Source organism: Arcicella aurantiaca (assembly GCF_003148625.1).
Classification (GTDB): Bacteria; Bacteroidota; Bacteroidia; order Cytophagales; family Spirosomataceae; genus Arcicella; species Arcicella aurantiaca.
This window is the reverse complement of sequence record NZ_QGGO01000014.1, coordinates 115343-160642: the sequence shown is the minus strand read 5'-3', so window position 1 is coordinate 160642 and position 45300 is coordinate 115343. Positions and strand designations below refer to the sequence as shown.

General features: G+C 34.1%; 33 protein-coding genes (1 of these 33 running past the window's edge). 14 read left to right on the top strand and 19 right to left on the bottom strand.

All coding sequences use genetic code 11. The features are described from left to right. Window positions 1-112: 112 nt before the first annotated feature. The 3 genes from LV89_RS14340 to LV89_RS14330 all read left to right on the top strand — a co-directional run bounded on the left by LV89_RS14340 (window position 113) and on the right by LV89_RS14330 (window position 3487). Complete coding sequence (locus tag LV89_RS14340) at window positions 113-883, top strand: TatD family hydrolase (RefSeq protein ID WP_229201523.1); 771 nt, start codon at window positions 113-115, stop codon at window positions 881-883. A gap of 167 nt (window positions 884-1050) precedes the next feature. Further along, window positions 1051-2112, top strand: coding sequence for an asparaginase (locus tag LV89_RS14335; protein ID WP_109743591.1), 1062 nt, complete (start codon window positions 1051-1053; stop codon window positions 2110-2112). A gap of 25 nt (window positions 2113-2137) precedes the next feature. Then, a complete protein-coding gene (locus tag LV89_RS14330; protein ID WP_109743590.1) occupies window positions 2138-3487 on the top strand; it encodes a GntP family permease in 1350 nt (449 codons plus the stop codon). 51 nt (window positions 3488-3538) lie between these two features. On the opposite strand, the gene LV89_RS14325 is transcribed toward LV89_RS14330, so the two are convergent. Then, window positions 3539-3985 (bottom strand): MarR family winged helix-turn-helix transcriptional regulator, encoded by a 447-nt coding sequence (locus LV89_RS14325; protein WP_109743589.1) that lies wholly within the window; start codon window positions 3983-3985, stop codon window positions 3539-3541. 687 nt (window positions 3986-4672) lie between these two features. Here LV89_RS14325 and LV89_RS14320 point away from each other — a divergent pair. Continuing rightward, entirely contained in the window at window positions 4673-5197 is a 525-nt protein-coding gene (locus LV89_RS14320) for a hypothetical protein (protein ID WP_109743588.1), read from the top strand. Between the two features lie 42 nt (window positions 5198-5239). Here the strand turns inward: LV89_RS14320 and LV89_RS14315 are convergent, their stop codons facing one another. Beyond that, a complete protein-coding gene (locus tag LV89_RS14315; protein WP_109743587.1) occupies window positions 5240-6088 on the bottom strand; it encodes an alpha/beta fold hydrolase in 849 nt (282 codons plus the stop codon). A gap of 220 nt (window positions 6089-6308) precedes the next feature. On the opposite strand from LV89_RS14315, the gene LV89_RS14310 reads away from it, so the two are divergent. From LV89_RS14310 to LV89_RS14275, 8 genes are all read left to right on the top strand, one after another. Further along, on the top strand, window positions 6309-9455 hold the full coding sequence (locus tag LV89_RS14310; RefSeq protein WP_109743586.1) for a SusC/RagA family TonB-linked outer membrane protein: 3147 nt from the start codon (window positions 6309-6311) through the stop codon (window positions 9453-9455). 96 nt (window positions 9456-9551) lie between these two features. Beyond that, on the top strand, window positions 9552-11114 hold the full coding sequence (locus tag LV89_RS14305; RefSeq protein ID WP_109743585.1) for a RagB/SusD family nutrient uptake outer membrane protein: 1563 nt from the start codon (window positions 9552-9554) through the stop codon (window positions 11112-11114). 537 nt (window positions 11115-11651) lie between these two features. Next, window positions 11652-12338 (top strand): response regulator transcription factor, encoded by a 687-nt coding sequence (locus LV89_RS14300; RefSeq protein ID WP_109743584.1) that lies wholly within the window; start codon window positions 11652-11654, stop codon window positions 12336-12338. A 186-nt stretch (window positions 12339-12524) separates the two neighbouring features. Beyond that, window positions 12525-13361, top strand: a complete 837-nt coding sequence (locus LV89_RS14295; RefSeq protein ID WP_109743602.1) for a UDP-2,3-diacylglucosamine diphosphatase — start codon at window positions 12525-12527, stop codon at window positions 13359-13361. Between the two features lie 29 nt (window positions 13362-13390). Next, on the top strand, window positions 13391-14557 hold the full coding sequence (locus LV89_RS14290; RefSeq protein ID WP_109743583.1) for a glycosyltransferase family protein: 1167 nt from the start codon (window positions 13391-13393) through the stop codon (window positions 14555-14557). A gap of 108 nt (window positions 14558-14665) precedes the next feature. Then, on the top strand, window positions 14666-15748 hold the full coding sequence (locus LV89_RS14285) for an alkaline phosphatase family protein (protein WP_109743582.1): 1083 nt from the start codon (window positions 14666-14668) through the stop codon (window positions 15746-15748). A 71-nt stretch (window positions 15749-15819) separates the two neighbouring features. Then, window positions 15820-17217 (top strand): GH1 family beta-glucosidase, encoded by a 1398-nt coding sequence (locus LV89_RS14280; RefSeq protein ID WP_109743581.1) that lies wholly within the window; start codon window positions 15820-15822, stop codon window positions 17215-17217. Between the two features lie 142 nt (window positions 17218-17359). Beyond that, window positions 17360-20425: a lantibiotic dehydratase gene (locus LV89_RS14275; protein ID WP_109743580.1), complete on the top strand. Its 3066-nt coding sequence runs from the start codon at window positions 17360-17362 to the stop codon at window positions 20423-20425. On the opposite strand, the gene LV89_RS14270 is transcribed toward LV89_RS14275, so the two are convergent. Genes LV89_RS14270 through LV89_RS14260 form a run of 3 tightly spaced genes read right to left on the bottom strand, consistent with a single transcriptional unit; the run spans window position 20422 to window position 23319 of the window. Then, the gene (locus tag LV89_RS14270) at window positions 20422-21093 is read right to left on the bottom strand and encodes a potassium channel family protein (RefSeq protein ID WP_109743601.1); all 672 of its coding nucleotides are present in this window, start codon (window positions 21091-21093) and stop codon (window positions 20422-20424) included. The genes LV89_RS14275 and LV89_RS14270 overlap by 4 nt on opposite strands. 7 nt (window positions 21094-21100) lie before the next feature. Beyond that, complete coding sequence (locus tag LV89_RS14265) at window positions 21101-22387, bottom strand: MFS transporter (protein ID WP_109743579.1); 1287 nt, start codon at window positions 22385-22387, stop codon at window positions 21101-21103. After that, on the bottom strand, window positions 22384-23319 hold the full coding sequence (locus LV89_RS14260; protein WP_109743578.1) for a hydrogen peroxide-inducible genes activator: 936 nt from the start codon (window positions 23317-23319) through the stop codon (window positions 22384-22386). The genes LV89_RS14265 and LV89_RS14260 overlap by 4 nt, the downstream gene beginning before the upstream one ends. Before the next feature lie 191 nt (window positions 23320-23510). On the opposite strand from LV89_RS14260, the gene LV89_RS14255 reads away from it, so the two are divergent. Together LV89_RS14255 and LV89_RS14250 are read left to right on the top strand one after the other, a co-directional pair. Further along, window positions 23511-24053 carry a peroxiredoxin gene (locus tag LV89_RS14255; RefSeq protein WP_109743577.1) on the top strand — a complete coding sequence of 181 codons (543 nt, stop codon included), beginning with the start codon at window positions 23511-23513 and terminating at the stop codon, window positions 24051-24053. Between the two features lie 102 nt (window positions 24054-24155). Beyond that, window positions 24156-24740 carry a carboxymuconolactone decarboxylase family protein gene (locus tag LV89_RS14250; RefSeq protein ID WP_109743576.1) on the top strand — a complete coding sequence of 195 codons (585 nt, stop codon included), beginning with the start codon at window positions 24156-24158 and terminating at the stop codon, window positions 24738-24740. A gap of 144 nt (window positions 24741-24884) precedes the next feature. On the opposite strand, the gene LV89_RS14245 is transcribed toward LV89_RS14250, so the two are convergent. The 14 genes from LV89_RS14245 to LV89_RS14180 form a co-directional block, all read right to left on the bottom strand. Then, window positions 24885-25913, bottom strand: coding sequence for an alginate O-acetyltransferase AlgX-related protein (locus LV89_RS14245; RefSeq protein ID WP_146199163.1), 1029 nt, complete (start codon window positions 25911-25913; stop codon window positions 24885-24887). 10 nt (window positions 25914-25923) lie between these two features. Continuing rightward, window positions 25924-27327 (bottom strand): MBOAT family O-acyltransferase, encoded by a 1404-nt coding sequence (locus LV89_RS14240; RefSeq protein ID WP_109743574.1) that lies wholly within the window; start codon window positions 27325-27327, stop codon window positions 25924-25926. 1 nt (window position 27328) lies between these two features. Further along, window positions 27329-29965, bottom strand: coding sequence for a hypothetical protein (locus LV89_RS14235; RefSeq protein WP_109743573.1), 2637 nt, complete (start codon window positions 29963-29965; stop codon window positions 27329-27331). A 67-nt stretch (window positions 29966-30032) separates the two neighbouring features. Continuing rightward, entirely contained in the window at window positions 30033-31133 is a 1101-nt protein-coding gene (glf, locus tag LV89_RS14230; RefSeq protein WP_109743572.1) for a UDP-galactopyranose mutase, read from the bottom strand. Window positions 31134-31210: 77 nt separating this feature from the next. Further along, window positions 31211-31951, bottom strand: coding sequence for a glycosyltransferase family 2 protein (locus LV89_RS14225; RefSeq protein WP_109743571.1), 741 nt, complete (start codon window positions 31949-31951; stop codon window positions 31211-31213). 103 nt (window positions 31952-32054) lie between these two features. Further along, a complete protein-coding gene (locus tag LV89_RS14220; protein WP_109743570.1) occupies window positions 32055-33167 on the bottom strand; it encodes an acyltransferase family protein in 1113 nt (370 codons plus the stop codon). A 33-nt stretch (window positions 33168-33200) separates the two neighbouring features. Further along, complete coding sequence (locus LV89_RS14215; protein ID WP_109743569.1) at window positions 33201-34862, bottom strand: hypothetical protein; 1662 nt, start codon at window positions 34860-34862, stop codon at window positions 33201-33203. Window positions 34863-34938: 76 nt separating this feature from the next. Then, window positions 34939-35847, bottom strand: coding sequence for a transketolase family protein (locus LV89_RS14210; protein ID WP_109743568.1), 909 nt, complete (start codon window positions 35845-35847; stop codon window positions 34939-34941). A 93-nt stretch (window positions 35848-35940) separates the two neighbouring features. Next, window positions 35941-37926 (bottom strand): NAD-dependent epimerase/dehydratase family protein, encoded by a 1986-nt coding sequence (locus LV89_RS14205; protein ID WP_109743567.1) that lies wholly within the window; start codon window positions 37924-37926, stop codon window positions 35941-35943. A gap of 163 nt (window positions 37927-38089) precedes the next feature. Then, window positions 38090-38914, bottom strand: coding sequence for a transketolase (locus LV89_RS14200; RefSeq protein ID WP_109743566.1), 825 nt, complete (start codon window positions 38912-38914; stop codon window positions 38090-38092). A 121-nt stretch (window positions 38915-39035) separates the two neighbouring features. Continuing rightward, window positions 39036-41063, bottom strand: coding sequence for an OmpA family protein (locus tag LV89_RS14195; protein WP_158279586.1), 2028 nt, complete (start codon window positions 41061-41063; stop codon window positions 39036-39038). Window positions 41064-41331: 268 nt separating this feature from the next. After that, window positions 41332-43344, bottom strand: coding sequence for an OmpA family protein (locus tag LV89_RS14190; protein ID WP_109743564.1), 2013 nt, complete (start codon window positions 43342-43344; stop codon window positions 41332-41334). A gap of 120 nt (window positions 43345-43464) precedes the next feature. After that, a complete protein-coding gene (locus tag LV89_RS14185; protein WP_211321207.1) occupies window positions 43465-43875 on the bottom strand; it encodes a hypothetical protein in 411 nt (136 codons plus the stop codon). A gap of 312 nt (window positions 43876-44187) precedes the next feature. Further along, window positions 44188-45300, bottom strand: the 3' portion of a protein-coding gene (locus tag LV89_RS14180) for an alpha-galactosidase (protein ID WP_109743600.1). Its footprint extends 1098 nt past the window's final position; the window shows 1113 of its 2211 coding nt (coding positions 1099-2211); the start codon falls outside the window, past its right edge — the gene reads right to left on this strand; its stop codon occupies window positions 44188-44190.

Here is a 45300-nt window from a genome sequence, read left to right as displayed (position 1 = left end):
CTAATCTCTAATCTCTAATCTCTAATCTCTAATCTCTAATCTCTAATCTCTAATCTCTAATCTCTAATCTCTAATCTCTAATCTCTAATCTCTAAAAAAATATTAACAAAAAATGAATTTAAGTATTATTGAAACGCACGCTCATATTTATGATGAAGCCTTTGCAGAAGACCGTGTAGCGATGTTAGAAAAGGCTTTTTCGGAGGGTGTTGCTGAGATTTGGATGCCCAATTGTGCTTCTGAAACAATTGAGGGAATGATGGCTTTGGCAGAACAATATCCAACCCAATGTTTACCCATGATGGGCTTACATCCTTGCTATGTGAAGGAGGATTTTGAGAAAGAATTATATATAGTTGAAGAATGGCTAAACAAATATAAATTTTTGGCAATTGGTGAAATTGGAATGGATTTGTATTGGGATAAAACCTTCACTAAACAGCAAGAGGAAGCTTTTTTGATACAATGTCAGTTGGCTAAAAAACATAATTTATGGATTGATATTCACTCAAGAAATGCGTTTTGGGAAACTGTGGCTTTGATAGAAAAAAATGCCGACCCGAACTTAAAAGGAATTTTTCACTGCTTTAGCGGTGATTTAGCTGATGCACAAAAAGCCATTGAATTGGGTTTTCTATTAGGAATTGGTGGCGTGGTAACTTTCAAAAATGGTGGTTTAGATAAAATTTTACCGCATATCAGTTTAGAAAATATCGTTTTGGAAACTGATGCTCCATATCTCGCTCCAGTTCCGCATCGTGGCAAAAGAAACGAGCCTGCTTATCTAACTATTATCGCTCAAAAAGTGGCTGATATGATGCAAGTTAGCGTTGAGCAAGTGATTGAGCAAACAACTTTAAATGCTATAAGTCTTAGGTCTTGAGTATTAAGTCTTGAGTCTTAGGTCTTGAGTATTAAGTCTTGAGTACAAAGCGTAATGAAATGTTTACCCAATGTATTCTAATATTTTTGGAACAGCTTGCGACTTAATACTTAGGACTCAATACTTAATACTTAGGACTCAATACAACACACAAATAAACTTCATCAATGAAAACGATAAAAATTAAAACAAAAGCTGACGGCAAAAACGATGTAAAAGTGCTTGTAATTTATACAGGAGGCACTTTAGGAATGGTTTATGACGCTCAAACGGATAGCTTAGTTCCTTTTGATTTTGCTCAAATTCCTGATAATTTGCCAGAAATGGCTCGTTTAGATTTTGAGATTTCGGTACTTACTTTCGATTATCTGCTTGATTCTTCAAACATGAATCCCAAAGTTTGGATGGAATTAGCGGAGATTATCCAAGAAAATTATTCCAAATACGACTCATTCGTAATTCTTCACGGAACGGATACCATGGCTTATACGGCTTCGGCTTTGAGTTATTTATTGGAAAATCTGAATAAACCTGTCATTTTAACGGGGGCTCAATTGCCCATTGGTGTGGCTCGTACTGATGCGAAAGAAAATTTTATTACCGCTTTGGAAATTGCAGCCGCACAAACTCATAGCCGCCCTGTAATTTCTGAAGTTTGTATTTATTTTAATTCAGTTTTATTGCGTGGTAATCGGGCAAGGAAAAATGAAAGTGTGCAGTTCAATGCCTTTGAATCCGAAAATTACCCAGTTTTGGCGGAGGCAGGTATTAAAATTGAGTACAATAAACCGTATTTGAAACATTACGACCAAGATGCTATTCTGAAAGTTCATCAGACTTTTGATGAAAACGTACTGATTTTAAAACTTTTTCCCGGAATTACTCAAAAAGTTGTTCGTAATGTATTGGAAATTAAAGGTTTAAGAGGGGTGATTTTAGAAACTTATGGCTCTGGAAATGCCCCAACAGACGAATGGTTTTTGAAATTAATGAAAGAATTTGTCGATAAAGACATCATTTTTTTCAATGTTTCGCAATGCAATGGCGGACGTGTTACGCAAGGACGTTACCAAACAAGTCATTTTTTGCAAGAAATTGGCGTGGTCAGTGGGGCAGATATTACTACTGAAGCAGCCATCACTAAATTGATGTTTGCTTTGGGGCAAAGTAATGATATTCAAGAAGTTAAAAAGATTTTAAAACGGTCAATTGCGGGAGAGATGTCATAGTTAATAAAATATAAATCCAACCAAAATGCTATCACCACTATTTGTATCTATCTTGTTAGTTATCAGTATTTTATTGATAATTTTGCTGAGTTCAAAGTATAAGTTTAATACATTTTTTGTGTTATTGATAGTCTCCATTTTGGTTGGATTAATCGCTAATTTCTCGGGTGAAGATGTCATAAAAAGCCTAAAAACAGGCTTTGGGCATACGCTTGAAAAAATTGGTTTATTGATTATTTTAGGAACAACTTTAGGCGTTATTTTAGATAGAACAAAAGCTACTTTAAGTATTGCCAATTACATTTTGCAAAAAACTGGCGAAAAATCGGCAGGTTTAGCCATTACTTTAATTGGTTTTATTATTGGTTTGCCCATTTTTTGCGATTCTGGCTTTATCGTTTTGAGTGGCTTGCTACATTCTTTGAGCAAAAAAGTTAGAAATTCTCATGTGTTTTTTACGGTTTGTTTGGCAGGAGCCTTGTATGCTGTTCATTGTCTTGTGCCTCCACATCCCGGAATTACGGCGGCGGCTGGGCAATTGAATGTAGAGTTGGGGCAAACCATGCTTTTGGGTACACTTTTGGCAATTCCTTCTACAGTTGTAGTATATTTTTGGGCGAAATTTGCGGGTAAAAAATATAATAATCTTTACGAAGAACAGATTGAAACGACTGATTCTATTGATTATCAGCTATTTGAAGGAAGTCTGCCTAATCCTCTTCATGCTTTTCTACCCATTCTTTTTCCTATTTTCCTGATTTCGCTGAAGTCATTAGTTTTATTGAATGCCACTATTTTTCCTGAAAAAATGGTTTCAATTATTAAGTTTTTGGGTGAACCCATTACGGCTCTTTTTATTGGTATTTTGTTGGCATTGTCCCTTTTTAAAACTTTTCAAAAATCTGAAATTAATCATCTTTTAGAAAGTGCTATTGAAAAATCAGGACCAATTTTAGCCATTATAGCTGTTGGTGGAGTATTTGGTGAGATTATTAAAATGTTGGATTTAGGAAAAGTTTATGGCGAAATCATAAGCGAGCTTCATCTCGGAATTTTCATTCCTTTTATTTTGACGGCGATATTTAAAACTGCCCAAGGTTCGTCAACTGTGGCAATAATTTCTTCTGCTTCTATAATTTTACCTTTATTGCCCTCTTTAGGACTTGATTCCGAATGGGGCAAACAGATAACTTTAATGGCTATGGGAGCAGGTTCAATGATGGTTTCGCACGCAAATGATGCTTACTTTTGGGTGGTGTCAAGATTTGCTAATATTGGTACAGAACTGACATTGAAATCTTATACCATTATGACAATTTTGATGGGATTAGCCACTTTTATCTCAATCTGTATTTTACATTATTTTCATGGGTAGATTTTAGGTTGCATAGCATGATTTTTACCTAAAAAGCTAATCTTTCTTTATTTATGCTGTAATATTTGTATAAATTGAATCTAAAATTCTAACAAAAGTTTTGTAGTCTTCATCATTCAAATCACCCCAACCTTTTCTGCGAACCTCCGCTACAATTGGGTAAGCTTCATGAAATTTGCTTCTGCCCGCATCTGTAAGGGTAATGTTAAATTTCCTACGGTCATTTTCAGCCATTTTTCGTTCAGCCAAATTCTTTTTGACCAATAAATCTATAATTCTGGTAACTGTTGGAGCGTCTTTGACAGTCATTTCTGCCAATTCATTTTGACTTACGCCATGTGCTTCGTGTCTAAAAATATGGTCTAAAAGTACCCATTGGTCAACTGTTAAATCAACATTGAGGTCATCTAATTTCTTTTGTAAACTTTGACGAATTTTTTTAATAGTAGTATCAATTTTAAAAAAATATGCTCGGTTATCAGAAGTATTTGGAGTCATAAGAAAAGGCTATATTTAGAAGGTTCGGTTTGAAAAATATTCGGAACTTAAAGGGTTTGACTTTAACAGATTTGGGTTAATTTTTCTTGATTTTTATCCGACTGTGTGTCCAGTGTAAATCTGTAAAATCAGTTCAATCTGTGGTCTAAATTTGTCGCAGACAAATAGTTTATAGTTCCGAAAATGATTGACTTAACAATAATTAGTTACCAAATTAATAAATTTAAGCCTTAATTCCGAACTTCCAAATAGTATAAAGTGCTTTTAAGCCTTTCTAAGCGAGTTTGTTCTCAATCAATTGTCTCAAATGTGCTTTAAAATTTTGTTTCCTGAATTATATTTTTCCCATTTATAATTTCGTTGTCATAGCTTTTTTTAACGGAATTATCTAATATTTGGCGGACTCTTTTAAGGTTACACTTCTCCGAAGTTGGTACGAGAATTTTCACTATATTCTACAAAGGTTGAACCTCTCCGAGGTATAAATCGACACAATTTCGGAGAAATTCAACCTTTGTAGCACAAGAATAGCCTCGAATTACGGGCTTCGGAGAAGCCTAACCTTAATTCCGCCAAATAGTAGATAATTCCGTTTTTTAAAAAAAAATGTTACAATATTGATTTATTTACGTCGTTATCACCGAGCAACTGCATTAGTTGCGAGATTTTTAAACTAATAATTATTTCATGAAAAAGGCTATTATTGCTTCCTTAACACTATTATTTGTACAAGCTGCTGCATTTGCACAAACGCCAGTTGTAACTAATCCTGATACCGATACAAAAATCGAGAAAAAAGGTGGACGTAAAGAGAATAAAAAAGACCGTAAAGAAGAAGGCGGAAAGAAAAAAGGTTCGGCTGGAGATAGAGCTGCCCAATATTCACAAGAATTAAAATCAAAATTAGGTTTGTCAGACGACCAATATCAGAAAGTGTTGGCTGTAAATACAGAGTGCATTAATCGTAAAGATGCCACGAAAGGGAATAAAGATAAAAGTGCTAAAGATGAAATAAAAGCGTATCGTCAGGCAGAATTTCAAAAAATATTTACTCCTCAGCAGTTAACAACTTATCAGAGTCTTCATAAAAAAGGACATGATGGCGACGACCACAGAAAAGGTGATAGAGAAGACAGAGGCGATAAAAAAGGGAAGGGTAAAGGAAGAGGAGAAGGAAAACCTAAAGAAGGCGATTCTAAGGAAAATAAATAAAATAAAAAGACGGGCTTTTCAGTCCGTCTTTTTTATGAAAAATCAATAAACTTCTTTCAAAAAATCCAAAACGGCATTGGTAAAAGCATGGTTTGAGTCGCCTGCTACCATGTGACCTGCACCCGAAACGTTGACACTCCGCACGTGAGGAACTTCATCTAAAAACTCTGCCATTACTTTATCTGAAACTACGTCAGACATTCCTCCACGTACTATCATCGTGGGGACTTTTAGGTTTTTGGCGGCATTAAACATTCTTATTTCATTTTTGATTTGTTGGTCTGGGCTTATGCTTTTCCACAATTCAAGCATTTTCATATCCCAATGCCAATAATATCTTCCATCGCCTCTTAGACGAAGGTTTTTTTCTAATCTTGAATGGTCTTGGGGTTTCGGACGATTGGGTAGATACGCAGCAACTGCTTCGGCGGCTTCTTCAATTGAGGCAAAACCATGTTTATTAGAAGACATAAACGCAAAGATTCTTTCTATTCCTTTTTGTTCGGTTTTGGGAGCAATATCTACTAAAACAATGGCTGATGAAATACTTTTTTCTGCTTCACCTTCTGCAATTAGAGAAGTTAATCCACCCATTGAAGCTCCAACCAAAGCGGGTGATTTCGCTAATTGACTGATAACCGCTTTTAAGTCTTTTCCAAAATCTTCAATTCTATATTCTCCATTTTCAGACCAACTACTATCTCCATGTCCACGAGCATCCAAAGCTATGGAATAATAGCCGTGTTCAGCAACGATTTTAGCAGAATCTCCCCATGAATGTCGAGTTTGTCCTCCTCCATGTAAAAACAATACAGGCTTATCGTTTGGGTTTCCATAGGTGTCTGCTATGACAAAGAAATTAGGATAAATTTCAAATTGAATTGTTTGCATGATGAAGCGATTTAGTTATAAAGTTATCATTATTTAATACACATTTAACCTTGTTTTAATCCTAAAAATGGTATTTGGTATCTCAAATGTAGCAATATTTCAGAGAGATTAAAATTGAATAGTTAATGAAAAGCATTGAATAATTTATGTAACTGAGACAGGATACTTTTGCATTTTAGTTAGAACTTAAACTTAAATCTTTAACAAACCAAAATTTCTTATGAAATGTAAAATCTACTGGTGTAAAACGAGGTATCTGTTTCTATCTCTTTTGTTTTTCTCATTTATCACATTTGGGCAGAGTGGTTCAATACCAATTACGGGGAAAGTAATTGATGAAAAAGGGGAATTAATAGTGGGAGCAAATATTGCCATTAAAGGCACTAATCAAGGGGTAAGTAGTGACGGAAATGGGAATTTTAAAATTACAGTACCGTCAAGTAATTCAACGATTGTGATTTCGTATGTGGGCTATGAAACTAAGGAAATTGTAGTTGGAAATAAGACTGTTTTTGACGTAACAATTTCTTCAAAGACAAGTATGTTGGAAGAACTCGTAGTGATTGGGTACGGAACACAAAGAAAATCAGATTTAACGGGTTCTGTGGGAACGGTGAAAGCTGACCAACTTTTGGAAAGACCTGCGGCTTCGTTAAATCAAAGCCTTTCTGGTAGAATGTCGGGGGTACAAGTAAATACAAACTCTGGTCGCCCCGGTGGTAGAACAACCATTCGTGTACGTGGTTTTAGTTCGATTAACTCCTCAAACAATCCACTTTATGTAATTGACGGAGTCATGTTGCCACAAGGTAATCAAAACCAATTTAGTTCTGCTATTGACTACTTAAACCCAAATGATATTGTTTCAGTGGAGGTTTTGAAAGATGCGTCATCAACGGCTATTTATGGTGCAAGAGGTGCGAATGGGGTTATTTTGGTAACTACTAAAAAAGGAAAAGCAAATGATAGTCAAATCACATACAGTTCTGATTTTAGTGTAAATACCATTGGACCAAACAGACCAGAAGTATTAAATTCAAAACAATACATGGCGGTTGAAGATTTAGCTTGGGCAAATATGCAAAAATATGACCCAGTTGGTTGGAATGCTGGAAAATGGGCTTATCTCAATCCAAAATTACGCCGTACAGACCCACGAGTATTTGATGCTTCTGGAAATCCATTGTACGATACAAACTGGTTAAATGAATCAACTCAAAATAGTTTGACACAAAATCATCAGTTAGGTTTTAACGGTGGAAATGAGAAAACACAATATTCGTTTTCATTAGGTTATAGAGATGACCAAGGTTTGATTAAAACATCTTATTTGAAACGTTATTCTGGAAGATTTACGATTGACGACCAAATAAGAAAATGGTTGAAAGTAGGCGGTACACTTGCTTATAACAATCAAACTGAAAATGTTGCTGATATTAACGATGCTGTGGCTCGTCAGATTGTGGAAGATTTCCCTTTTCTACCTGTTAAATACGCAGATGGTTCTTATGCAAATAACCGTGATTTCCCTTATGCAGAAGGTACTTTTAGTTCAGTTCACCGTTTAATGGGGCGTAAATATGTTTTGAATACCCAAACCACAACGGGTTCTGTTTACTCAAATATTGCCTTAGCGAAAGGTTTAGAAATGAAAACGGTATTGGGGGCAAACATCATCACGCAAGAAAATAACCAATCTCAAACAAGAACTTTAGCAATCGGTCAGCAAGGAACAGCGTCAGTTTCTAACCAAACACAAACGTTTTGGTCGTTAGAAAACTTCTTGACATACACGAAAGAAATTAATGCAAATAACTCAATTACAGGTTTATTAGGGATTTCTTGGCAACAAACAGATTTCTTCAATATTGGTGGTAGTGTACAAGGTTTTGCCACAGATTATTTTGGCTATAATAACTTAGGAGCAGGTTCTACACTTCCATCGGTAGGTTCAGGAGCTTCTCGTTTTGCTTTTAATTCATATTTCGGTAGAGTAAATTATAGCTTGAAAAACAAGTATTTAGTAACATTTACAGGTCGTGCTGATGGTTCTTCAAGATTTGGAGAAAATGATAAATTTGCCTTTTTCCCTTCGGGTGCATTAGCTTGGAAAGTGTCAGAGGAAGATTTCTTGAGAGGTAATCCTGTAATTAGCAACTTGAAACTCAGAACAAGTTATGGTTTGACAGGTAACTCTGAAATTCCTTCCTATTCTTCTTTGTCACTTCTTAGCTCAAACTATTCAACAGTTATTAACGACACACGTGTTTCTGGTACAGGTATTTCTCGTTTAGCAAACCCTGATTTGAAATGGGAGAAAACGGCACAAACGGATATTGGTTTTGAAGTTGGACTTTGGGGAGGACGTGTAAACCTTGAAGCTGATTATTATTACAGATTAACTACCGATATGTTATTGGACGCTCCAGTTCCACAAACAAGTGGTTATGGAACAATTAGAAGAAACGTTGGTTCGATGGAAAATAAAGGATTTGAATTTGCGATTAATTCAGTAAATATCAATTCTGGAAAATTCCGTTGGAATTCAAATTTCAACATTTCGTTTAACAAAAATAAAGTGCTTTCGTTGGCAACGCCTTCTGATATTTTCAACGTGGGTGGACCAAACTTCACAAACCCTACAAACATTATTCGTATTGGTGAGCCAGTGGGTGCTTTCTGGGGACTTACTCGCTTAGGTGTGTGGGGAACGGCTGAAAGAGACGAAGCTGCTAAATTTACAAGTTACCGTAACGGTTTGACCATTCTTCCTGGTGACATCAAATATAAAGACGTAAACGGGGATTATGCCATTACTGACGCTGACCGTTCAATTATCGGAAATGGTAGTCCAAAATTCTGGGGAGCATTTACCAACACCTTGAAATATGGTAATTTCGATTTAACCTTAGAACTTCAATTTAGCTACGGAAACGACGTAATGATGATGAACTTACACGCAAGTGAAGACCGTCAAGCATTGGCAAATAGTTATTCATCAGTGTTAAATGCTTGGACTCCTCAAAATCAAAATACGATGATTGCTGAAATCAGAGACACAAGAGCTGGTTATGTAACAAACGTAGATAGCTGGTGGATTAAAGATGGCTCATTTATAAGAGGTAAAAATTTATTGTTAGGTTATAATATTCCGAGTGAAATAACTAAAAAGATGAATTTGAACCGTTTGAGAGTTTATGCTTCTGCACAAAACTTCTTCTTGGCTGTGAAGGATAAAATTATCGGTGACCCAGAAGTTACGCCAACAAACCAAGGTGACGGAAACAGTGCTTTCTCACAAGGTATGATGTGGCATAATTATCCCAAACCTACAACTTATATGCTTGGTGTACAAGTAGCCTTTTAAATAACGGGTGATTGGTTATTGGAAAATGGGTAAAGTGTTGATAATCGTAATTCTTAAATCGTCAATGGACTTACTTAACTAAAATTTGAAATACAAATGAAATTGAATAACATAAATAAAAATATAAAACTTGCCCTTCTAAGTGCATTTTTAGTAGGACAATCTGGATGCTCTGATTTCCTTAAAGAAAAAGCTCCATCAAACCTTACGCCTGATAATTTCTATACAATTCCAGACCATGCGGAGGCAGCTATTGCATCAGTATATTCTGATTTGAGATTTATGGGCGGAGGTGCAGGAATTTTCTCGTCAAACTGGCAACTTTTAGAAGCCCTTACAGGAACTTCAACAACTGAAACCGCTCAGAATTCGGACTTAAACAACCTGTATGGTTTAGTTCATGATGGTAATACTGCCCATGTGGTTAACTATTGGAATGGTTTGTACAAAGTAATTGCCCAAGCAAACCAAGTAATTGAAAAAGTACCACCAATTACGCCAATGCCAGATGCTCAGAAAAAGAAGATTTTAGGAGAAGCTAAGTTTTTACGTGCTTCGGCATATTATTCAGCCGTAAGACTTTGGGGGGATATTCCATTGATTACGAAACCTCAAACGGCAAGTTCTGAAAACTTTTTGCCTGCTAAATCTTCTAAAGATGATGTTTATAAATTAATTCTTGAAGATTTGACAGAAGCTGAAAACGCTGGTTTGCCTTGGATGGATGCAAGTGGTAGAGTTTGTTTAGCGGCAGTAAAAGCTCAAATGGCTAACGTGTATTTAACAATGGCGGGTTTCCCATTGAGTAAAGGAGCAAGCCATTATAAATTGGCAGCTGATAAAGCTCTTGAAGTAATTACTTATGCCAACAGTAATCCTTCGGTGATTAATCTTTTCACAACTTACAGTGATGTACACAAAGAAAATCAAAAGAATAAATTAGAGCATTTATTCATGATTCAGTATAATACTTTGGTAGCAGGAAATCCGATGGGAAATATGTTCCCTAACTTCAAGCCTATTAACTATAATGGCCCTGGAGGAACGGGAAGTACAGTACCAACTACGTCTTTCTATAATTCTTATGAAGCAGGCGATTTGAGAACTAAAGACCAAGAAGGATATTTTTATACCACGTATTTTACCAATGGAAACGGTGCGGCGTTCAATTTGAATGCTCCGTATATTTTCAAGCATTTCAACCAAACTGCTAATGGAACTTTTGGTGTAGCGGGTACTCGTAATGATAACTTGAATGTTCCACAAATTAGATATGCGGAGGTTTTATTGACGTATGCGGAAGCTCAAAATGAAGTTGCCGGACCAAATCAACAAGCGTATGATGCTTTCAAAAGAATTAGAGATAGAGCTAAATTGACGACTCCAAGTTTGAGTAGTTATTCAGCAACTACTTTCAGAGAAGCCGTTTGGAAAGAAAGATGGCATGAGCTATGCTACGAGCAAATTACTTGGTTTGATATGGTTCGTTTGAGAAAAGTATTCAATGAAAACACGAAGAAGTTTGACAATTTCGTGGGTCATATCAATGAAAGTTCTAAACAAGCTTTACAAGAAAAACATTTGCTTTTACCTTTTGGAAAGCAAGAAATGTTGAACAACCCTAATCTGAAACCTCAAAATCCGGGCTATGCGAATTAACGTGTGCTATGTTTTAGAGCATTACTGAAACAGTATTAACTATGACTAAATTACAAAAATCCACTCTGTTAGGGTGGATTTTTTGTTTTGTAAGTTAAATATTGTCATCATCACGTAGTGGCGTATAGCATACGCCCAAAAGGTCGAGATGTGGGCGTATGCTATACGCCACTACATAATATCAATTTATTTATTCCAAATACTTATCCTCACATAATTGATAATTAAGCTCATGATAATCCTAAATCCCAACCTCTACTAAATAAGCAAATTTCTTAATTCTATAAAGTCTTGTTAATCATGAATTTATATTGAAATATTTAATTTGTAAAAAATTAAACAACCATCATTATGAAAAACGTATCAAAAATCCTTACTTCTTTTCAGCGAAATTTTACATGGTTTATGACTTCAATGTTTGTGTCATAACAATGTTTCGACAAATTATCCTCTTACCTCTGAACCATAATATTGTCTTAACAAAGAGTTAATATTGGAGCAGTATGTTTGATAATAATTACTCAAACAAGCTATACAATGTTAGACTTTTCCCAAAAAATTTTATTGGTTGACGATGACCCCGATATTTTAGAATTACTTGATTATAATCTTAGCCGTGAAGGATTTCAAATTAAAGTAGCTGAAAATGGCTTAAAAGGCGTCCAAATGGCTCAGGAGTTTTTTCCTGATTTGATTTTAATGGACATTATGATGCCTGTCATGGACGGAATCGAGGCTGGACGAATCATCAAGCAAGACCCTATTTTAAAAAACTCGTATTTGATTTTCTTAACGGCTCGTTCAGAGGAATATTCTGAAGTTGCCGCCTTTGAAATTGGTGCTAATGATTATATCAATAAGCCTGTAAAACCTCGTGCTTTGATAAGTAGAATAAAAGCAGTTTTTCAAAGAAATACCAGCGAAAGCGAGACTGATGATAAAGTTGTTTTAGAAGATTTAATCATCAATCGTCAAAATTATACCATTGCCATCAATGACGATTCTTGGACGTTGCCAAAGAAAGAATTTGACTTATTGATGTTCTTTGTGAGTAACCCAAATCGGGTATATACTCGTGACGAAATTTTATTGAATGTTTGGGATAGAGGAATCCACGTAACTGAAAGAACAGTAGATGTTCATATTCGTAAAATCAGAGAAAAAATCGGTCAGGATTATATCCGTACTATTAAAGGAGTTGGCTATTTATTTTCGAGAAACTAAATACACTGTTTAATAAGTTATCTGGATAATTTTTATTCCAAAATCTTGTAGAACTTCCCGAAACTTATTAAACACTGTACTAAATAACAATTACTTAATATTTTGGAAATCATAAGATTAAAGTAAATGTTGAAATTTGTTTAAAGAATCCTTAAACACTGTTTTTACCCTTTGCTAATGTCTTTTATGAAAACCGTCAAACAATACAAGACAATAATAATCTCAGATATTCACTTAGGCTCTGAAGGCTCAAAGGCGAAAGAAGTAACTGCATTTTTAAAGTCTGTGACCTGTGAAACACTGATTTTGAATGGAGATATTATTGACGGTTGGCAGCTCAAAAAAGGAGGCTCTTGGAAGAAAAAACATACCGCATTTTTCCGAGTTGTTCTCAAGATGATTGAATATCAACAAACGAAGGTTATTTACCTGAGAGGAAACCACGATGATTTTTTAGACCAAATCATTCCTTTTTCTCTCGGTAAATCCTTTACTATTCAAAGAGATTATATCCTTGCTTCTGGTGAAAAGCGTTTTTTAATTACGCACGGTGATATTTTTGATTCTGTAACTTCCAAAATGAAATGGTTGGCTTATTTAGGCGACGTTGGCTACACTTTGCTATTGTCAATGAATAAGATTTATAACCAATATCGCTCTTGGCGTGGTTTGTCGTATTATTCTTTTTCGCAACGTATAAAACAAAGAGTTAAAGAAGCGGTTAACTACGTTTCTGATTTTGAAGAAAAAATCACCGAACTCGCTAAAGCTCACCATTGCGAAGGAATCATTTGTGGGCATATTCACAAACCAGATATTAGGCAGGTTAATGATATTCTCTATATGAATTCGGGGGATTGGGTAGAATCAATGACTGCTCTGGTAGAAGACCATTCGAATAATTGGGAATTACTCTATTTTCTCCACGAAAACAATGTTCAAATTTTAGAAGAAGAAACGGACGAAGTTGTTGATAGCGAGTCGTTTAGTGTTGTGAATAAAGTTTTTATGGGAATCGCTTAATACGATTTGAAACTACTAAATATTATAAAATGAGCAAATTCTTATTTGTGGTACAAGGCGAAGGAAGAGGACATCTTACACAAGCCATTTCATTATTTGAAATCTTGACAAATGCTGGTCATCAAGTTGTTTCTGTGATGGTTGGTATGGATAACGAACATAATTTGCCAACGTTTTTTCAAGAAAAAATTCCTTTGAAAATTCAAACGTTTCCAGCTCCAAGCTTAGTTTACGGACAAACCAAAGCTGTAAAAGTTTGGGATACCATCAGCACACACATACTAAAAATAGGAAAATACCACAAAAGTGTTCAATTGTTAGCTCAAAAAGTTGAAGAACATCGCCCAGACGTTATCGTAAATTTCTATGATATGATTTGTGGTTTGTATGCTCAGTTTCATCGCCCAAGCATTCCTGTGGTTTGTATTGGTCATCAATATTTGTTATTGCATAAAGCGTTTATTTCGTTACCCAATAAATACGTAGATAGATTTTTATTGAATCTAAATACCCGTCTTACCTCTCTAAATTCAACCCGTAAATTGGCTTTGTCGTTTGTAGAAATGCCAGATGATAAAGCCAATTTCATTGCCGTTACGCCACCACTTTTACGTGACGAAGTAAAAAAACTTAGCCCTAAAACTAAACCTTTTATTCTTGCCTACATAACACACCATAAGCTGAGTGAAGACATTATAAATTGGCATTCCAATCACCGAGACGTTCAAATTCATTGTTTTTGGAACAATAAAGAATTTGCTGATGAATGGCAATTCAGAGAAAATTTGACTTTTCATCAAGTAAATTCAGAAAAGTTTTTGACCATGATGCAAGAATGTTCGGGATTGGTTTGCACAGCAGGCTTCGAGTCTGTTTGTGAGGCTATGTACTTAGGAAAACCAATTATGATGGTTCCTGTGCCAAATCATATCGAACAACAAATTAACGCTTGGGACGGCGAACGTGCAGGGGCGGGCATTGCAGATACCGCTTTCAACTTCAATAGATTCATTGAATATTTACCCGTTCACGAAAATATTAGTGAGAATTTTAAGCATTGGCAAGGACAGACTTCTCGTCTATTTTTACGTCATTTGGAAGAAGTTGCCCAAGAACGTATGGAAGTTTATACATTCAAAAAGCAGTCAAATAATTTAGGACAATTTTTCCGTCGAGCGTTGAAGCTTAAATTTTAAGATAAAATTTGTAAAGTATTAGCCTTCAATATGTTATCGATAATAACTTATTGGAGGCTAAATTATTATATTTCATTTACAAACCCCATAATCTCATTTTATTTAATCATGAAAAAACTATTTCTCTCTCTTTTATTAATCAATTTTTCTACTGCATTTGCTCAACAAAAATTTAAAACTGAAAATGTTTTTATCATTACAACCGATGGTTTTCGTTGGCAAGAACTCTTTGCTGGCATGGATTCCACAATTGCCAATGATAAAAAGTTTAATTCCGATTCGAGTAAAGTTTACAAAACATTTTGGGCAAATTCTGCCAAAGAAAGAAGAGAAAAGCTGTTGCCTTTTTTCTGGAAAACGGTAAGTGAAAAAGGACAAGTTTACGGTAATCGTTGGTTGGGCAATAAAGTAAATGTCAAAAATCCATATTGGTTTTCATATCCGGGATATAACGAAATTTTAACAGGCTATGCCGATGATAAAGTCAATTCAAATGATAAACTTGAAAATCAAAATATCACCATTTTAGAATACCTAAACAATCAACCGAATTTTAAAGGAAAAGTAGCCGGATATTCCACTTGGGACGTTTTTCCATTTATCATCAATGAAAAAAGAAGTGGCATAACTGTTAATTCTGGAATAGAATTAGTCAATGGTAATTTATCGGATAGAGAAAAATTATTGAACGAAATACAGATGAATATTCCGCCGTCGGGAAGTGACCGCTATGATTTTTTGACTTATTATTTGGCAAAAGAATATGTTACTAAAAATCAACCAAAAGTATTTTTCCTGTCTTTTGATGAAACCGACGAATTAGCCCATGAAGCTAAATACAAAGAATACCTTTTTGCCGCTAATTCTTTCGATAAATATTTAGCTGATTTATGGAATTATTGTCAGTCGAATCCAAAATATAAAGATAAAACGACTTTTGTCATCACAACTGACCACGGAAGAGGAGACAGAATTAAGTCGCAGTGGACAAGTCATGGTCAAAAAGTATCAGACTGTTATCAGATTTGGATGGCGTTTTTAGGACCAGATACACCTGCAATGGGAGAAGTAAAAACGGAAGGACAACTGTTTCAAAATCAGTTAGCTAAGACCGTCGCAAGCTTATTGGGACTTGATTTTAATAGTAATCCCACAATGGGAGAAAGTATCCAAAATGTTTATAAAAAGTAAGTCACAAAAGATTTAATATTAACATCACAAAAAAAATATCTACATTTGCACCCCGAAAAAAGTAAGTGTAAATGCAAGATAATCAAATAATTAGTTCGTTGTTAGAACCCTTGAATCAACCAAAAGAGTTTTCAAAAGAAGCTTTTGGCAATGATTTTATGTGGGGTGTGGCAATGGCATCTTTTCAAAATGAAGGTGCTTGGAATGTTGATGGAAAAGGTGAATCTATTTGGGATAAATTTTCAAGTAAAAAAAACAAAATAAAAGATAAGCAGAACGCCAAAGTTGCCTGTGATTTTTATTATCGCTTTGAAGAGGACATTCTTATCGCAAAATCTCTAAATTTTAATTCTTTTCGTTTCTCAATTGCTTGGACACGCATTTTGCCCAACGGAATTGGAAGTGTAAATCAAGCGGGTTTGGCGTTTTATCATCAAGTAATTGACTGTTGTTTAGAGAATGGTCTTGAACCCTGCGTCACGCTTTATCATTGGGATTTACCACAAATGCTTGAAGACCGAGGAGGTTGGACAAACCGTGAAATAATTGCTTGGTTTTCAGATTATTGCGAAGTAGTAACCCGTGAATTTGCCAGTAAAGTTAAATATTGGATGGTTTTGAATGAACCTGCGGGCTTTACAGGTTTGGGCTACATGACGGGCTATCACGCACCGGGAAGAATGGGAATGGGTAATTTTTTACCTGCTATCCATCATACCGCTATGTGCCAAGCAGAAGGAGGGAGAATTGTCCGCCGTAATGTGCCAGATGCAGTGATTGGAACTACCTTTTCGTGTTCGTTTATTGAGCCTTTTACCAATAAATTATCAGATATTAAAGCTGCCCAAAGAACTGATGCTCTTCTTAATCGTCTGTTTCTTGAACCAAGTTTAGGCATGGGTTATCCCGTTGAGGATTTGCCATTTCTCAAGAAAATGATGAAAAAGTATGTTCAAGAAGGAGATTTAGAAAAGCTTGCCTTTGATTTTGACTTCATTGGTTTACAAAATTATTTTAAAGTCGTGGCTAAAAATGCTTGGTGGATGCCTTATTTAGGAGCAACCGAAGTAAAACCTCAACATAGGAATGTTACAGATTTGACGCATATCGGTTGGGAAGTTTCGCCAGATGGAATGTACCAAATTTTGGAACAAATGTCTCAATATGAAGGCATAAAGCAAATAATAATTACCGAAAATGGAGCAGCTTTTGATGATGTTTTTCACGAAGACCAAATTCATGATGCCGACAGAATCCGTTTTTATGAATCTTATTTGCAACATATTCTGAAAGCAAAACAAGCAGGAATAAAAGTAAATGGATATATGGCTTGGACACTGACAGATAATTTTGAATGGACAGAAGGCTACAAACCACGTTTTGGGTTAGTCCATATAGATTTTGAAACGCAAAAACGAACTTTAAAGAATTCTGCTAAATGGTTTAGAGCGTTTTTAGATGAGTATTAAGAGCTTAAAGCAATGATAATTTAGACCAAGTTTGTGGATTGTGCTAAATTCTCATTGCTTTTTTTTGAATCAGCTATTTTTTATTATACCTTACATCTTCGTTTTACCGCATTTATTAAACCTCAATAATTGAAGATTCTTTATGTTTCATGATAAACTCATTATCAGAACTCCAACTTTCCCTTTTTCTGACAATCTTTCGGAAGCTTTCTTAAAACAAATTCTTGATAATCCAAAATTCGCTGAAGCTGTTTATTTAGCATCTCCAGTGCTATTTCAAGATGCCATTCAGTGGAAAGATGGTAAAATTACTGACCCTAAAAAACTACAAAAAATCCCTTTGTCGCTGGGCAAATATTATACCCGAATGTGCAGTAGATGTACACCATTTGGGCTTTTTGCGGGTTGTGGCGTAGTAGAATGGAATGAAGTTACGGATATTGAAGTAGCCACCCAATCGGGAAGAAATACCCGTTTAGATATGCACTTTGCAGGTGCTTTAGCTCAAAGATTAGCTGAAATTCCAGAGATTAAATTTTCTCTAAAATACAGTCAAAATTCGAGTATTTATCAAATCGGTGAGGAGATTCGATATGTAGAATATAAATATGTAAATGGACGAAGAACGCACCAAATTAGTGCTATCACGTGGTCGGAGTATATTCAGCTGGTCTTGGATTTGTGCAAAAATGGAGCGACAATTCAAGAGATAATACCACATTTACTTGATGATGATGTTTCAGAAGAAGATGCCTCTGTATTTATTGAACAATTAATTGACGACCAGCTGTTAGTTAATGAATTAGAGCCAGCTATCACAGGTGAGGATTTTACGAAGCAAATCAGGAAAATATTAGCTCCGCAAGGTCAATTAGCAGAACTTTTAGACAAAATTGATTTACTTTTAACTCAAATAGATTCCAACGATTTTAATCCTATAAGTGCGTATGAGGAAGTCATAGAAACGTTGAAAATATTTGGTGTTCCTTTTGAAGAAGGAAAGCTTTTTCAGACAGATTCTGTAAAGCTCTTTACAAAATTCTTTTTAGATGAAGGCTATAAAAATGTTTTTAATGAAATAAGCGAAATTTTATCATCTGTTCAAGAAGTTTATGAAAATCAGAGTGTTAAAAATTTTAAAAAGCTTTTTTCTGAAAGATATGAAACTAAAGAAGTACCACTTTTATTTGCTTTAGATACTGAAACTGGCATTGGTTATAGTGATACAGGAAAGTCAAATAATACCCCCATTGCCGAGGGATTAATTTTACCCGAAAAGCAGCATTCTACGACTCAAATTTCACTAAATGTTTGCCAACAAAAACTATTTAACCGTCGTTTAGAAGCTTTACAAGCAAATGAATTTCAAGTGGCTTTAGAAGATGATTTTTTTAAGGAATTGAGTATTCCAAATGCCAAATTGTCGCCTTCGGCTTCTATGATGTTTAGGCTCACAGGTGATGAAAAATTGCCTATTTTCTTTGAAGGTAAAAGTGGCTCAAGTGCTATTAATTTATTAGGAAGGTTCGCCCATGCAGATAAAGATGTTCTTGAAATTATACAAGAAATTGCTGATGTAGAACAATCTAAAAACCCTGAGGTTGTTTTTGCAGAAATTGTTCATTTGCCCGAAAATAGAATTGGCAATATTTTACTTCACCCTCCTTTCAGAAAGTATGAAATTCCTTATTTAGCAAAATCTTCGTTAGCGAATGAGAATCAACTACCTTTGGACGACCTTTTAGTTTCGGTTGATTTACAGCTTGATAGAATAGTTTTGCGTTCTAAAAAATTAGGAAAAGAAGTTATTCCTCGACTGAGTAATGCACATAATTTCTCTCAAAATTCCTTGCCTATTTATCATTTTTTAAGTGATTTACAAACACAAGGCTTTCAAAAAACTGCCAATATTCCTTGGACTTCGCTTATCCCGAACGCCAATTTTATTCCTCGATTAACCTACAAAAATGTCATTCTTTCTTTGGCAACTTGGTATCTCAAAAAAGATGATGTCAAAGCATTGTTAGTAGGAGGTATTGATACTTTTGAGCAAAATTTTAAGGATTTTCTTACTAAATGGAAATTGCCCAAATACTTTGTTTTAGCGGATTTCGACAATGAACTTTTAGTAAATATAGAAAACCCTCTAAGTGTACAAATTTGGCTTGATGCCATTAAAAAGCGTGAAAAAATTGAATTAAAAGAGTTTTTCTATCAAAATGAAAATAGCCCTGTCAAAAATGCTGATGGAGAAGGTTTTACCAATCAATTCATTGCTGCGTGGATAAATGATGACGTGGTTTATGAAAGAACTACGTCAAAACAATGCTCTGAAAATACAATTCAGCGAAATTTTTCATTAGGTTCTGAGTGGCTTTACATGAAGTTTTATACTGGGGTTAAAGTTGCAGATACTATTTTGGTACAAGCTATTAAGCCTGTTTTAGAGAAACTATTTGAAGAAAAAATAATTGACAAATGGTTCTTTATTCGATATGCTGACCCCGAAAAACATTTGCGTTTTAGAGTACATTTACCTGATTTGTCGGGATTAGGTATTGTCTTTCAATATATTAAAGAAGCTGTACAACCTTTTGAAAATGAAGGGATTATCTGGAAAGTGCAAGCTGACACTTACCAACGTGAAATAGAACGTTATGGAGCTAATGTGATAGAATTATCTGAAACGCTATTTTGTGAAGATAGTAATGCCATTCTGCAAATGCTTGACCAAACTTGGGGCGATGAACGTGAGCCGATTCGTTGGCAATGGACGCTCAAAGTAATTGATGTTTTCTTGGATGATTTTGGCTTATCGCTCGCCGAAAAGAAAAATTTATTGGAGAGAATGAAAACAAGTTTTGCTAATGAATTTGGAATAGATAAATCGTTGAAACTTCAAATTGACCAACGTTTTAGGGAGAATCGTCGTACCATTGAGCGAATTTTAGATAATTCATTGAACGAATCACATGAATATGCTCCTTTATTTGAAGCCATTTATCAAAAAAGTCAGCGAACTAATGACATTATCGAGCAAATAAAACTGCAAAAAACAGAAATGGAATTGCTAAAATATTTAAGTGATAATATCCACATGACTGTTAATAGGGCAATTTCCGACAATCAGCGTGTGCATGAATTGGTTATGTACGATTTTCTATTTAGATATTATCAAGCAGAAATAGCGAAACGAAAAAAAGCTTAATTGTCTGATTTTGAAGAGAATTTGCTAATTAAAATACCCACTAAAACCACTGAATAAAATTGTCCTAAAACCCCAAAAATGGAGGTGATTAATTTAGTTTGGTAATTATTGGGCGTAATATCTCCAAAACCAATACTTGTGAAAGTGATGCTACAAAAATAAACCAAGTCCATATAAACCGTGGCAGAATTTGTAGCATCAATTCCTTTGTAAGATGTTGGGTTGTCGTAGAAGAAAATTTGCATCAAAAACACGCTAATTTCAATCATTAGCAAATATCCGCAAGCCGAAGCCGAAATAATATCAACGTTTATGTAGCTTGGTTTTATCAAAAATTTGATGATTTCAATAAAAATAAAGCAGAAAAAAAGTACGTAAACGGCACTGATTATCAGCATATAACTATGTGAAGTCTTGATAAACGACAAACTTGTGGGTAGCGTAAAAACTAAAATCAGCAAGATATTTTTGATAACTTTCTTCCATTTACTTTTCCCGATATAAACGCCAACGCTCGCAAAACCCAAAATAAGCATATTTATTGGCCAAATGACTTTAATATATGTTTCCATGTCATTGAGTATGATACCAACAAATAAATGCTGAATTAGAGCTACTAAAAGCAACTCATATTTTCGCTTATTGAGAATTTCACTGAGGTTTTCCATTAAAATATTAATAAACTTTCTTTGAAGGAATTTGAGACAAAATAATAAAGCCAATCGCAAAAATCGCCGTCAGGAATAATAAACTCATTCTCATACTTCCCGTAAGCTGATTGACAAGCCCAAACATAAACGTCCCGATTACGGTAGAAAGGCGGTCGCAAACATCATAAAAGCTGAAATATGAAGCTGTATCATGCGTATTTTCGGGTAACATTTTGGCGTAAGTTGAGCGTGAAAGCGATTGTATTCCACCCATGACAAAACCAATTCCTGTTGCCAAAATATAAAATTCATTGCGTGTATAAACGAAATAACCAGCAATACAGATAACTACCCAAATAATTACTATATACGAAAGCGACTTTGTATTTCCGACTTTTTCTGAAATTTTAGAGAAAATATAAGCCCCTGGAATAGCAACTAATTGAATCAATAAAATGGTGATAATCAGAGCGTCAGAAGGAAGTTTAAGTTCTTGTCCACCAAATAAAGCTCCTAAATACATAACAGTTTGAGCAGCCATATTGTAGAAGAAAAAGGCTGATAAAAACTTTTTAGTAGTTTTTAATTTCTGTAATTCACCAAAAACTTTTTTCAATTCCTTAAAACCATTGAAAATCCAATTGCCCGTTTGTTTTTGTGCATTTTGAGTTTCGGGCAAATAATGAAAAGGAATTTGTGCAAAAACTATCCACCAAATGCCCACCGTTAAAAACGAGATTCTTGAGGCTTCTCCGCCTGTAATTCCACCATACCACTCTGGTTTTAAAACCATTGTCAGATTCTGAATTAACAAAACCACACTTCCGAGATAGCCCATCGTAAAGCCTCTTGCCGAAAGAGAATCGTATTTGTCTTCTGTGGCAATTTCGGGTATGTATGAGTTATAAAAAACGATACTTCCGCCCCAACCAACAATTGAAAACAGAAACGCAAAAGTGCCTAAATAATAATTTCCTTCTTTGAAAAAGTATAAAATCATGCAAGAAATTGCCCCTAAGTAGCAATACATTCGCATGAATACTTTTTTCTTGCCTGTATAATCTGAAATGGCAGAAACTAAAGGCACTGAAAATGCCAATAACAAAAATCCCAAAGAAACAGCGTAAGAATAGATAACGGTGTTTTCGAGTTGTAATCCTAAGAAATCTAAAGTGGTACTTTTCGACGGCATCATGACTGCTGCAATCGGAAAATAAATAGGAAAAATAGCTGAGGTAATTGTTAATGAATGAACAGAATTTGCCCAATCATACATCGTCCAAGCGGTTAGGACTTTAGGGTTGTTTTTCATAAACTCAATACGTTTGTATCTTTATTGTTTCTAACTTGTTCGGGTAAGGCTTCTAAAATGCTATTTTTTAGGGTTTTAAGAATACCAGATTTGGCAAAGTTTTTATGGGCTACTAAACTGATTTCTCGTTTTGGAGCTGGACTTTTAAACTTGCGTATCAAATTTAACCTTTCTTCGTCAAAATCCATCGTTGCCAACTCTGGTAAAATGGTAATTCCTTGATTTCTTTCTACCATTTTTCTTAGCGTTTCTAAACTTCCCGCTTGGTATTCAAATTGATTTTTGCCAATTGATTTTCGCTTTAATTCGCAAAGGTTTTCAATCTGCGAACGTAAGCAATGTCCTTCCTCCAATAGCCATAATTCTTTAGGATTTATATCTTCTGAAATCGCATATTTTTTCTTGTAAATCGCATTTTCTTTTGAAACATAAAGTACCAATTCTTCATAAAAAATCGGGTGTTCAATAAGATTAGGTTGTTGTAAAGGAGTAGCAACCAAGCCTAAATCTAAATCATCATTTTTTAAACCATGAATAATTCTGTCTGTCGTTAATTCCTTGATTTTTAGCTCAATAGATGGATATTGTTTTAAGTATTCCATCAAAAATAAGGGTAGGAGATATGGGGCAAGTGTTGGAATTATCCCTAAACGAATTTCTCCAGAAATTTCATGTTTCCCTGCATTAACGGTATCTTTTATTTTGTAAAACTCCGAAATGGTTAAACGTGCCTGTTGGAGTATCTCTTGACCAATTTGGGTAGTTACAACAGGTTGCCGACTGCGGTCAAATACCTTGATGCCAAGTTCGTCTTCCAATTTTTGGATTTGCATACTAAGTGTTGGTTGAGTGACGCAACAACTATCTGCCGCTTGAACAAAATTTCGATGTTTTTCAACCGCTAAAATGTATTCTAATTGAGTTATGGTCATACTTATAGATTATAATTATACAAATATCGAAATTATCAATTTGTTTTACTACATGATTTCGATGCAAATTTGCAGAATAAAAGAAAATAATACTTTTTCAAGCCTAACCTATTTTAGATTACTCAAAATGAAGTTTAAAATTGTATTATTCTTATTTTTATTTTAATTTAATCCTTTAATTTATTATAATCATGTTATCATTAGGTTCAATTTTCCCAACGTTTAAAAAAACAGCAGTAGTTTCTCTTGAAAAAGGAAAAGAATTCCACGATATTACTTCTGAAGACCATAAAAATGCAGATAAATGGATGGTAATGTTCTGGTGGCCAAAAGATTTTACTTTCGTTTGCCCAACTGAAATTGCTGCTTTCAACGCAAAATATGATGATTTTTCTGACCGTGATGCAGTGCTTGTTGGTGCTTCTACTGACTCTGAATTTGTTCACTTAGCTTGGAGAAATAATCATGATGATTTACGTGGATTGAAATTCCCAATGTTGGCTGATACTTCTAAATCTTTAGCTGAAGAATTAGGAATTTTGGAAGCTAATGAGAAAATTGCTTACCGTGTAACTTATATCGTTGACCCACAAGGTGTTATTCGTTGGGTATGTGCTAACGATTTATCTGTTGGTCGTAATGTTGACGAAGTTTTAAGAGTATTAGATGCTTTACAAACTGACGAACTTTGCCCATGTAACTGGAAACAAGGAGAAGAAACGTTAAACGTTTAGTCTTAAATAATTTTACAGCGTTGTAAAATATGTTCTGAACAATTGATGTTTACGAACGATTTTACAACGCTTCTTTTTTGAATTTCATAATCATCAATAATTATGTTTGGAACAGTAAGTGAAACTAAGAAAAACCTTTTGGCAGAAATTAATCTTCCTGCTGATTTTGAAAGTGTTTTCTTAAACCGTCTCAACGCAGCAGACCACCGTTATATTAAAGATTTAAAAATCAATCTCTCCAACTCATTAAAAGCTCAGACTTTAAATGAAAAAGAGGCGGTTTTAATTGCTTTATCAATTGCGATTAACGAAAAAGCAACTGATTTGATTGCTTCACTTGAAGAATCTGCAAAAGCGAAAGGAGTGGAGGAGAAAGAGTTGTTAGAAGTAGCTTCTTGCGTGTCGTTAATGAATGCCAATAATATTTTGTATCGTTTCCGTCACTTCATGAACAAAGACAGTTATACAAATATTCCTGCTGGTATTCGTATGTCAATTATGATGACGCCAGTTTTGGGAAAAGAATTTTTTGAATTATTAAGTTTAGTAATTTCTGCCGTGAATGGTTGCGAATTGTGCGTTACATCACACGAAGCCTCTGTAAAATCTCATGGAGCATCTGAACAACGCATTTTTGATGCAGTTCGTTTAGGAGCAGTTGTGAAAAGTGTAATTACGTTATTGTAGTTAAGTATTTGGAATAAATTATTTGACATTTGGTAGTGGCGTATAGCATACGCCAATGTTGGCGTATGCTATACGCCACTACCAAATGAACGAAGTCAATTTTAATAATTTATTCTTAATATTTAATAGCAAAAAAAAGCCAACTTATTCAGTTGGCTTTTTTTTGATTATTTTATTGACTTTCTCCAGCCAAATATCCCTTCCTGCACAACTCCAGTGCGTATCACTTTTCAAGTAAATTTTATCGGGTGACTTTTTGAAGTCCTTATAAGTATCAATAATCGGAATCTGTAAGCGTTTATCAGTCTCAATTCGCTCAATTAAATGATTATATTTTCCTAATTCTGGAGATAAAATGCTCACTTTATTCGGAATTACTGAAAGATAAACTTCATCAAAACCTGCTTTTAAATACGCTTCTCTGGTTTCATTAATATTCAATACGAACTTATCAATTTCTTCCTGACTTACGGGATAAAACGCAGAATGTTCGTTAGTAGAATCCGCTTCTTCACTGTAAAAAATATGTTTTTCATCCTTTGAAAGTACGACTTTATGTTCTACTCTTCCAAAAATATGATGATTTAATTGAGCTTTTACTTCTCTGAAATGTAAGAAGAAATCATAATTGAAAAGTGTATGTTCCAAACGTTCTTCGATTCCTTTCGGGAAAATAAATTTTACTAAATCAGTTACGTTTTCTTTCAATTTTTGCTTCCAAGATTGTTGATTTTTAACTTCTTGAGAATTTTTATTTTCAATTTTGAAGTTTTCAGCTTTTTGTGAAAAATGGTCTTTAGCAGTTCGCTCAACAGTTTCTAAAATAAGGATATTTCTTTTATTGGTATCTAATTGAATATCAGCTTGTTTTGCCCAATGAGTATAAGTATAATTGCCAACGTTAAAGTCATTGATATTCACTCTTTCTGCTTCCGTAAAACTATCTCCAATGATGAATAAGTTGACATTCTGCTCCGAATATTCAGACTTTATTGTTGGACATTTAGATGCTTTTTCTTTAAAATCTGATAAATACGACAATCGATATAAATCCCCAAAACGGTAATCATCAGGAAATAAACCCGTTGATTTGTATATCAAAGGCGAATATGCTTGTAACCATAAAAAAATGGCTATTGATAGAATACAATATTTTAATATTTTTGAAAACATTTGACTAAAATCAAAATTGGAAGTAGATGAATTGATTGGTTTCAAATACGCCAAAGAAATAAATTACGATGGCAAATAATAGAGATAAACCGTAAAACTTTTTAGTGTTTCGGGTATCAATATTGAAGAAATTGTATTCTTTCCATAGCAGAAAAGCAATCAACGCTAAAGAAAATAACATTTCTACTTTATTTAGTGGAGTTGCAAAATTTTCTGAGATAGACAATGTTCCTATTTTTTTCAATATCACAAAGGCATCGTGTGTGCCTTTTGCTCTAAAGAAAACCCATGCTAACATGACTAATAAGAAAGTTGAAATTAGGTTTAAACTTTTACCAAGTAGATTTTCGGGAAGCGAAATTTTTGGGAAATATTTATTTCTTAAAACTGCCAAAATTAGATAAAGACCATGTAAAGAACCCCAAATTACAAATGTCCAAGCTGCTCCATGCCACAAACCACTCACCATAAATACTATAAAATTATTCAAGTATCGTCGCCATTCTGCAACACGATTTCCTCCCAAAGGAATGTATAAATAGTCTCTAAACCAAGTAGATAGCGAAATATGCCAACGTCTCCAAAACTCTGAAATTGAGGTAGAGAAATAAGGAGTTCTAAAATTTTCCATTAATTCAAATCCCATGACACGGGCAGAACCAAGTGCAATATCTGAATAACCTGAAAAATCGCAATAAATCTGGAATGTATAAAAGAAAGTAGCTGCCAATAGGGTTAATCCTGTTTGTTCGCTTGGATTTTTATAAGCAAAATCAACAAACATAGCCAAGCGGTCTGCAATAACCACTTTTTTAAATAAACCCCAAGCCATCATCATTAAACCACTTTTTACTTTTTCCCAATCGTATTGGTAGGTTTCATGGAATTGGTGCAATACATTTTGTGGACGTTCAATTGGTCCAGCTACCAATTGCGGATAAAACATTACGTATAAAGCATAAATTCCAAAATGTCTTTCAGCTTTTTGATTTCCTCTGTACACTTCAAATGTATAACTCATCGCTTGAAAAGTATGAAAAGACAAACCGATAGGAAGTACAAAATCGAAAATGGGTAATGGATTTTTTACTTCTAAAAAGACCAATACATGATTTACGTTGTCGAACAGAAAATGGTAGTATTTGAAGAATGCTAAAATACCAACATTAGAAATAATACTCAGAATTAAGAGTAGTTTTCGTTGTTTCCCTGCTGTATTTTCAAGCCAAATACCTGCAAAATAGTCTATTATTATCGTGAAAAATAAGATTAGAATATAAACAGGTTGAAAAATCATATAAAAATAACAACTTGCAAAAAGGAGTAATTTCCAACGCCCCGACCAGCCTAATGACCAGTACCCAAGTGTTACTATGATGAAAAATATAAAAAAGTGAAGAGAATTAAAAAGCATATTAACGTATTTTTACCGACCAAGTTTCTATGCTACTTGGGGAAGTAATATTCATCATTATTTTTTTGTATGAATCTGAATATGAGATATTTGGAGGAAATTCAGATACGATTGGTAATGTTCCTACACTTTCTCCTAACTCATTATAAAAACGGTATGTTGTGTATCCGTTTGTGATAGCAAAATATTTACCCGCAGTTCCCAAATTATAGTATTTCAATTCTTTCTTACCATAATTTAGGTCTTTTACTGTAAATAATTCTGTTTCGTTTTTATCCATTACCACAACTTCTTTTCCGTCAGTTCTCATCACTACCCAATCTTTGTTCCGAGCGTCTGGTGCTAATAGAAATTTTACTTCATTGTTTGGTCTGAATAATTGTTTTTTCTCAAGAATTTTACCTTCAATACTAATTTTGTAAAGTTCTCCTTTGTCACTCAAAACTCTAATAACAAGGTTATTATTTGCACCTTCAAGTACAGGAGCAGAGCTAAAATTACTATTTAATTTGACAGGAAAACCATTTAAAACAGTTCCTTTTGAATTTTGTAAAGATAAATTCCCTGTTTTTTCTAAAATGACGGCATTTTCTGACCCTTTAATAATAAGACTTGGAATTGGTAAAATAACCTGACTGCGTAATGATTTATGCGACGATGTAATCACTAAGGTTTCTTTATTTATTTTGAAGGTTTCTCCATTATCGCTTACTAAAGTCAGATTTTCATTTTTATCCGCTTCATTCTCAAAAACGTTAAAATAAGAGAAGTTTACTTTTTTCGGATTCTTACTTGATTTTACTTCAAAACCTTCTTTTGTACGAGTTAAAGCATAAATTTTTGTACCAGTTACTACTAATAATTGTTGAGCAGATTCCTTTGAAATACTTACATTTTTAATTTGCCCAATAATTTTATCTGATAGGGCATAAGTCCAAATACTTTTGCCATTATCAAAAAGTCTTAATTTATTATCATTTCCTTGTACTAAAATTTCTAAATTTTTCGAGGAAGGATTAATCAAATATAATGGCTCTCTTTGTGCAGAAATGGCTATTCCGCTCAATTTTACCCATTTATTAGCAAATTTTTGAGGGGTTTTTGTAGGCTCAATATTTCTCAAAAGTACAATTCTACTTTCAGAAGTATTTTGTTGCAGTATTTCAGCCTGAACATTCAATAACTCATTTTGCTTATTTTGTAGTTTTGTTGCCCATTTATTATTCAAAATTTTACCTAATCCTTTTATCGCTTTCTCGCTTTCAGCAATAAATGTAAGGTTTGCAGGAATACAGTTTTTTAGAATAGTTTTATTTTTTGCTGAATTACTCCAAACGTCACCTTTTCCAATACTTTGGAGATAATCTTGCATCATTCCTAAGCTACTTGCCATGATGATATAATCTCTGTATTCGGTAAAATAACACTCCTCAAATCCTCCATACATTTCACCCAAAAGCATACTTGGAAATTCTTTTATACCCAGAGATGTTATTCCAAAACTACCATATTGTACATTAAAAACATCTTCTTTTCTGTTAGAAGCCACGTTTCGTGCAATAACTTTCAACGGCTTTAAAAGTTCTTTCTGTTTGATAATCAATACTTTATTGTAAATTGATTGGTCGGTATTATCAAAACTACAAAGCGTAATTTCATCGTTTATTTTCCTATATAAATCTGAGTAATCATAATCAAATGCACTCGAAGCTTTATTTCTTAATTTGTTAATTTTATCATTATTTTCAATCTGGGCTTCAATTTTCTTGTATAGACTTTCTGGGTTAGAATAACTTACATTCAAAATATATGAAGATGAATTGGGAATCATATTCAAACACTGAATGGTAGCGGGTTTTTGTCCTTCAAATAAACTATTATTGGTTGTACCTATGGCTTCTATAATATTTTTATTTGGTTGCAGCCACTGATAAGTATTAGCAAGAAGATAGGAAAAATGATTACTTTTTCCATCAATTGAAATATCGCCTAAAAAATCGTTTACAGCCGAGCTGTTAAAATGGGTTTGTGTAAAAACAGAATCGTTATCAATTACATTTTTATTTAATGACAACGTAGTTACCCATTTGTTTTTCTTGTGAAGTACAGCTTCTTCTAAAACTAAACTTGATATACTGAAAATTAAAAAATTGTCTTGAACGATAAAGGCAAATATTGATTTTGAATTTTCATCAATAACTTCAGAAATTTTAAAGCCTTGCGTTATGTGTGAAATGATTCTTTTTCCGCTTGTATTTTGTTTTAAATTATCCAATTTTTCAATAAAATCCTCATTGTCAGCATTTAATGGAAGATAATTTACGAATTCGCAATCATCTTTGCCTTCTGGTAGGATTGCAAAATACAAAGTCTTTTTTAATAATAAATCATTGATTTCTTTTTCGCTTAACCCAATTCTTTTTAAGTATAAAAATTGAAGTGCTGCTTGAGAAAGGAGAGGAAAGCGTTGAATTACCTTATTTTTGGCTGCGGAGATTTGATTTGTTTCTAACAATAAAAGGGTATTGTCAGGAATAAAACTGGTAATTGCGTTACTATGTTGATTTTTCTTCTGATAAAAAACATAACCCCCAATCCCTAAAATAGCTATTGCTAATAAAAATAACGGTTTTTTCATGGTAAGGATAGTTTTAAGGTTTGTAAAAGAGCGTAATAACGTTGAATTTATTACGCTCTTTCGCAAATTATAGCACTGCTTTTGTCGTAGCTAATGCAGAACCAATTACTTGGTGCATATCATAATATTTGTATTCAGCTAAACGACCGCCAAATATGATATTTTCTTCTTGACGAGATAAATCACGATATTTTTTGAATAATTCTGTGTTTTTATCGTCGTTAACAGGATAATAAGCTTCCATTCCTGCCGACCATTCACATGGATATTCTTTGGTTACTACTGTTTTTGCTTGTTTTCCAAACTCAAAATGTTTGTGTTCAATAATTCGTGTAAAAGGAATATGAGCTTCTGTATAATTGACAACTGCATTCCCTTGGAAATTTTCGTTGTCTAAAACTTCATGCTCAAACTTTAGACTGCGATACTCTAATTTTCCAAATTGATAATCATAAAATTCATCAATATTGCCTGTAAAAACTGTTTTTTCAGCCAAAGCCATCAATGCTTCTTTATCCTTGAAAAAGTCAACTTCTGTTCTTACTTCAATACCTGCCAATAATCCTTCTGTCAATTTATTATAACCTCCAACTGGAATTCCTTGATATTTATCATTGAAATAATTATTGTCGAATGTAAATCTCAACGGCAATCTTTTAATAATAAATGCAGGTAATTCTGTCGCTTTGCGTCCCCACTGCTTTTCTGTATAACCTTTAATTAGTTTATGATAAATATCTGTACCAACCAAAGAAATGGCTTGTTCTTCCAAATTTTGAGGGTCAGTTATACCTGACGCTTCAACTTGTTCTTGGATTTTTGCTTGTGCTTCCTCTGGTGTTTTCACTTTCCATAATTGATAGAAAGTATTCATATTGAATGGTAAATTGAACAATTCGCCTTCAAAATTAGCCAATGGAGAGTTTGTGTAACGATTAAACTCAACAAAAGAATTTACATAATCCCAAATACCTTTATCGTTGGTATGAAAAATATGAGCTCCGTACTTGTGAACATTTATGCCTTCTACTTCTTCCGAAAAAATATTTCCTCCCGTATGATTTCTACGGTCGATAACTAAACATTTTTTTCCTTTTTTGTTGGCTTCGTGAGCGAAAACAGCACCAAATAAACCAGCACCCACGATGAGATAATCGTATTGTTTCATATTTTAGGTTTTAGATTTTAGGTGTTAGAAATAAAAGAAATTTATAATTACTCATTCTAACACCTAAGCCCTAACATCTATTTCAAATTCTTAATTTTATTATTTAATTCTAAACGGAAGTTTAATAACTCTTTGAATGATTGCCAACAAACCTTTAAAAGTTTCATTTTTTGAATAGAAACTTCTCCTGTTGCTCTTTCTTTATGAACAATTGGAATATTGAATAATTCTTGACCCGATTTTTTTGCCATAATTGCCAAGAAAATATTGGGTGCAAATGGTACAGGATTAGGCAATTGTGATAATAATTTCTTCAAAAATGTTCCTTTAATTAATCTGAAAGGAATATTTGAATCCATAATGAATGTTCCATAAACGAAGAACATACTGTAACGTAGGATTCTGGTAATCAATAATCTGAAAATATCGTCATGTCTAATTTGGCGATACCCTAAGATAAAGTCTGATTGCGTTCTTTTGTCCCAAAGTTTTTTTACATCTTCTGGAATAAACTGGTCGTCTGAATCTGTTTGGAAAATGTATTCAGCATCTAATTCCACCGCTTTTCTATAAGCATGGACAACAGCATTACCATGACCGCCATTTACTTGGTGTACAACCTCAAGTTTTGGATATTGTGGTTTTAGAGAATCAAGAATTTTTCCTGTATTGTCTTTCGACCCGTCATTTACTACAATTAGTCGAGTATTTTCTCCTGCAAATTCAGTGTCTAATAAATCTGACCAAATTTTTACTACGTCTGCCATGCACTCTTCTTCGTTGTAGGCAGGCATGACGATTGCTAATTTAATGCTCATTAAAAAGGGTTGTTGGAAGCTAAAAATAATTTTACAAAAATACCGAATAACGTTTATATTAACGAAATTCTTGAACAATCTTAACAGTGTTTTTATCTAATGGTCAATAAGTGAAGTGTTTTTTCAGATTATTGACGGGTTTTTCAATCAAATACCAAGAGGCTGTTGCTAAAAATACTGTTATTGCTAAAAAGTAAATTAATTCGAAAGCTAAATTTTGACTTAATATTGGAATTACCGACTGTATTTTATGCAAAACCTTCATCACTATACTTGTATTTGGGGTGTGATAAACGTTATAAACAAAATTATGATAAAGATAAAGTCCATAACTGATGCGACCTAAATAGCTACTTGCAGGGTTTTCAAGTATGAATTTCATAATTCCGTCGTAGCCTGTTACTGCTTTCGCAATCAAAAAGAAACAAAACAATGAGCCAATAAAACGCTCTAAAACCAAATTTCCAAAATGATGAACTTGATTAGATGATAATTGATATTGACGAACAAAAAACATCAATGAAATCAATAAGATAAAGCTCGCAATTAAGTATTTGGTTTTACTTATTTCCTCGAAAATAGTTTCTTTTTTGAAGGTAAAATAATACGCTAAAAGCCCACCCAGACCAAAACTGTCCAAACAAGTAGGCATTAATACATATTGCACCATCCATTCATTACCGTTTAGGAAAAGAAAAATCCTAATAATTATAGAAAGCACTATCATTGAGAATAATACTTTTAAATAATTTTTGACGGGTAAAAAAAGAATTAAATATGGAAAAATTAGATAATATTGCTCTTCAACTGCCAATGACCAAAGGTGGTCTATTGTTCCCATCCAATGTTCTTTTGTGGCAATGTAAATATTAGTTGTATAAGTTAAACACCACCAAACGGTTTCTCTAACTGGCGGAACATCCAAAGCATACAATACAAATATTGTTAGGAAATAGATTGGGAAAATTCTGATACTACGACGAATAATGAATTGCTTAACAGAAAACCAATGGCTTCTTCCCACTTTATCATCTTTTAATTTACTCTGAATTAAAATTCTGGTAATTAAAAAACCACTCAAAACAAAAAACATCGTAACGCCTAATACCCCCAAAGGAAGAACATTTCTTTCTGCTAACCAGTGGTCAACTAATACCAAACCCACTGCCAAAAAGCGAATTCCATCAAGTTGTGTAAAGTATGTTTCTTGTTTCATTTTTTAAATTTACTGTTGCCAACTCTTACTATTTTACCAGTTTGTTTTAACTTTTGAGTTGATATTTTTATTAACTATCAATGAATCGTTTAAATAATATTGTTGGATATTTTTCCCTTCTTGAATCAGAATCCCTAAATAATATTTCCCGTTGTCAAATTCATTATAGTTTAAATCACTTGCAAAACCATTTTGCCAATATTTTGCTGTTCTTACAAACCCCGAAACAGGGAAGTTTGATAATTGAGTCGGCATTAAATAGGTTCTTGCAGCAGACTGCACAATTATATTGACGCTATTGGTGTTATTAACGTTGTTTTTGAATGAAGAATTCTGAATAAAAATACCGTTGGAATTGACAGATTTCGTTACTTTTTCAAGCCAAACTGGAGAAAATTGTATCCTATTTTTCAGTTGAGATAAATGATTATCTAAAGGAAATGTTGGCGTTTCATAAAGTTTGATACCATTATTTTTGGGCTGGACAGAAGAATCTAATGCCCAATTATAAGAAAACGACATTAGTTGATTTCTAAAATTGACAACTTCTTTGAAATTGATAAAATTAGTAATGAAGTTGAATAGAATCGCAATGCCTACGATTGGAAAAACAACCCAAGAAAAACGATTAACGTTAAATTTCGAAACAATTGCTAAATAAAGCGTTACGGTCAATAAAACGGAATATATTTTATATCTACTTGTCAATAAGCCTACTTCTCCGAAACTAATTCTTGTGTAGGTTACAACGATACCCGTGCCAATCAAAAACATTAAACTTCCTAAAATAAAAAGTTCAATGGAAGATAAATCACGCCTTCTATTGATGAGTTTGCTATTTAATGCCAAAAGAACAGAAATGACAGCACTTAATGCTAAGAAAATTGCTCCGAATAAAATAGTTACTTTAACTCTACCTGATGAATATGGCAATAAATCAAATGCTGAACCCAAAAATGAAAGGAAACCTAATGCTATTTTTCCAATTCCAATTCCGTTCATGGGTGGATTACTTGGTGGCATTTGATAATGGAAGAAATACAAGAAAATGAGTATCGCCGAAACCAATCCGAATACAATACTTTCTTTAAATCGCTTTTGTAATACTAATAGAACAATACAAATTGGAAATGCAGTTATGCCGTTTCCACTTGTGTATGTTGCAAAAAAAGCAAATAGTATTGCTAAATAGAAATGGCTTTTTTTATCAGAACAGATTAGATAGATTAAACCTAAAATAAAAAACACAACGCCAAAATTTTGCATGGCTGCCATTCCCCAAAAAGTATTTTCCCAAAGTTGTAACTGAAAGAATATCAGTGGAATAGGAGCGAAGTAGGCAATTGGCAAATTTGTTTTTTTAAAGACTCTAAAGAAAATAAATAGAATACCAAGAAGGGTAAAATTACCAATCCACATTAACCAACGGTATTCAATTGTTCCGTGAAGATAGAAAACAATTAACGTGAAAAAACGGTCAAAAGCGATGCGATGTTCGTTATGCTGTTTAAAGATTGCCTGTATTTTGGCTGCAAATCCATTAGCATTTTGAAATTCTACAATAAATGCTTTCAGTGCATGGTCATCCCATTTCGGAATATTGATAGCATATTCCGAAAGAAAGTAAAAATAAAGAGCAACAGGAAAAAAGATGATGATGCCCCAAATCGCATTTTTTTGTAAAATATTCTTCAATGGATAAGGATTATGGTAAATAGTAACGCAGACTTTAGTCTGTACTTTTAAATTTACAGACTGAAGTCTGAGTTACTTAAACGAAAAGTCTTAATTTATCAGCGATATTTTTTGCATCTAAACCAGATTGAGTTTGATGAAAATTTTGGTCGCCATAAGTCCCATCTGGATAACCCTCAGCTCTAAGACTAATGAATTTTTTGAAGGTAATACCATTCTCCATTAATTGCACTGAAAGTTGTTGTGCTAATCCGCCAATACTAACGTGTTCTTCGATAACTAATAGATTTTCAGTGTTTTGCAATAAAGACAAGCCTTCATTATTAATAGTCAAAGGAACATTTTGGGCAGTTAAAAGATTAAATTTATTGGCAAATTCTTCTTGTTGCAAAACTGCTACCACATTATTAGCAACGGGTCCTAAAGCAACGATTGTTCCTTTCGCTTCGTCAGATTTTACCACCATTTTCAAACTTCCAAAGTTGCCTTCATGGGCAGGGGTTTGCTTTCCTGCTCCTAAACGTAAATAAGCAGGGCGACCATCTGCAACTATTTGATTTACGAATGGTTCTACATCATCTGCAAAGGCAGGAACCCAACATTTTACGTTTTGAAGACTACTCAAACCTGCAATATCTTCAATGGCATGGTGCGAACTTCCCATAATCCCGTAGCCATAGCCACCTCCATTTCCAACCAAGAAAACAGGCAAATTATGCAAGCAAACGTCATTTCTGAATTGTTCCCAACAACGGTAAACGATGAATGGAGCAATTGAATAACAAAAAACTTTAAATCCTTTGTATGCCATTCCTGCGGCTAAACCTACCATGTTTTGTTCGGCAACGCCTGCATTAATAAAGCGATTTCCTAACTTTTCTTGTAAGTTTTCGAGTGCGTTGTAGCCTAAATCGCCCGTAATAAAAACGACTTTCTCGTCTGCAAGTGCAATTTTTTCGATGGCATCTGAAAATTCTCTTCTCATATATTTTAGAGGTAAGTCTATAAGTCAAAAGTCATAAGTAAATCAACCATTTCATTTTTCTTGTGACTTTCGACATACAACTTACTACTTCATTTATTTTCTCTGTTCTTCTACTAATCTTTTAATTTCTTCTGAAGTGTTGTAACGTTTAACGCCTTTTCTCACTTTCGTTCTAATGAATTTTGGACGTTTTTTCGTTTCCTCAAAAATCTTAGCGATATATTCTCCTAAGAAACTGATTCCTAACATATTAATTCCTCCGAAAAACATAACCAAAATAATAACTGTTGATAAGCCTGATGGAGTTTCTGGATAGAAAACATATTTTGCTAAAACTTGCCAAATTATTCCTAAAATTGACGCTAATGTCATAAAGAAACCTGTGTATGACATGATTTCTAAAGGGACAAAGCTAAATGAGAATATTGCTTTTTTAGCCCACCAAATATTTTTACGCCAGTTGTTGGTAGAAACTCCAAACATTCTTTCTGGACGAACATAATCTACTCCAGTTTGTTTGAAACCAACCCAAGCTCTTAATCCACGTAAAAACTGTTCAGTTTCTGGTAAATTAATCAACTCTTTCACTACTTTACGGTCAATCATCGAGAAATCGCCTGCATCTTTTGGTATGTTGATGTACGACATATTCTTGAAGATTTTATAAAATGTCTTGTAGAAAAAATGTAACCAAGCGGGCATTTCACGTTGAACCCTAACTCCGTAAGTTACTTCATAACCTTGCGTCCATTTTTCATAAAACTTAGGCATAATTTCTGGCGGGTCTTGTAAATCTCCGTCCATTAAAACGACGGCATCTCCCGTTGAAATTTCCATTCCTGACAAGAATCCTGCTTGTGAACCAAAATTTCTTGAATGGGTAATTCCAATAACATTTGGGTCTTTATTACAAATGGCTTCTAAAACTTCTTCTGTATTATCTGGTGAGCAGTCGTTTACGAAAATAATTTCATAGCGAACTTTCATTTCGTTAAATGTCTTGACTAAACGTTCATACATAAACGGAATTGCTTCGGCATCTCTATAACAAGCAATAATTGCGGTAATTACAGGATTGAGATATGGATTTTGGAATGCAGGTAATAATTTTCCTTCGTATTGGATACCTTCTTGCCAATCAAAATATTGTCTAAGTCCTTGATTTAGTGGTGTTTTTGCTTTCCATCCCAAATCTTTATTAGCTTCAGTTGGGTCACCGAACCATTCTGCTAAATCCCAAGAACGGTTTTGCATACTTCCCCACGAAGGCTCTTCTTTAATGCCAAATTCTTTACGACAAACTTCTACTAAATCGCCAATGGTTGTTTTTACACCGCTTGCGATGTTATAAGATTTCCCTCTGATTTCGGGAGACATTTTCAAAGCTGAATCAATGAAAGCCTCTACACAATCGGACATATAAACAAAGTCACGACTAATTTCAGGAGAAACAAAATTGGGTAGTTTGTGTTGTCTTACGCTTTCAATCAATTTTGGAATTAATCTGTCAGGTTCTTCCCAATCGCCATAAATGGAATAAAGACGAAGATTTACAGCATTTTTCTCATGAACTTTTGCGTAAAACTGAATCATGTAAGCCGCCGAAACTTTTGAAACTGAATAGTGACTATTCGGTTCAAGCGTATCAGTTTCTTTTGGAGAAGTACAGTTAAAACCATATTCAGAGCTACTTCCTGCGTGGATGTACACCATGTCGGAAGCAAGATTTTCTAAAAGATTTACCGTACCAATTACGTTAGTTTCGTAGGTAAGTGTTATATTTTTTTGCTTTGAATACGCACCATAAGCCGCTAAATTAAAAATGGTTTTAGGTTTATAAGTATTAAAAACCTCTTGAACCGAATAATTAGACACAATATCACAGTGAACAATATTGGCAGCAGGAATATCAAGTAATTTCAATCGCCATGCTTTTTGAGCATCATGCGTAAGTGCGTAACAATCTTTGCGTACACTAAAAATATCTTTAAAAAGATTAGCACCTATAAAACCGCTTGCTCCGTAAACGAAGATTGGACCTTTGAGAGATAGGATTTTTTCTTTTACCGAATCGGTCATTTTTATTTATTGAAGATTTGAAAACGTGATTTTGGGCAATTTGATTTTGAACTCTATAAGTGGTTTGGTTTAAATAATCGACACAAACTTGATTTATAAAAGTCTTGTAGTCAATTGATTAGGCTGCAAAATGATAATGCCTAAATCCAAACCCCTAATTACGCTAAACGTAATTGTTATTTACGTCATTCATCGCAATTTCAAACTGCTCTGGTTTCATGGGTAAGTAATGCCATTCCATACGATTTTCCATGTACGAAACGCCTTTTCCTTTGGTCGTATTGGCAATTAATAATTTTGGAATACCGTTCTTTTTGGCTTTGAACAAGTCAATTTGATTGTAAATTTCTTCGATATTATGTCCGTCACATTCTACAACATCAAAGCCGATTGCTTCCCATTTTGTTTTATCGGCAGAAACGCCTAAAATTTCATCAGTATTGCCAAATCCTTGTAAGCCATTTTTGTCAACCATCACGATAAGATTGTCTAAACCTTTAGCAACCGCATAATGAGCGGCTTCCCAAGTTGTACCTTCATTGGTTTCACCGTCTGACATTAAAACGTAGGTGTATTCGCCGTTTTCAAGGATTTTGCTTGCTTGGGCAATTCCCGTTGCGATTGGCAAACCATGTCCTAATGAACCTGTTGCAAATGGAATACCTGCAATTTTATTGGGAGCTGGGTGAGCGGGAAGTACGGTTCCGTTTTTATAAAATGTCTTTAATTCTTCGTCTGAAATTTCTCCTGATTCATTTAAGCAAGCATACAATGCTGCCGCAGCATGACCTTTAGAGAGTAGAAAAACTTCATTATCTTGTTTATGAGATAACAAAGAACCAATCATTAAATCAACACATGACAATGAACAACCAATATGACCTGCATTGGCTGTAAAATACATTTCGAGAATTCTGAGGCGTAAGGTCTTTTGCAACTTTTTTAAGTCTGCAAAAGAATTGAGGGTATTGTTCTTTGAGGTTATCATTCAGAGATGGGTTCGTCTTCTTTTGAATTAAAAAAACGTAATTCGAGTACAAAAATAGCTGATTTTTATTAATGTAGCACGATTTAACCCGACTGAATCTGATTTGAAAATATTAAACGGTCTATTTTTTCGTAATTGTAAACTCTACACGACGATTTAAACGACGGCGTTCTTCGGTAGCATTGCTGGCAATTGGGCGAGTTTGTCCCCAACCTTTCGTGGTAACCCTCTCGGAAGCTATCCCTTTAGAAATCAGGTAGTTTTTAACTTCTTCTACTCGTTCTTCTGATAATTTTAGGTTTAGTTGGAAGTCGCCCTGATTATCAGTATGTCCTTCAAAAAGTATCTCCAAAGTCGGAAAATCATTCATTGCTTGCACTATTCTATCCAAATCTTTCAAGGCAGGTGCTTGTAGGTGTGATTCGCCTTGTTCAAAGGTAAAACTGTTCAAAACTCCTTTATTTCCTACTTCCAAAGGCATTAAATAAAAGTCTTTTTTGATTTCTCGGTAAGATATTTCTTTCGACAAATCAACCGTTTCATTGATGGCTAAATATCCTTTTGCATACGGAACAAAATTGTAAATTTCTTTCAAAGGCACGACAAAACTAAATGAACCCGTTGCAGGGTCATATTTTTTTACTTCGGGCTTTAATTTATCATTTTGTGGAGTCATCGTCAAAACGGCTTCAACTGGCTTTTTGTCCGTAGTCGTTAAAATATCTCCTGAAATAATAGCCACAGGCTCTGGTTTTGCAGTTTTAGGTAATTCTAATTTATAAATATCTTCTTTTTTTGCTGCATTTATAGAGCAGATATAAGCATACTCTCCAGAGGCTGGAAGCGTGAAGTATCCATCCCAATTTGGTGTATTTATGGCAGAACCAAGGTTTTCAGGTTCTGTCCAATACTGCCAAGTGTCATCTAATCTTTGTGTTTTAAAAATATCGTTATCTCCATAACCAGGGAAACCTCTTGTGGAAAAATAAAGCGTTTTTCCATCTGCCGCAATAAAAGGCGTTACTTCATGTTCAACCGTATTTATTTGTCTTCCCATACTAATTGGTTCAGACCAATTGGTGTTTTCCTTTTTGAAAGAAACATATAAGTCTCTTTTTCCAACTGTATTTTTTCGTTGAATTGACATTACCATTACTCTTCCATCAGGTGAAATTGCATATTCAGCATTTGGACTTTGATTATAGTAATTGTCAATCTTTATTTCTTCTGGATATGCCCAACCTGCCCGTGTTCTAAATGAGCGTGAAATTCCGGGAGATAATTTTCCATCTTTGTTGTATTTGTTCATTAATAGGATTTCTCTTCCATCGGCAGAAACCGCAAACACGGCATTTTTATCTTCATTATTGATTGGATAACCAATATTTTTTGATTTTACCCAATTTCCATTTTTATCTTGTACGCTAAACCAAACATCTTGGTCTTTTTCTTTACCAAACATACTTAGATAATTACGGGTATAAAAAAGGGTTTTACCATCACTTGAAATTACTGGAGCAAATTCTTGATGTCTTGAATTTACACCTTTACCTAAATTCTCTCGGTAAACTTCTTTTGGGGCATCGGCTGCTACTCTAATAACTGCTTTGATGGGTTCAGTAGAATCAGAAATCCCAATGGCATCAATTTGGTTTGGTCCTTTAATTTTTTCGGTATTAAGGATTAATTTAATGGCTTTGATGCTGTAAGTAGTCATTTCTGAGAGAATGACGTTCAACATTTTACCTTTATCTTTTATCTCATTAATCTGATTTTCGGGAGTTTGATAAAGTGTATAAACATTATTTTTTGAGTCTATTGCTAAGATTTTTTCAATACAACCTTGACCAAAGTTTTCGGCAACGGCAACTTGTCTGATAGGCATGAGCGTATCAAAGGCAACCGTGATGTATTCTGCACTTGGACTATCGGGTTGTGAAGGTTGCCAAGCGGCAGTACTTTCTGAGATATTGGGGAGAACATTAGGTTTTCCTAATGCTTGAATTGCTTTGTATTCGGTAGTTTGAAAAGGAATGACCCTTTCAGATGAAAATTCTAATACTTTACTCGCCCAACAAACTTTTTGGGAAAATGTTGGGAAAATAATAAGCTGAAAGAAGAACAAAAAGGCGGCGGATTTTTTGAACATTGATAACATGGAAATAAGGTTAATTCCTCAATTACAAAAATGATACCGTTTTCTAAAAAGGGTTTTAATTAGTATTTCGCCTTTTTGTAATTTGATGAGAGATTGTTAATGAAACGCAAAAAAAATGTTCTATTCCTGACTTATTTGGGTGTTTTTCCAATTATTACTAAACTGTAAAAATAGGTGTTTGGATTTAGTGTATTGTGCAATCCTTTGATGATTACACTTTGGTAAGGCAATGGCATACCACGTAAATCTCAACACTTACTTAATTCTTAACAATTGTTACTTCTACACGTCTATTTAATTTTCTTTTTTCTTCTGAATTATTACTTGAAATTGGTCTTGTTGAGCCGTATCCCTGAGTTTGCACTCTTTTTATATTTATTCCTCCTGCCGCTAAATATTTCTTCACTTCTTCAACTCTTTGTTTTGATAATAGCAAGTTTTCGTTCCAATCTCCTTGATTATCAGTGTGTCCTTCCAACATGATTTCCATTGTTGGATTTTCTTCCATTACTTTGATTATTCTATCTAATTCTGGAAAAGAATTGTCTAAAATTTCGGCTTTACTTTGAGCGAAGAAAACACTATTGAGTGTCATTTTCTGTCCTGCTTCAATCGGAAGTAAATAAATATTCTTTTTTACTTCTTTAAAGTTATTGTCTTTTGTAAAATCTAAAGGTTCAGAAACAGCCATAAAACCCTTTTTTGATGCCGAAATCGTGTAGCTCTGTTTAGAAGGAAGCATCATTTTATAATCTCCCGTCAGAGGGTCATAAGTAACACAAACGGTATCTTTATCAGTCAATGATTGAACATTAATTTTGGCAGAAATCGGTTTGTTATCTACTTTGTTATAAACCCCACCAGTTACTTGAACAACAGCACTTGGTTTAATTGATTCTGGAACACGTAATTTAAAAATATCTTCTTCGCCAATAGCATTTTCTTGTGAGCTAAAAAAGGCATAATCACCAATGGCGGAGATTGAAAAATATCCGTCCCACTCAGGTGTATTAATGACAGAACCTAAATTTTCAGGTTCTGACCAATTCATCCAAGTGTCGTCTAATCTTCTGCTCAAGAAAATATCATTGTTGCCATAACCACTCAAACCTTTTGTGGAAAAATAAAGCGTTTTGCCATCAGCGGCTACAAATGGAGTGCTTTCTTCTTCGGCAGTGTTGATTTTTTTTCCTAAATTTTTGGGTTCTGCCCAAGTGCCGTCAGGTTGTAAAAATGAAACATAAATATCTTTACCTCCTTGTGTTTCAGCGAATTGACCTGTTAGAATCAAAACTCGACCATTAGGAGAAAAACTATATTCTGCATATTCAGATTTATTTCTAAAGTTTTTGATATTTATTGGCTTCGGAAATGCCCAACCTGTTGGCGTTTTCGTTGACATGGAAACACCTTTTGCCATTGAGCCGTCTCTCAAATAAACGTTATTGAGCAAAATGGTTTTTCCGTCGGGAGAAATGGCACAAATGGCGTTGTGTTCTGTATTGTTGATTGGTTCGCCCATTGGCTTGGCTAATCCCCATTTTCCGTCTTTTTGAATTTCTGAAAACCAGACGTCTTGATTTTTTCCTGTCCCTAAGTTTTCGGGATGTTTCCAGCGAGTGTAATACAAGGTTTTTCCATCTGGAGAAATCACTGGGGCAATTTCACGATAGGCAGAGTTCACATTTTCACCCAAATTTTCTTTAATAATTTCGGCAGGAAGATTTTTTGCTAAGTTTATACTCGCTTTGATGGGTACATCTGACTGAGAAATGGCAATGGCGTCAATTTGATTCCAACCTTTTACTCTATTTGTATTTAGAACAATTTTTATTCCTCGAACTTTAAACGGCGTTAATTTAGATAAAACGAGATTCGCCATTCTTCCAACTTCATTGGTTGGCATATTTTTATTGACCCAAAGTGTTTTTAAATTATCAAATTCATCAAAAGCTTCAATTCTTACGATACAACCTTGCCCAAAGTTTTCTGCAATAGCCACTTGTTTGATTGGCATTAAGGTATCAAAACCAACGATTAAGAATTCTTCCAATGGACTTTCTTGTGTCATGGGTTGCCACGCACATACACTCTGCCCAAAAAGGGGAAGTTTGTTGGGCTTTCCTAATGCTTGAATGGCTTTGTTTTCTTTGGTGGTATTTGCGTCGGAATATTCAGATGAAAAGGCAATAACACGGCTTGCCCAGAAGGTTTTTTGAGCGGTTGTTTGTAAGGAAATGATTAATAATAAAAGAGCTATGGTAAATCTCATATTCTGGGTTAATGAGTTTATTATGAATGAGTTGTCGAATTATGAGTAGCTTTGTTTTAATTGTTGTCAATTAGCTTAATCATAGACTCATTCACTATGAACTCATAAACTTTCGAGAACTCAAAAAATCGAAATTTCTTCTAAAATTTTGGTAGGTTCTTTGGCTTTTTTGATTTTTTCAAACGTAATTTTCTTGGCTTTTTGTTCAAGTTTTAAGCCTTTTTGAACTTGTAAATTATGGTCGAAAAATTCAATAGCACGTTGTACCTTGTTTTTGTTGATGGTGAGAAAGTAGGGTCGTCTTCCGTTTTTCTGAATTAAACGTGCATCTAATTTATAAATTGTGCCTTCTGGAAAATCCGAAATCATTTTGGCAGGACAACCAATTTTTAAATCGCATGGAATGGTTTGCCCTTCAAGTGTTTTTAATCTTGGACGATTTCTGCGAGTATCGAAATACACCTTGGCATAAATATCCAAGAATATTTTCTTTTCTAATTCGGGCATTTCAGAAACGAGCGAAAGTTGCATAATTCGATAAAGCGTTAAAGATTTTCGTAGGATTTATAAAATTAAAGATAAAATACTAATCTGTCAAATATTTAATCTGAACTATGATTTGTTTGATTGAATGATTTTAATCTGAACTATGATTTATTTGATTGAGAGATTTTAAGATTGTTTTTTGAAAATCTTATTATCCTTAAATCCTATAAATCATAGTTCAATTTGTGTTATTAATCTTATCTGAACTATGATTTGTTTGATTCCCTGATTTTAAGATTGTTTTTTTGAAAATCCTAATATCATTAAATCTCAAAAATCATAGTTCAGACAAATATTTTATTTCACTTCTGTAAACTCTAAAATTACACTACTTCTACGTCCGCTCAATTCTGGATTGATGCCAATGGTCATCAAATAATCTCCTGTGTAAACTAAGTCCGCTTTTAGGGTTGATGTTGTTCCTGGGAAAAGATTAATTTCTTTAACACTATATTTTTTAGTTGGCGATAATCCTTTTAATTTGATTGGCATTGGATTATAACCTGTGTCAAATCTATTGGTTGTCAGATAATTAAACATCACTGCGTGGTCTTGATTTTCATTACAAAAATTGACCGATGCAAATGGTTTTTCCCAAGGGTTTTGCAAACGATAAAGATTGCCTTTCCAAATAACAGGGTTAATTCTTTTGTAATTTTCTAAAGCTTTCTGACTAAATTCAAGCTCTTTCTCCGTCAATTGACTAACCACAATATCGTAGCCCATTTTGCCCATCATGGCAACATCAGTTCTGAATTTTAAGCCTACTTTACTCCAATCTGTAATGTGGTTACAATGAGCAATGGCAGGATAAAAATAGGAGTTTTCCCATTGAATAAAAATTCTTTCTATTGGGTCGGTATTGTCGCTCAACCAAAATTCTGTAAAATATTTTAATGCTTCGTAGTCCACACGTCCGCCTCCGCCTGAGCAAAGCATCATTGGTACTTTTGGAAATTTAGTTCTAATTCTTTCCAAAACTTTGTATAAACCTTTTACATATTCAACGTACAAATGCGTTTGTGGCAAACCTTGTTTTTGCAAATACATAGAATGTGCATTATAAGTTACGGCGTTACAATCCCACTTAATGAAGGCTAAATCTGGATTTTTGGTGAATAAATTATCCAAAACCCCGAATACAAAATCTTGAACTTCTGGGTTCGACAAATCAAGTGGTAATTGATTTCTGAAATAATGTTCTGGTCGTTCAGGCTCACGAATTACCCAATCTTTGTGTTGTTCATACAATTCTGATTTTGGATTTACCATTTCTGGTTCTACCCAAATACCAAATTTTATCCCTGCTTTGGTAGCTTCTTTCATTAAATAACCAATGCCATTCGGTAATTTTTTGCGGTTTTCTTGCCAATCTCCCAAACCTGCCACATCGCCATTTCTTGGATATTT

Bases quoted from the DNA above. Each gene is read 5' to 3' on its own strand.
- LV89_RS14290 (WP_109743583.1), top strand. From the start codon at position 13,391: ATGAGCAAATTCTTATTTGTGGTACAAGGCGAAGGAAGAGGACATCTT.
- LV89_RS14305 (WP_109743585.1), top strand. From the start codon at position 9,552: ATGAAATTGAATAACATAAATAAAAATATAAAACTTGCCCTTCTAAGT.
- LV89_RS14200 (WP_109743566.1), bottom strand. From the start codon at position 38,914: ATGATAACCTCAAAGAACAATACCCTCAATTCTTTTGCAGACTTAAAA.
- LV89_RS14240 (WP_109743574.1), bottom strand. From the start codon at position 27,327: ATGCTTTTTAATTCTCTTCACTTTTTTATATTTTTCATCATAGTAACA.
- LV89_RS14265 (WP_109743579.1), bottom strand. From the start codon at position 22,387: ATGAAAAACAACCCTAAAGTCCTAACCGCTTGGACGATGTATGATTGG.
- LV89_RS14210 (WP_109743568.1), bottom strand. From the start codon at position 35,847: ATGAGAAGAGAATTTTCAGATGCCATCGAAAAAATTGCACTTGCAGAC.
- LV89_RS14245 (WP_146199163.1), bottom strand. From the start codon at position 25,913: ATGTTTTCAAAAATATTAAAATATTGTATTCTATCAATAGCCATTTTT.
- LV89_RS14315 (WP_109743587.1), bottom strand. From the start codon at position 6,088: ATGCAAACAATTCAATTTGAAATTTATCCTAATTTCTTTGTCATAGCA.
- LV89_RS14285 (WP_109743582.1), top strand. From the start codon at position 14,666: ATGAAAAAACTATTTCTCTCTCTTTTATTAATCAATTTTTCTACTGCA.
- LV89_RS14310 (WP_109743586.1), top strand. From the start codon at position 6,309: ATGAAATGTAAAATCTACTGGTGTAAAACGAGGTATCTGTTTCTATCT.
- LV89_RS14235 (WP_109743573.1), bottom strand. From the start codon at position 29,965: ATGAAAAAACCGTTATTTTTATTAGCAATAGCTATTTTAGGGATTGGG.
- LV89_RS14190 (WP_109743564.1), bottom strand. From the start codon at position 43,344: ATGAGATTTACCATAGCTCTTTTATTATTAATCATTTCCTTACAAACA.
- LV89_RS14260 (WP_109743578.1), bottom strand. From the start codon at position 23,319: ATGACCATAACTCAATTAGAATACATTTTAGCGGTTGAAAAACATCGA.
- LV89_RS14275 (WP_109743580.1), top strand. From the start codon at position 17,360: ATGTTTCATGATAAACTCATTATCAGAACTCCAACTTTCCCTTTTTCT.
- LV89_RS14295 (WP_109743602.1), top strand. From the start codon at position 12,525: ATGAAAACCGTCAAACAATACAAGACAATAATAATCTCAGATATTCAC.
- LV89_RS14330 (WP_109743590.1), top strand. From the start codon at position 2,138: ATGCTATCACCACTATTTGTATCTATCTTGTTAGTTATCAGTATTTTA.
- LV89_RS14225 (WP_109743571.1), bottom strand. From the start codon at position 31,951: ATGAGCATTAAATTAGCAATCGTCATGCCTGCCTACAACGAAGAAGAG.
- LV89_RS14220 (WP_109743570.1), bottom strand. From the start codon at position 33,167: ATGAAACAAGAAACATACTTTACACAACTTGATGGAATTCGCTTTTTG.
- LV89_RS14255 (WP_109743577.1), top strand. From the start codon at position 23,511: ATGTTATCATTAGGTTCAATTTTCCCAACGTTTAAAAAAACAGCAGTA.
- LV89_RS14320 (WP_109743588.1), top strand. From the start codon at position 4,673: ATGAAAAAGGCTATTATTGCTTCCTTAACACTATTATTTGTACAAGCT.
- LV89_RS14205 (WP_109743567.1), bottom strand. From the start codon at position 37,926: ATGACCGATTCGGTAAAAGAAAAAATCCTATCTCTCAAAGGTCCAATC.
- LV89_RS14300 (WP_109743584.1), top strand. From the start codon at position 11,652: ATGTTAGACTTTTCCCAAAAAATTTTATTGGTTGACGATGACCCCGAT.
- LV89_RS14185 (WP_211321207.1), bottom strand. From the start codon at position 43,875: ATGCAACTTTCGCTCGTTTCTGAAATGCCCGAATTAGAAAAGAAAATA.
- LV89_RS14280 (WP_109743581.1), top strand. From the start codon at position 15,820: ATGCAAGATAATCAAATAATTAGTTCGTTGTTAGAACCCTTGAATCAA.
- LV89_RS14325 (WP_109743589.1), bottom strand. From the start codon at position 3,985: ATGACTCCAAATACTTCTGATAACCGAGCATATTTTTTTAAAATTGAT.
- LV89_RS14335 (WP_109743591.1), top strand. From the start codon at position 1,051: ATGAAAACGATAAAAATTAAAACAAAAGCTGACGGCAAAAACGATGTA.
- LV89_RS14340 (WP_229201523.1), top strand. From the start codon at position 113: ATGAATTTAAGTATTATTGAAACGCACGCTCATATTTATGATGAAGCC.
- glf (WP_109743572.1), bottom strand. From the start codon at position 31,133: ATGAAACAATACGATTATCTCATCGTGGGTGCTGGTTTATTTGGTGCT.
- LV89_RS14195 (WP_158279586.1), bottom strand. From the start codon at position 41,063: ATGTTCAAAAAATCCGCCGCCTTTTTGTTCTTCTTTCAGCTTATTATT.
- LV89_RS14250 (WP_109743576.1), top strand. From the start codon at position 24,156: ATGTTTGGAACAGTAAGTGAAACTAAGAAAAACCTTTTGGCAGAAATT.
- LV89_RS14270 (WP_109743601.1), bottom strand. From the start codon at position 21,093: ATGGAAAACCTCAGTGAAATTCTCAATAAGCGAAAATATGAGTTGCTT.